Below are 50,208 nucleotides of genomic sequence, written 5' to 3'. Positions count from 1 at the left end.
AAAAAGCGGCTTAACTGGGTTGTGTGATTTTGGTTGACCACGTCACAGTTCCCCTTCTTCCATATCAATTAGGATGTTTGCGTCACTAATTAGTAATTGCATCAGCCATTCCTAGCTTACGTTCTTTGTGGAATGCTGAAAGTGGCATTTTTAAAAATTCAGCAGCTTTTGATTCTGTGATGTAATCTTCCGCTAACGCTCGATAGACGAGCTGTTTGTAAAGAAATGTTGTTTCTTGAGGGTAGGCGGTGCCTGGTTCCCGTGTACGCCACTTGAGCTTATTGAATTTCATGTAATATTGCTTTTGCAAAGATGATGAAATTACGTTTGCCTGACCCGCACGAACCAAAATGCCCATCATACTAATGCCAAACTCTTGCTTAAGCATAAATAGCTCACGCGGCTCAAGAGCCTGCCGATATGTGCCAAGGTGTTGTTTGATTGCTATCAAAGGTAGTAAAAAGGCACCTGCAAAGTGGTTGCATGCTTTCTCTTCGTCAATAGTATCAGGTAACCGACCGTGCAATACTAAATGACCTAGCTCATGAGCTAGTGTAAACCGCTGTCGATCTCCAGGCTGTGTTGTTGATACAACAATAACTGGTGACTCGTTGATCTGTCCGGCTAATCCATCAAACTTATTACCTATATTGACGTCGGTACAGATAACCATAATGCCTCGAGATTCAAGGCAATCGATCATATCAGGAATAGGGTTAAGACCTAACTGCCACTCTTTCCGCATTTGTTCAGCAATAGATTCAATTGCTTCTTCAGAATCAACTGTCTCGGGTAAATTACCTGGTAGAGTAAATTTACTTATCGGACGGACAGAATCTGGAAAAGGTCTAGCAATTCAGTCCATAATTCAGCTTGATCTAGAACATCGCCATTTATACGGTCGAGAGTTTTCTGTGGGGTATTAGAACGTTTTCGTACTCAACATGTCCCAACTCCACTTTTGTTGGTCGAAAAAAGTATTCTGAGCGGACTCCTAAAGTCTTTGCGAGTTTATAAAGCTTCCCTGATGACGGCATTGCTTCGCCATGTTCGTATTTCTTAATAGCATTAGCAGATACACCAATTGCAATGCCCAGAGCGTTCATAGACATACCTGCAGCTTTACGTGCTCGCATCAAACGTTCTGAAAACATAGTCAATCTCCAAGTGGTTTATAAATTTTATTATTTCCACTAAATTATAAACCATGGGTGAGTTGATGTCGATGTTTTAACTAGGCCGCAATTAGTGGACTTGTGCTAATTCCTCTAATGAGACCTACGAGTCTATGGCTTATCACCATCGGTTTTTATCGCTATTTGAATTAAAGAGAAAAGATATATCTAACTTGGCCAATTAATACCTTATATGACTTTCTGTGGTGCCCCAGTAAAGAAAATTGCTATTCCAGGCAAGGCTGTTCATGCACGGCAGAGCATCAGAGTTAAGATACTTTGGTACATCACTTTGTCCTAAAAGAAGTAAATCAAGCCAATGCTTCGTTATGAGTGATAAACCACAATAATCTTAATATGACTGTGCAGCGTGCTTAATAGAGCACATTTTGATAATGGAATTGATGTTCTAGGTCACTTTTTGTCGATTATCATTAATTCGTAGTTGTGTAATTCAAATTTATAAGGGTGCTTACTAATCCTGAGCTCAGGATTTACTTCTAAATAATGGTGTAAGGGTATGATTAATAACCTTATATTACTTGAGTTGGTTGTTATTCCTAATTGTTCTGCTTTTTTATTTATTTTTTATGCAGATCGCTGTCGTTTTTTCTAATTCCTCCGTGAGCGGCAATTTCGTGTCGCTGATAGTCAGTCAATTTGTTACGGAGATTAAAATGAGTTTATTAAATGAAGATAAAATTTACGATCTAATCGATCTTATAAATGATTCACACTGCGATTTTGCAGAAAGTGTTACAACCCTTTACATCAATCAGGCTTATAGTGTTATTGGCTTCCCAAACTTCAAGAGTTTCTGTACTGAAACCTTTCCGAGTATAAGTTACTCAATGCTGTTTGAACACGCAAAAGCAGGTGAGATAGCTTTAAGCTTATCTCTACCTGTTGGTAAGTATTCCAATTCATCACTACTAGCAATGCGCAAACTTCATGTTGATGTAAGGTATCGAGTATGGCGTAAGGTCTGTGAAAATCTGAAAATAAAATCTAAGCCCTCACCGGAAAGCGTCACAAAGAAATTTGTTGAACAATGTATTAGCGAAACTGTTGATGCCCCCAAAAGTGGGCCAACTAAGGATGTTGACTTCTCTCGGTTGAAAGAAGCGCTAACGGTCAAAGATGAAAAAGCAATTGCAAAAATAATATTTACGCTAATTGACGACGAAGAGCTAGTGCAAGCGCTAATTGAAGACCTCGAGAATTGCCTCATAGAACTGGAAGAATCAGAGGAGGAACTTTAATATGCGCGGAAATACAATCAATGTAGACATAGACGCCCTAAACATCTTAGTGACCGGGCTATCAAATGAAAACTTGGCCCAATTTGAGCAATCTTTGTTCAAATGTGTGGAAAAGCTTTCGTTCAAGAACCATTGTTCACCATACGCCATCATGAAGCGCTCTAGAAGTTACCAGCAGAGTGTAATTCTGCCGCTGTGCAAAGAATTTCAATATGGAAAGATAAACACTGAAACACCTTGTTTAGTTATAAGCACTGGTTACAGATACTCTATCGATGAAAAGCTTCTAATTCAGTTGAAAGGTTTTCCGCTAACCAGATATCACTATGACGTTGCTCGTTTCTGGTTTAAATATCTCACCCGAAAATGTAATAAGAGGCAAGGCTTTACTCCCTTGTTCAGTATATCAATGTTTCATCTAGCGACTGATTTCTTTCGCCCGCTTGGGTCAATTGGCGTTGAGCTACGCGGAAGCAAAAAAAGTGCGTTTTATGTTGAAAATGGATCACTAACAGGAGTAGGTATCGGAAGTTTGCGGTCCACAGTTAGAGTCACAGCGTACAGCCGAAACGAAAAACTCTTGAGGTCTGGCAGACCGAGTGCACCCAGTCTAAACAAGCCTTGCACCCGCATCGAGAAGAAAGTAAAACTGAAGAATGCAACCTGTTGGGAGGAGCTGATTTCACTAGTTGATAAGCATATAGCTCTCGACAATTTGTTTATCTACGACCTCGATAAGTTATTTACATCGACTCAGTTAGACTTCAGATTACTAAACTGTATTAAGAACTTAGGTGCTCATCAAGTTATTGCTGCTCAGCAAAGTGATAATGAGCGGAGAAAGCTGAGAAGGTTGATGGCTCGTCATCGAATAGATATTCATTCCGGGGAATACAGCTGGGATTATGGACCCTCTATCAAGTACCTCAAGCACTTTTGCAGCCCTTTTCGTAAGTGGGTTAGTAAGAGGGGGCGATGTACCCAAAAGGAGTTCGTTGAAACCTTCTTGAAGCAATAACAGTAAACTTTAAAAGCTAAGGTGCCTGCGTACCTTAGCTTCACTACACTGGTACAAAACAGCCGTATAACCTCTCACAAAGCCTCGCTATCATATATTCAGCTTTTCACAGCAATCCCATTCTATTTCAATACTTTTAAACTAAATATCGGAGCATTTTATGAATGCAGCATGCCCCTATGCGCTGTATTTAGGTCGACTTGCGCCTAATAGTCAGCGCTCTATTGCTTCACAGCTAAATAGTATCGCCGATTTGCTACGTTGGCCCGAAAAAAAGCGTGAGATGATGTACCACAAGATAGACTTTCAGCAAGCTAGTCATATCAAAGCATTGCTTATTGCTAATGGCTGGTCAGCACGGTCTATAAACAGAGCAATGACAGCAATACGCAGTATTGTAGGCGTTGCCGTTATGTCAGGTATGGCGCCTGAAATGCAATTAGTTCAGCTCCGTGCTATCAGCAAAGTGAGCCACGGCGCGCATGACGGTAAGCCGCTTTCGGTTAAGCAGGTTCAAACGCTATTCGCACATTTGAAGCAAAATACGTCCGTACTCGGTATCCGCAATTATGCTGTATTGGCAACACTTCTAGGAACGGGGCTACGACGAAGTGAGCTAGTTGCGCTATTACTTCAAGACTATGTAGCAGGCTCGGCGCTTATCGTGAGAAAAGGGAAGGGGAATAAGAGCCGTACCGTTCACTTACCGGAGTGGACGCATGACGCGCTAAACGAATGGATAGTGCTACGTGGTAAACACAAAGGTTATTTGTTCCATAGAGTAGCGAGAGGTGGGAGTATTCAACATGATACTCACTTGTCTTCATGTGCTGTTTATTCACTAATTCGTAAATCTTTGTCCGCCATTGGCATAGAGGGCGTGTCACCACATGACCTTCGGCGTATTTTCATCACACGTTTACTCGAGCAGAATGTCGATTTAAATACCGTTCGACAGATGGCTGGGCATGCAGATATCAGTACTACGATCATGTATGACAAACGCAGTGAAAAGGTCATGCAACAAGCTGCCTCTTTACTTTCCTACAAATTGTGAGGTCTATATGTCTCATAAAGTATTAAGAAAGTCTGGTGAGCTGCATTATCTTGCGTGTGAGTGGGGCAAGCGGTTACTTCGATACTTGCCATCAGTTGATACCGATGTACTCAGTAAAAGCCTAGCATCTAATCTGCGCGGGAGCAGTGTTTCAAGCGTACCGTTTTTCAAAGACAGAAATGAAAGCGTTAACTATAAAGCATGCTTAACTATTAGTGATAGGCAGCCTAAGGTTACCAAAACGTTTCTAGACAACTGTAGCTTCATCAGAAACCTAATGGATTTACCGAAACAAACCGATTTGCTTGTTCAGTTCGCCTTGCTCTCACAAGTAAATCAGTGGTTAAGGGCGTTAGCTTCATCCGTGCATTTACAGGCTAACCATTTGTCTCTGAATGAAATTATTAAAGACATTACAGGTGTTAATGACGAGCAGTTTACTCATGTTACAGCGCGATTGAATCAATATGGTTTCTTACCGGATGTGGATTTTTCATCGTATGATTTTGGTGAAATGCCGAAGGTACTTATTCGTAAGTTACTTACTGAAAAAATAACTTCCAGAGAAATGCTGGTCGAGCCGCTGCTTCACCCGTCTCCTAACGCTGTATTTGGGCTCAAGGATTTTCCGCATGTAAATACAGAGCTTTTAACGCGATACTTAAATGCTGCTACGCAAGCCAGAAGCGTGGGTACAAGTGTATTGCTGTACGGTGACTCTGGAACCGGCAAAACGGAATTATCTCGCGCTTTAGCGAAAAGTTGTGGCAGAACGCTCTATGAAATCCGCTCTACGGCACTAGCTAGCAACTATGCCGATGATGAATTTAACAGTCGTTTTCCTAACAAGGACAGGCTTCGTTATCTTTCTTTGCTCAACTCATTACTCACTAACAAATCTAACGCTATTTTGTTAGTCGACGAGTGTGAGGGCTTATTTGAAAATGTTGATAGCCAATACAGTAAAGAGCACCTACAGCGTTTTATCGAGTACAACGATATCCCTTGCATTTGGATAACCAATTATGTGCAGAGCCTTGAAGCCAGCTTTATCAGAAGGTTCAAGCTCGCCATTGATGTACCGTCATTGAAACCTGAAGAAATAGAAAGCGTTACGCGCTTTTACTATCGCGGGTTAGGTGTGTCTCTTGCTGCTCGAAAGCAAATCAGTCAGGTAGAGAATATCACGCCTGCGATAGTGGCAAATGCTACTCACATTGCGCACACAGTTAAAGCAAAGAGCGGCGATGCAGAAGCAGTGGTAAACGATGTCGTTGAGTACTCTCTCCGCGCGACAGAGCAATGGCAAGACAAGCTTAACTACAAAGGCGAAATCCCATTTAAAGTAAGCTACCTTAATATCAAACAACCACGAGCCTACCTTGATGATATTACTTATGCGCTGAAACACAACCTACCTAGTCGAACGTTAATTTCAGGTCCGCCAGGTACAGGTAAAACCGCCTATGCGCATTATCTTGCTGAGTTAAACAATAGAAAGCTCTTGCGGGTTAAATGCTCGGACGTATTAAGTAAATGGGTGGGTGAAAGCGAACAGAAAATTGCCGAACTCTTCCAACGCGCACACGCAGAGGAGCAGGTTATCCTTCTTGATGAAGTTGACAGCTTACTTAGTGCTCGTGAAGGGCTAAGTGCTCAACATGAGCTTCAGTTCGTTAATGAGTTTCTAACGCAAATAGAGTGTTTCACTCAACCTTTATTTGCCGCTACAAACTTTGTCACCAAACTAGATAAAGCGGTGTTACGTCGTTTCGACTTCAAGCTTGATTGTCAGTACTTAACCTCAGTGCAAGTACTGGAGCTGTATAAACAAATAACAAGAGTTAAAAGGCTAAGCGAGCCAGAGAGTGAAACGCTACTTCAACTGAAATACCTTACTCCAGGTGACTTTGCCATCTTGGCGCGCCGCACCAAGTTTCGCCCTAACGTATCAATTAGAGATTTTGCCATCAACTTGTTGGCAGATGAAAACCAACGTAAGCAAGCAAAACCCCAACCGGGCTTTATTCGCCCTCACTAACCCATAGAGGTAAACACTATGTCTACATCCGTATTGAGTTCGCTCAAGGTCATCGCTCGCCCTAAAATTGAGCCTAAGCCTCCCGTTATCGGTAAGCGTTTAAAGCTTATTGAGAGACTAGAGCAACAAAAAGAGATGGCGCAATGCCTTATCGACAACAAACGTTTTGAGGCGTTTAAGGAAAAGAAAGTTAAGAACCCTGAAACAGGTGAAATCACCATTCAGCGCAGACTCACCACTGTTCGACCGTGGTATTACGATAGCGACGAATACTACTATCTTGAAATTAAAGTAGGTAATAAACCTATTGAGATTCAAAAAGGTAAACCTGCGATATATGTTGGCGATAAAGCCAAGCTACCTGAGATTATCGATACCGTTATACAGGCGATTGAAAAAGGTGAGCTTGATAGCGCTCTACTCAAACCAGCTGTTCCTAAAAAAACAGGGGCTAAAAGCTAATAAAGGCAGAACCGCTGAAAGGGTGATAATCAGTATCGCCCTTTCTCTTTCCGTGGTTCAGCAGTCAAAGGCTAAATGGCAAACCATCACGCTTTGTTTCTACAAGCAACTTAACGCTGCCTATACAACTAAATTAGCTTTTTACGCGACTGGCTCCGACAAAAAGCCAACCTATTTCAAATTAACATCAAGGAACCAAATTATGCGCATTCTCCGCGAAGGGTTAGCTTTGCCTGTTACTCACAAGTTTACTAAGGCAATAACGCTTATGCTCAACGAAAAGGGTATTTCGGGTGATAGTGTGACTATCAACTTTCGTGACCCGACTTACTCGGCTGAGAACGGAGGTTTTCATCCTGTCGAGATTAGACTGGAACGGCTAAATAATGCTTGGCATCTGTGCTACATCACAGACTTCGCTTACGTAGGGAGTGGCGCATATGCAGAGTTAGCAAAAGACCTCGACTTTGATTTTCAGGCTGGCGTATTTCAAAACCTTTTCGGTGTTTTTCCTATCGAACAGGCAACCGATATGTATCAGATATGGGAAGGTAATTTTCTGCATTACTGGCAAGTTTTAAAGGTTTTTTTTATTCAAATCTCCAGCGACTAAACCGGCCAAGTCAAAAACTGTAAAGCGTAATTAATAATTAACGCCATTGTTTACAGGAGATTAAAATGGCCAGAGGCTTAGGTGTTATTAATCGAGTAGGCAATTCCAGACGAGCGGCTTGTGTTGTATTTATAGGTCGTAACCCCGGGGTATATTTATCTTGGAAGGAAACTGAAGAGCAAGTACGTCAGTTTTCGGGGAATGATTATAAAGGTTTTGACAGTTTAGAAGAGGCTCGCGAAATGTTTAATCATTATCAAAACGGCACAGGCGTTCGCCAAACAACTAAAATCGACTTAAAGGATACATCACCGAAACGCACAACGGTAAAAAGGCGACAAGCTTTAAAAATAGATGATCTGCCGCCTTGGTAAATTGATTAGGACGTTGCAATCTTGGGGCGATAGAAGATTCCATTTGTCGCCCCTTTACCTTTCAACTTAGTCATTTCGAATATGGCTGATAGGCCAGCAACCACGCCAGTTACTTTGGCTGAACCATAAGTACGAGGATCGAAATCCGGTTTTGTGCGTTTCAAGAAGCTTCCCGCCGGACCAACGTTAACCCAACCATCATCATTCTGATACAGCTCCCATGCTTTAAATAAAACAGGGATCAGTTCTTCTGCACCAATGGTGGATATCGCGTTATCTGCCTTTGGTGTATCACTATTTGATACCTGCTCAGCACTTAAGTTCTCGGTGAAGATAAAGTCATCACAGGCGTTACGAAACGATACCGGAGTTTTCTTCTCTCCTACGCCAAACACAAACTTTTCCGATTCACGTAACCTAGAGGCTAGCTTGGTAAAGTCGCTATCACTGGAAACCAATGCAAAAGCATCAATGCGGTCGGAATATAGTAAGTCCATGGCATCAATAATCATCGATGCATCGGTGGAGTTCTTACCGGTGGTATAGGCAAACTGTTGAATAGGCTGGATCGCCAGTTCATTAAGTAGCTTCTTCCAGTTCTTCAAGGTGTCGGCCGACCAATCACCGTAGGCCCTTTTTATGAGTACATGCCCGTGCGCTGATATCTCATCCAATATGGGCGATAGCTTGGCTAACTGAGCATTATCGGCATCAATCAGTACGGCCACTTTCTTATGAACATCCAGGTCTTTCATCTCTATCCTTACTTATTCTGTGTAACGGCATTTCGGAAAGCTGGAACACCCCAAAAACGTATTACCGGCATTAGGGCCACGTTTCGCCGTTCTTTCTATTAACTCACCAGAACATTTTGGACACGTCTTGGGTTTTTCAATAGTTACCTGAGGTGAAACCTGCACATCGTTTACCAGTGCCAATAGTTTTGAACCATCAATCAGCTCGATAGGTTTGCCAGCCGAAAAGTCGATAGCCTGTTGGGTGAAGGTGCCAGAACTGATGATGATAAAGTGGTTAGCATGATGCGCAGTTAGCACTCCAAACATTTCCCTCACCACATTCACGCTAACTTTTTGCGTTTTCCATTGTTTGCATTGCACTAAGGTAAGCTGACCATCCTTTCGAAGTTCTAAGTCAATACCGCCATCGGCACCATAACCGCCTTCTGCTACCCGATAACCTAGCCTGCGATAGGCTTCGGCCACCAACTCTTCAAAGTTACGCCAGTGCAAATCACGCACGGTTTGGATATTACGCTGGGTATCCAGTTGTTTGGCTTTACGACGAGCATTCAAAAATGCAAAAGGGGCGGCGAGCAATGTCATGCCAGCTATATAAGGGGCAGGGATCACAAAAGCTTTCAACACCATGGCGGTGATTTGGTTATCGGTTTGAATGGATGGCAACACATAGGCCATCATTATATAGGCCGTAGCAGATACGAGTACAGATACCCACCATGGTAACTCTACCAGCATGTCAATAAAGGTGGTTTTGTTTCTTGGCATTCACAAACATCCTTGTTTTAATTACCTAAAGTGTACTCTATAGTTAAAAATGAAAGGGTATGAATCTTTGTGTGAAAGTATCCATTGCTAGTTAGACTAAGGTTGAACACCATTGTGAAATTACAACTGAACAACTCTTCTTCTGATTCAGCTGGGTTTGTAGCAAAGAGATTTAAAATGAACTGGGGTATTTATCAGTACTTACTTGCTAGATCAAGATTCGTCCGGGCTATCGGAGAACTTTTGTGTCGCCAGTGAGATCTTTTGATACTTAGAAGCTGAGCTGACATTAAAGGAATTGTTCATGTCAGCTCATGACATTCGACTTTTCTTTATTCGTTCAAGTTCTTTAAAGGTCACATCTGGCTTTAGGTTAGATGTTTTAAGGTGGGGGGCATGTATTATTACCTCAGTGCCTTTCCTCTTCTCTTGAGCGGTATAAGTCAAGCCAAATGGTTTTGGTGAGAATTCACTGTAAATATCATTTATTTCTGGAGTATCGTCGTAGGTAACGATCCAGGGGTGTGATATGTTCTTAACGCTTTCGTACAATCTGAAATGATCGTCGTGCTCAAAAAAATTCTGATATAAACCTTTCCCTTTCACATAGTATGGGGGGTCTATATTAACGAGGCATTTATTTTCGATTCTTGGTAATACTTCATCAATAAATTCAGCTGCATCATAATTAGTCAGGAATATAGAATCTCGATATTTAGAAATTTTTTGGATCTGTTCTAAAAGTTTACTTTTGTTAAATCTACAGTCAATTTTATAATTTCCGGTTTGTGATAGACCGCCAATTACTCCTGCTTTAATTATTCCCGAACGGTTTGTACGATTTAAAAAGAATGTAGAAAAACCTCTTTCTAGAAGAGTCGCGCTGGTGTCAGTTTGTATTGCTTTTTGTTTATGCCATTCGTCTATTGTTACTGATACCATCTCAATCAATTCACATAGCTCATCGCACCTGTTAAGAACACTATACCAAAAAGCGTAAATAGAAGGATTCAGATCATTTATATACACTTGCTCTACGTGCTCTTCTAAAAGCAAATACCAAGCTATTGCAGCACCTCCCGCAAAAGGCTCAACATAAGTACCACCAACCAAGTCATTCTGCTTCATTGTTTCCAATATATATGCTGAAAGCTTAGATTTTCCTCCAGGGTACCTTAAAGGAGAATAAGATAGGGCCATTAAGATTCCTTTAAATCTACTAATTTAGACAAAAGAGGAAACAGAAAATCCCAGAACCTATTTAAAAAGCGCCTATCAACATGTACAACACTGCTGCCATGAACGTAAGAATTTAAGGTATCCAAACTAAAGTCATTAGCTGGGTTTAGTAATTTTTCAACAACCTTATGTGCCTGAGACTTGGCTGTAAGCCTATTTTGCTTTATATACTCTAGCCTATGGCGTAGCATAATTTCCTGTAAATCTCTTTTGTACCGCTGTGCCATAGCCGTTCCAATATTTTCACTCACAATATATTCTGCTACTGACAAATCAAGGAAAACTCTTAGTGAAGCTGCCAAGCAATTTTTATATCGTTCCATTGGCACCCTTTTTAACTCCCCAAAAAGTGCATTCAACTTATAATTTCCTGTACTGAGATTACACTCTGGGATAACTAGGTTCAGGCGATCAGGATTCTTACTTTGAGATGGTTTCTGCTCACTATTTTCTGTTTCAAGGCTTTCTATATTCTGGTTAGAACTTGAATTACCATCTTCATTCGCGCTTTCCCTATTGTTAGTTGCATTATCATAGTTCTGACTTGACGAAATTTCTTCCTGATTTCCGCTATTTTTACCAACAACCGCTGGGAGAGCAGACAATATGCCGTCAAAGTTACTATCAATTGTTCTTGTATTAATTTTTACTTCGACGTCAGGATCATCCCTTCTAATTACATATTTCAACCAATGTAAATAGGCATTAAAAAATGACGCTTTGTCCGAAGCTATCACTACCTTTTCTGATTCAATCTGAATACCCCATGCTTCACGTAACTTACTATTAAAAAACCAACGCTCTAAAATAGTCATAGGTATACGATGAGATTTCACATTCTCTTTCTCTGATTCATCAAGGTTATCAAATATCGCCGGTTGAAGAGCTAGATCTCTGATTTGCAATATCCTGAGAGTATGATCTAGTTCACCTTTGGAAAATTTTGTAATTGCAATAACTTTTTCAAGGTCACCTTTATACTTATCATACAGTCCAGCAATCCAACGTTGCTGCTGCAATCGTGACCAAGACTTTTGCAAAGAGCTACCAGCATGCCTTTGGTTTATGTACCACTCGCAATCTTCATAGGATGGAGCCACACAAACTCTGATTTTTTCGATATCATCTCTATTAACGCTAAATGCTTTCTTTCTAATGTAAGAGCGAATGGACTTCGGTGCTTTATCTGGGTGGCGCAATAACTTAAGTGCAAGAACTCTTCGATTACCTTCTGCAACATAATACTTTTCGTTAGAAGGCTCTTGCCATACAACAACTGGATCAGCAGGTATAAAGCCGTCAGTCGAAATTGAATCGATTAAATTGAAAAAGTTAGTTTTTTCTGAAGGGTCAGAAAGTAAGTCGGAGACAAAATCTGCAATGTGGATATGGTTTTCCTCTGGAACCAACCGAGGATTTCCATCCCACAATCTTAAGTTATCGACACTTCTTGGGGTTCTTTTTTCAAGCCATTCATATTTATTCATCGCAACTTCCATATTTGCACTTATCCTATAAGCGAAAAACACTACATCTATATCGTTCAATATAACATTAGAACAACCTTAGTCCATAAAAGACAAATAAAATGGTATATGTGTCTATGAAGGCAAATGAAATATTGAATACAAAAAAACCGACTCAAAGGTCGGTTTAATCAAGCAGATAGCTTTGCAAAAAATTCTAAGAATGGTACCAGAGGCCGGACTTGAACCGGCACGCTATTTCTAGCAACGGATTTTGAATCCGTCATGTCTACCAATTTCATCACTCTGGCGTAGATAGATATGCTATCAATGCTTGGCATTATAGCGATGCGGCGCGCCTATACAACTACTTTTTATGGTTTTTATCGTTAAGTGCCGAAAGATTGTTCAATACCGCATATTGTCTTGGCTATTTACTGAATGTTCGGTGTTATATTCACTTTTACCATCTTTGCAATGTCCAATTAAGTGCAATCACGGCAATGATAGATGATGCAATTGGCATTATCGCTTTGGCGTAAACCTTCACACTTCGAAGTGCTAACAGTAGTGGTAAAAGTATAGCAACAATGGCAAGTTGACCAATTTCAACCCCTAAGTTAAAGGCCAGCACGTTCATCACTAAACTCCCCGCTTGGGCATTTAAATCACCAAATACGCTGGCAAAGCCCATACCATGTAGCAGGCCAAACCCAAAGGTTATAAAGCCTACCCGCATGATCATAGGGTATACATTGTTTAGTGCGGTAATTGCGACGGAAATAGCTATCCCTAGTTCAACAATACGGCTATCAAGGGTTATAACGTCAAGAGCCGTAGCGGTTAAGGTGATTGAATGCGCCAGCGTAAATGTGCTTACTAAAATTACGGTATTCTTAAAAATGAGCTTTTTGCTCTGTTCTTTCACCCAGCGCTTATTTTTTCTGTAAAGGTTTACGGTCAGCAGTGTAGCGACTAAAAAGAGAATGTGATCGAGCCCTATGAAAATATGCCAGATACCTTGATACACCATTTCACCAAACTGAGAGACCCAGACGCTGTCTTGGGCTGAAACAGTAATGGCTGCGCGCTCACTGTCAAGCACATACACGAAGGATTGATCGTTTATGGTTATGGAGGTGAGCAACTTGTGGGTCGGGAAGTCTGTAACGATACCCGTGTACTGTACGCTCACCTCTTCTAAATACGCACAACTCACTTCTAATGGATATACCAGAAGCGACTCGGCAGATATATCTCGCATGCTTGGCGATGAAACGTTTATGGCGCAGTAAGTGCCACTATTGCTTACCTTGACGTTATTCTGAATATAGCGACTTGCCAGATTATGGTTTCTGTTGACCTCGCCCCATGTCAAACTCCCGTCATTATTAACGTCTAAGCCTGCAACACGGCCGATGTCTTCAGGCTTTAACAAAAGCTCCCCTGAAAATGTATTTTCAGACACGCTTTTAAGCGTTAAGTAACCGTTACTTAACTCATGAGAAACCGTTTGAAAACTGAGAGCGGTAAGAATGAAAAATGCGATAAGTCTAATCATGGTTCGGTCACTGAAATAGTTGGTTGGATTAGGCATCCACTGCCTTTTGGGCGCGTTCAAGCAATTGTTTGTCGTTGTTTGTTTGTGCGTATTCCCAGTTAAGCTTGGCAAATTTTAAGGCGAGTGCGTAGTTAGGTTGCACCTCTAAGAAGTAGGTGGCGACCTGTGCAGCATGGGAACTATCTTCGCGCCATACGCGTATTTCCATATTTTTCGCTAAGCGAGATTGCACGTTTGAAGACGTAATGCCTTGAGCACGTTCTGCCTTAGCCCACTTTAAAAGTAAACCATCATCCACCGTTGATATATCAGAAACTGCTGCCGCTAAAGTGTTCGTAATGGTGTCAAACTCGCCTAGCTTAAAATGAGCTTCAGCCCAAACCAGTAATGCGCTGATTGGGAGGGCGTTAAACGCCGTTTGATTTAGGTAGCGAATGGCCTCTTCGGCGTTACCGAGTTGAAGTGACATGTCTGCCAGTACTTCATAAAACCACTGTTTTTCATCAGGTCTAGCTGCGCTTGTGTATGTCTCGAAAGCGTTGAGTTTTTCGAGCAACTTCGCGTCTTTATTTTCCGAGAAATCGGCATTTACCATGCAGGTAAAGGCAATTAAAAAACTGGTTTGACCCACTAGCTGTTCGCAATAGTGCTTTGCTTGTTCGGTATTGCCCTGTTGAATATTAATGTCTGCCAGCAGCAACTGCGCGGCAGGAGAGCGATAATGTGTTATTTGAGATAAGTGTTGTTTGGCTTGCTCAAACTTGTGTACACCTTGAAGAAGCCGGGCTTATAGAATAATAAGGCGCTCTTTTTGGCCTGCGTTCAATGTATCGAAATTGTTGCGTAGCCTATTTGTAAAACGCGTCACGCGTTCTCTTTCATCTCCACCCGCCGTTAAGTATCGGCTTGAGGTAAGTATTTTTTCAGCTTCATTTAAGTGCGCAATCGATTCATGTCGCGGCTGCCAAGTGGCAATAACGGTGTCGTAGCTCATGGCTTCATCTTGCGAGCTAGCGTAACTTCCTGCAGACGGTAAAACGAGCCCTAAGCCAGCAATAAGAAAGCGTAAAGTAAACGTGTTAATAAACTTCATTAATGTTTCCCTTAAAAAAGCCGTCCCTGGCTTCACGGTTGACACGGGTTCTTCGCTATTGGTAACCCGCTAGCGAATGCCACGCATTCGGTACTTGTTATTGATCAATCAACAAGTCATCGAATGTAGAATCGTCAGCATCTTGGGTGAACTCTCTGCCGTTTATCGGTAAAGGTTCATCGGTCGGCGCTTGGTTAAAGGCGTCTCGGGTATAGCTTGAGAACGACACTTGCTGTGCTTCTATAGTTACAGAAACTGTAGCTGTAACCTCAGGGTTTACACCATCAGAAACGGTAAAGGTAAAGCTGTCGCTACCTGTTACCTGAGCATTAGGCGTGTACGTAAAGCTACCGTCAGCATTCACTTCGGCGTTGCCTAAGCTGCCATTTTCTCCTAAGCCAAACGTTAGCGGGTCGCCGTCTTCATCCGTCGCCGTTAAGGTTCCGTCAAAAGCAATATCAGCCTGAGTCGTCAACATTTCATCAACGGCTACTGGTGCTACATTCTCTTCAGGTGCTTGATAGTCGTCATCATCGTCGCTATCAAAGCAGCCTGATAGTGCAAGAACCAAAGATGAAACTATCCACAATCGATGTGTGTGTCTTTGGTTAACTGAATGGCGTTGACCAGCACTATTTTTCAAAAAACTCGTTGTAATGGGCATAATGGTACTCCCTATTCAGAACCCGCAAGCGGTGTTTTAAGGTACGGGAATGAATTGTCAATCATACTTGCATCCACAGGTGCGCCATCAGTGAAAGGTACGTTACCTACACTTGCATCTTCGGGGGCACAAAGCCCTAGGTCTGTATCTTCACCTGCAACCGGAATGGGGTAGCATAAGCGGCCCATCACTACGCGAAGTGCGATATCTACCACGTCATCACCTGGACGACGACCGTTAGGGAAGCCAGCCAAGTCATCACCGGCTACACCAAATGTAGACTGTGATTCAGCGGGCGTTGCTGGAATACCTGTATTTAGACGAAGCATTTCAGACGCGGTTACGGTAGCTTGCTGGTTCACACCCGGGAAGCCCGTTAAAAACGCAGTAACTAAGTCCATACGCGGGAAGTTAGTGGGAGCAAGGGTTTCGATATCAGTACCTAACGTAGTATTCACCGCATCTTTAAATAGAATGTTTAGCAATTCAGGTAGTGAAGGGTGAGTGACATAATCAGCAAACTGACCGTCAGCACTTGGGTGAGATGTAGAGAACTTGTCTTTATCGCCAATGCCAATAACGAGTTCGTTAACCAGTGGGTTACCTAAACGAGACACTTGCGTCATGGCACCGCCATTCGTTTCAGGCTTTTCAAAGGTGGCATCTGGGTTAAGTATGCGCGCTTGTGGTAAGCTTGCTGTTGTCCAGCTGCCGATAACGCCATTGCCTTCACCAGTTACACACGCTGAGGGCACTTCAATAGAAAGCGCGGTCACGTTTTTGTCACCCAAATCATCGTTCATCGGGCTTTGTGTAATACCGCCCGGGAACCCTTCGCCATCACCAGCACCAGGCGAGCTGTCACCTTCAGCAGGTACATAGTTCACAAGGTCGAATGTTTTACCCAAGTTAACTACGAAGGGGTCTTTACGTTGTCCAACAAACACCTTAGCCATGTCGTCACAACCTGGAATGTTGAATGAATAAATAAAGCTCTCGGCATAGCGGGCGTATTCAGCTTCGCTCGTGAAGGTTTTGTTACCGATATAATCTAGCGGCTTTTTAAACATATCGCCCATAGCTGGCGTTAACGTGGTGCGTGTGCCTGTTTGCGTATCGCCACTAACCATCGTCAGGCTATACATTTCAGAGAAATTTGCAGCGCTTGAATCATCAGCGCTAATACTCCCTACGTTTTTAAGCGGTACTTTCACCATTTTTTGCTCGCCTTCTGGGCCAACCGGTAGCGCAATACCTTCATTGTCAGCAGCAAGCGTATTGTTAAAGTTAAAAACAAAGCTGATATCTTCAACCGCATCACCGTCGCTATCTATATGGATGGCGTAATGTGCGTTAGGGTCCATAGCAAAATAGTTAGGGCCGCCGTAGGCATCTTGTAGTGGAATATAATTTGCGATGAAGGTTACGTAACCTTCACGGCCTTCTTCGTAGCTATTAAAAGCATAGAAGTCAGTGCTGTCCAGTGCTGGGTGGCGCGTAATATTAGGCGCTTCTCTGTGACTAGAAGCCATAGCACCAGCGGTAATGGCAGCACAAGTCACAGCGACGGCTACAGACAAAGTTTTGCGTTTGAATTGAATCATGTTGGGTCTCTCTGTTTTTTATGAGTTCAAAAGACCAAACGACCGAGGTTTTAGATTGGATGCAAAAATGTTTAAAAAAATAGAGAAAAGTTTTTATAAAAGGTTAAAAGCAAGAAAGGCCACATTGCGTGGCCTTTATAAGTGTAAGATTTTTCTTGAAAATTATACTGAAACAATAGGCGCGATATAAAGCACTTCTGTAGGAGCTCCCGTTACCGAGCCACCTGGCGCCTCTAGGCTAACGGCCAGTGCTGCAATGCTTTGGCTAAGCAATATATCTGGTGTCACTCTTGTATCACCATTAGCTTCAGGCATAAGGCCTAGCGAAATTGGGGCTTCACCGTTTGCTGGCACCATCCACAGTTCATAATCTTTATCTGCAAGTGCAACAAAGGCGTCTGTCACTTTTACGTTCATAGTTTCGTCAGAGACCTCTATCACCCACAAAGGCGTATTGTCCGCATTGTTGACCACGGCAATATGCGATACCTCTGGTGCAGGTATAGGCTGCATAACAAAAAGCAATACTGCCAACACCAATGCGGCAGCGGTAGAAAGAAACGATAGATTTTTCCAGCGTTTTTGTTTTTCTTTCTCAAAGTCGAGCACCTGACCCGAATCACTCGGCGTATTTACACCAGTAGCGATACCAGCGTCGTTAGCCGCTTTATGTCCAAGCTTTATTTGAATGCTCTCCCATACATTGGCAGGTGGTGTAACCGGAGGAAGGGTTTCTGCAAAGCCGGTTAAATATTGCTCCCACTGTGCTGTAGCATCGCTCACCGCTTGGTATTGCATCATCAACTTTTGATAGCGTGTGCGCGCTTTACCTCTCAGGGTACCAACAACGTATTCCGCTGCTAGTGCATTAAGTCGTTCTTCTTTCAAATAATTCATAGTGATAGGCACCTCTGCAAACTTTGCAAGCCTCGTCTTATCCAGCTTTTAATTGTACCAAGTGGTGATGCTAAGTGATTCACCACTTCTTGATGTGACATGCCATTCACGTAAGCCAAGTGAATAGCTTGTCGTTGGGGGCCCTCAAGTTCATCTAAACAGGTCGCTAATTTTGCTTGTTCAGCACCTAGCTTAACAGCTTGAGTGGTTTCAACGCCCGATGGCGCGTCATCGTTAAGCTCAACTTCGTTTCTCACATTGTGATAGCGAATTAAATCCAGTGCGCGATAGCGAGCAATGCTTACCATCCACGTAAGTACTGTGCCTTTTCCACGCTGGTAATTTCCTGCGTTATGCCAGATTTTAATATAGGCATCTTGTGTGGCCTCATCGGCAAGCTCGGGTCGCTTCAACAGCTTTAAAGCAACCGCATAAAGCTGCGGACTGGTTATCTTATAAAGCTCTGCGAACGCTTTTTTGTCGCCTTCTGCCGTTTTACACAGCAAAGGAAACAAAGTTTCATGTTCCATCGTTGCTCCTACCTTTTATTGTTATGGCTGTCTTCACAAAGAGACGTGCTGTTAACACAGATATTTGCCTCTAAGTATTTAAACTAGCACTCTTTTTGAACAATCACATAAAAAATAACGGTACTCGAGAGTGCCAGCACCGCTATGGCTATTGAATACTATTGCCTGGTTAGTATTTCAGGGAAAAAGTAAGTCGAACATTTCTTGGTTCGACAGGGTGGTAATGCAAATCTTCCACGCCTTCGTCTGGCTCGCCTGGCAACCTTGATGCGTAAAAGTAGTCGATGTCATGGTCGTCACTGTCTAAGGCATTCAGCACTTCTAAAGTTAGGTCCCACTCAGGCTGACGATAAGCGATTTGTGCATTCATTAAAAACGTTGATGGCGGGGAAATTTCATCGAAGCTTTCCACCGTGCGAGAACTTAAATAACGACCTCGCAGCGTATAGCTAAACCCAAGCTGGTTGCTGTTTTGAAAATACGTCAGGCCCGCGCTCACAACGCCCGGAACTGTACCGTCAATATGGCGGCCTTCGCCTTCTGCGCTGTCGCTAAACCTTGCTTTTGTCCATGCGGCTTCAATATCAGTTGTAACATGGTGACTAATCCAATAGTAGGCACTTACTTCAATGCCGTGTCTTTCCGATGGGCGGCTCGCCTCGGTAAAACCTGCGTCGCCGACGTAAACCAGCTCACTGTCTAGTTCTAGTCGCCACAATGCAGCTGATACGTTATAAGTTTTGTTATCGGTAAAATTGACTCCGGCTTCATAACCAAGAGACTTTACTAATAGCGGTGAAGGTTCGGTTGCATCCCCACTTACCGGATCTACGGTAATAGTCGCACCCCGAGCGTCGTTTGAGTGGTAGCCCTGACCGATATTGGCAAACGCGGTGAGCTGTTCAGACAACAAGTATTTTAGGCCTGCTTTTAACGTAAAAATACCATCGTCAGCACTACCGCTGTTTGCGTTTACATCGCTATTGACGTTTACATCTAAGTAGTCATAACGACCACCTAATGACAGACTAAGTGCATCACTTAATACAATGTTTGACTGAGCAAATAACGCATAGCTGTTGCTTTCTATGGCATCTTCTCGAATCGTGCCAAAACGCTGAAGGTTTTGCGTGCGGTACAAGCCTACGTTATCAATATCATCAAAACGCCACTGGCCGCCTAATGTCAGGCTACTGCCTTCGGTAATAGCGAGGGGGAGGGTGGTAAATAGTTCGCCACCATAAATTTGTCTGTCGTCAGCTTGCTCAAATTGATCGCCTAGAGCAGGGTTATCTAAAAAGTAAGTGAAGTTTGAAAAAAGGCTGAGGTCGGTATCGATAGCATAAAACGAGGCGTTCCACGTGTCGCTGGTATAGTTTGCAGATAAACTATAGCGAGAGGATTCACCGCCAACTTGACTGTCGATAGAGCCAAGCCGGTCTATTAAGCCGCTTTGAATAGCGCGCTCAGGAACTTGGTCAGCGCCATTCCAGCTGTTGTCGTAAGCCATTCCTGTTACTGTGAGTTGGCCGTCTAGCAAGGGCGTAATATAACGGATATGTGCGTTTTTCTTTTTTACATCTTCATCAATGTCAGTCCAAGGGCCATCATAGCTTTGATACTCTAGAGCAGTAACAACGCGACTCTCACCAGCGTTAAACTGATTCAAAGCAACGGCGCGCTTGAACCCATATTCACCTAAGCCTAAAAAGAGCTGGTTCTGTTCAAGAGAGTCTCGCAAGTTGAAGAACGCTCCGCCAGCGCTGGAAAAGTCACCAATGTTGGCGTAATACGTGCCTTTAAAGTAGCTAAGGTTGTCTATAAATTCTGGAATGATGAAGTTTAGGTCGCTATAACCCTGCCCGTGACCGTGGCTTCGCATATTCACAGGCATACCGTCTACGCTTACGGTAAAGTCGGTTCCGTGATCGAGATTAAACCCGCGAAGGAAATACTGATTGGCCTTTCCCGAACCGCTGTGCTGAGTCACCATCATGCCGGGTATAAACTCAAGTATCTCACCAGCGCGAAGCATTGGCCGTTCGATAAGCGTATCGCCTGAAACCCATCCCTGTGAAGCGGAAATAAACTCTCCGTCCTTAATGGAAGCATCACCACGCACTCTGATGTGCTCAATATCGCCTTCTAGGTCATCTAGTGCCAATGCAGGGGAAATGCTAAATGCAATTGAACTTGCTATAAGTGTTTTTACTAGAGTTATATTCGTCACCGCAATCTACTTCCGTCATCCATTTGTAATTGTAATAACGCTTAACAATGACACTTAGATGCAAAAAGCAGTAAATTTTCTTGGGGCAAACCGGGTAGTTGCAACTTTATTAAAAGCCAGTAAGTGTCATTTATATTGTTTAAGCTATCTGCGGCTTGTGTCAAAATACGCATTGTCATTTATTGAAGTAAAGAGAAACCTGTGGCGCGTCACGATAAAAAAGCTAAGAAGAACTCCTCCTCATCTAACCGCCCAAAGAGTAAGGATGAGTTAAGCACAAACAGCGCGGGATCGGATAGCTCGGCGCTTCAGCGAGCTGGATTCGTTAGACGCTTATTGGCAATGATTTACGATACGCTAGTGGCCACAGCTGTTGGAATGTGTGCGGCTATGGTGATGATAATAACCTTGGTTGTTATGTTGAAAAATGGTGCGCTTGATCTGCAAGGTTATGCTGAACCTGCCGACTTAATTCAAGCTTCTTCAGGCTATAAACTGCTTATTCAGACCTGGGTAGGTTTATGGATAGCGGGTTTCTTCTTGTGGTTTTGGCGAAGAGGCGGGCAAACGCTGGGCATGCGTGCATGGCGTTTACGTATTTACAGCACCGTAGAAGAGCCAATGTCCTGGCCACGTTTGTTCATACGCCTTGTTGCGTCGTTGGGCGGCTTAGGGACTTTGCTTGTTTTGTTTGATTACAAGAACAAGCAATCGCTGCAAGACCGCTTGGCACAAACAGAAGTGTTGAAGCTGACTAAAGAAGCGAACGACCATAAGAGCTGGTGATAACGCATTGTAAGCATTAAAGGATGCTAAAAAGTCATAAAAAAAGAGGCGTCAACATGCCTCTTTTTATAGGACTTGACCGTTTAACTAGCCGAGCGCCGATAGCTTTATCAACGTCTAAGCATCACACCGGCGACAGCAGCAAACAGCAGGCTTGGTAGCAATGCGCCAAGGAAGGGCGGCAATTGGTAAACCAAACTTACTGGGCCGAAAACCTCGTTTAGAATAAAGAAACCAAAGCCTGTGAGTACGCCCATGATCACGCGCGCTCCCATAGTTACACTGCGTAACGGCCCGAAGATAAACGAAAGCGCCATCAACAACATCACGCCCACTGAAATAGGCTGAAATATTTTTCGCCATAGTGCCAATTCATAGCGAGACGGGTCTTGGTCGTTATTGTCTAAGTAATTAACATAATCAAGCAGGCCAGTAATGGATAAGGCCTCGGGTTTAACCGCTACAATACCTAGCTTATCTGGGGTTAGCGTAGAGTTCCAGCGCATACGGTCGGTGTAATCAACCGAGACTTGCGTTTCCGTAAACTGCGTGACTTCTACGTTGCTTAACCACCAGCCATCGCCATCATATGTGCTGTTTTTTGCATAGGTAATGCTTTGTAGTGACAGGTCTGAATTAAAGTTAAAAATGCTCACGTCTTTAAGGGAATCTTGGCTGATAACCTGACCGATGCTTACAAACCTATCGCCATCTTTGGCCCAAACAAGCTTGTCAGATGAAAATAAACTGCCCCCAGAAATCGCTTCAGTCCGTAGTTGCTTAGCTTTGGTCTCGCTGAACGGCGTGACCCATTCGCCCACCGCCATGACCGCTAAAATCATGACAAGGGTAGACTTCATGGCCGAGTTAATGATGTTCCAGCGGCTCATGCCCGCAGCCTGCATTACAACCAGTTCGCTATTGCTGGCCAAGACGCCCATGCCAATAAGACCGCCAAGCAACGTCGCCATGGGAAAGAATTGTTCTAGGTCTCGCGGAAGGCTTAATAACACGTAGATAAAGGCGGCGAGCATGTCGTAATCGCCTTCACCAATTTTACGCAGCTGTTCAACGAACTTGATTAACGCGCTTAAGCCAATAAGTACGCTTAGCGTGACAGTGATCGTACCTAATAACGTTCGAGCGATGTATAAATCGAGGATCTTAAACATTTATTTTTTCCCCAATATCCATGCGCGTAACTGCGTGCCAGTTTTTCTATCTCGCACGATAAGCGTAATGCCTATAATCAACATAATGGTATGTACCCACCACAGTCCTAGTTGGGGCGGCATCTTTCCGTCTTCCAATACACGTCTGCTGGCCAATAACAGTAAGAAATAGCCTAGGTACAACAAAATGGCGGGGAACATCTTGCCAAATCGCCCTTGTCGAGGGTCGACGGCGCTAAGTGGTACTGCAATAAGTATCAAAAATGGAATCGAAAGCGGAATAGCAATTCGCCATTGAAGCTCTGCTCTGGCTTCAATACTGTCGTCTTCCCACAGTTCGCTGGTGGGCAGCACGCTTACCTTACGACGGGTTTCATCAGCAGGCTTATCGGCAATTTGAATTTGGTATTCATCAAATTCAACTTTGCGGTAGGCCTTTTCAGACTGTATACCTTCGTACTGCACGCCTTGCTTCAAAACAAGGTTTCGGGTGCCATCGGGGTTGCTCGCCACTTCGCCGGTTTGGGCGTAAACTACGCGCACATCACCTTCGCTATCGCTGGTTTGGTTTTGCGATAGAAACACCCGTTGAAGCTTGTCGTTCTTGTCTACATCGTGGACAAAGATAACCGCTTTTTCGTTACCCGTTTGCTGGAAGCGACCCGGCATAAGAGCGGAGATACCCGCTTCGTTACGGGCTTTTTCGCGCAGTTGATATTCGTTCTCGGCAGCCAGTGGCGCGAAGTACAGGGTAATAGCGCCGGTCACAATCATAATAAGTAGCGACAGAAACAGCATCACTCGCGTGACATACCATTCGCTAATGCCACAGGCGCGCATCACGGTCATTTCACTGTCTACGTACAGCCTACCGTGCGCCAACATAATCCCCAAATAAGCGCTGATGGGCAGTACCAATGATGAGAGAATAGGGGCGTATAAGCCTAGGAATCCAAGTACTAGGCCAGCAGGGATATCACCGTCTGATGCGTCGCCTAAAACGCGCACAAACCTTAGGGTGACAAAAATGGCCATTAGGATAAAGAAAATCGCTAACTGAGATTTCAGCGTTTCCTTAAGTAAATAGCGGAATATCAGCATCTCAGCCCTTCCGGAAAATTAGGAATTTTAGTGAAAGAAAGCACAATTTTGTTTAAACTTACCGTTTTTACAAGTTTTGCCTGCAATCATAAACCGTTTGCATGGTGTTTTGACGCAAATTTAACCTATATTCTATAGGTGTTAGCGTAAATTGCAGCGAACTAAAAAGTTATGCTGCGTATTAAAACATAAAGCAGCGCGAAACGTTACGTGATTTTTTAGTCATCGTGCAAACTATAAACGACGAAAAGCGAGGTGATATCGTGGAGTTTAGTGTAAAAAGTGGCAGTCCAGAAAAGCAACGCAGTGCATGTATTGTTGTGGGCGTCTTTGAGCCGCGCCGCCTTACGGCAGTGGCAGAACAACTAGACGAAATCAGTGAAGGTTATATCAGCAACTTGTTGCGCCGCGGCGACTTAGAAGGTAAAGCGGGCCAAATGTTGTTGCTACACAATGTACCAAACGTACTCAGCGAACGCGTGCTTTTAGTCGGTTGTGGTAAAGAGCGCGAATTAGACGAGCGCCAGTACAAAAACATTATCGCGAAAACTATCCAAACTTTGAACGAAACAGGGTCAATGGAAGCGGTGTGCTTCTTAACCGAGCTTCACGTTAAAGGTCGCGATACCTATTGGAAAGTGCGCCAAGCGGTAGAAGCAACTGAAGACACGCTTTACACCTTTATGCAGCTTAAAACGAAAAAAGGTGAACCACGTCGCCCGCTGCGTAAAATTGTATTTAACGTGCCTACTCGCCGCGAACTTACCGTGGGTGAACGTGCCGTTGAGCATGGCCTGGCCGTTGCTCGTGGTGCCAAAGTAACCAAAGACGTGGCGAACATGCCGCCAAATATCTGTAACCCTGCGTACCTGTGGCAGCAAGCGCAAGAGCTGGCTAGCCAATACGACAGCGTAACCGCTGAAGTGGTGGACGAAACCCAAATGGCTGAGCTTGGTATGCAAGCGTATTTAGCTGTTGGCCGTGGTTCAGACAACGAAAGCATGATGAGTATTATGCATCATCGCGGTGGTCCCGCTGATCAAGCGCCAATTGTACTTGTAGGTAAAGGCCTTACGTTTGATTCGGGCGGTATTTCAATAAAGCCTGGCGAAGCCATGGATGAAATGAAGTACGACATGGGGGGGGCGGCAGGCGTGCTAGGTACTATGCACACTATCGCGGCGCTTAACCTGCCAATTAACGTTATTGGTGTATTAGCAGGCTGTGAAAACATGCCAGATGGCAAAGCGTACCGTCCGGGTGACATTCTAACTACCATGTCGGGTCAAACCGTTGAAGTGCTAAACACTGATGCGGAAGGTCGTTTGGTATTGTGCGATGCGCTAACCTACGTAGAGCGCTTCGACCCAGAGCTAGTGATTGACGTAGCCACACTAACTGGCGCGGCCATTATTGCTCTTGGTCACCATGCAACAGCCGTGATGAGCACGCACAATCCGCTTGCTCACGAGCTACTTAATGCATCAGAGCAAAGCTCAGATCGCGCATGGCGTTTACCGCTATGGGACGACTATCAAGAGCAGCTTGAAAGCCCGTTTGCCGACATGACCAACTTAGGTGGCCGCCCAGCGGGCTCAATCACTGCCGGTTGCTACTTGTCGCGCTTCACTAAGAAGTATAACTGGGCGCACCTTGATATTGCCGGTACGGCATGGCGCAGTGGTAAGAACAAAGGCGCTACAGGCCGTCCAGTGCCTATGCTGTCTCAGTTCTTAATGAACCGCGCTGATATCAAGTTAGAGGATTAATCATCCATGCCACAAGTGATATTTTATCAACTCACTGATAGCGACAATGGCGTGGCTGGCCGCGCCAGTGAAGTCATTGCGTCAGCGTTTGCCAACAAGCAAAAAATTAGCGTGCTGTGTGATACACAGGCGCAAGCTGAAGAAGTTGATGAATTGTTGTGGCAGCTGCCGGCTGACCGCTTTGTGCCTCACAACCTTTATGGTGAAGGGCCGCATTCGGGCACGCCGGTAGAGATTTGTTGGCAACCGCAGCAGGTAGCCAGACGACAAATGGTGGTGAATGTGGGCTCCGGTATGGTGCCTTCACCTAATCAACATCGTCAAATCATCGATTTTGTACCCGTGGATGAGAACGCCAAACAGGCCGCGCGGGTAAGATACAAAAACTATCAGCAAGCTGGATGCAACATGCAGTTTAAATCTGCATAACTCATTCGCGTTTAGCTTCAATTTGAGAGTGTGTAATGGATAAAACCTTCGAACCGCAGTCCATCGAGCAGCAATGCTACAAGTCATGGGAAGAGGCGGGTTTATTTAAAGCTTCAGGTAGCGGCGACCCTTATTGTATTTTGCTTCCGCCACCAAACGTTACTGGTAGCCTTCACATGGGCCATGGTTTCCAGCAGACCATTATGGACGCCTTAACCCGTTATCACCGCATGAAGGGCGACAATACGCTATGGCAAGTGGGTACTGACCACGCCGGTATTGCTACTCAAATGGTGGTAGAACGCCAACTTAACGCACAAGGCAAGACGCGCCACGACTTAGGTCGCGAAGACTTCATCAAGAAAGTGTGGGAATGGAAAGAGCACAGCGGCGGAACGATCACCGGCCAAATGCGCCGTTTAGGTACCTCTCCTGACTGGTCTCGCGAAGTATTCACCATGGACGAAGACCTGTCTAAAGCCGTAACTGAAGTATTCGTGAAGCTGCACGAAGAAGGGCTTATTTATCGCGGTAAGCGTTTGGTGAACTGGGACCCAGTGCTTCACACGGCGGTATCAGATCTAGAAGTACTGAACGAAGAAGAAGACGGCCACATGTGGCACATGCGCTACCCGTTAGCTGACGGTAGCGGTGAGCTAGTGGTAGCCACTACCCGCCCTGAAACCATGCTAGGTGATACAGCGGTTGCGGTTCACCCAGATGACGAGCGTTATCAACGCTTTATCGGCAAAGAAATTAAGCTGCCTATTACTGGCCGTTTAATTCCTGTGATTGCCGATGACTATGTCGACCAAGAATTCGGTACAGGCTGCGTTAAAATTACGCCAGCTCACGACTTTAACGACTACGACATGGGTAAGCGTCACAACTTACCTATGATCAATATTCTTACCGACGATGCGAAAATTAACGATGATGCGCCAGAAGCGTACCGTGGTTTAGATCGCTTCGATGCGCGTAAGCAAATTGTGGCTGATTTAGAAGCCCAAGGCTCGTTGGTTAAGATTGAGCCGCACAAGCTTAAAGTGCCACGTGGCGACAGAACGGGTGCGGTTATCGAACCATACCTAACTGATCAATGGTATGTGGCGGTTGAGTCTCTTGCTAAGCCGGCTATTGAAGCGGTAGAAAGTGGCGAAATTCGTTTTGTGCCGGAGAACTGGAACAAAACCTACTATCAGTGGATGCATAACATTCAAGACTGGTGTATTTCACGTCAGCTGTGGTGGGGACACCGCATTCCGGCGTGGTATGACGAAAACGGCAAGGTTTTTGTTGGTCGCACTGAAGAAGAAGTGCGTGAAAAGCACGGTCTTGGCAGTGACGTAGCACTTTCTCAAGACGATGATGTATTAGATACCTGGTTCTCAAGCGCGCTATGGCCGTTCGCGACCATGGGCTGGCCAGAAGAAACGCCAGATCTTGAAACCTTTGTGCCATCTTCAGTGCTAGTAACTGGCTTTGACATCATCTTCTTCTGGGTTGCCAGAATGATCATGATGACCAAGAAGTTCACCGGCAAAATTCCGTTTAAAGACATCTACATTACTGGTCTTATTCGCGATGAGAACGGCGATAAAATGTCAAAGTCAAAGGGCAACGTGCTTGACCCCATCGATTTGATTGATGGTATTGATATTGAGTCGCTAGTGACTAAGCGTACCGCAGGCATGATGCAGCCGCAGCTGGCTGAAAAGATTGCCAAGCGCACGCGTAAGCAGTTCCCTGACGGTATTCAGGCTTACGGTACAGACGCACTTCGCTTTACCTTTGCTGCTATGGCGTCAACCAGCCGCGACATCAACTTTGATATGGCCCGTGTTGAAGGCTACCGCAACTTCTGTAACAAAATTTGGAATGCATCGCGTTTCGTATTGATGAACACAGAAGAGCACGACACAGGTCGTGACGGTGGCGAAATGGAACTTAGCATGGCCGATCGCTGGATTTGGGCGAAGTTCCAACAAACCCTGGTTGAGTTTGAAAAGGCCCTTGAAGACTACCGCTTCGACATTGCTGCGCAAACGGTTTACGAGTTCACCTGGAACCAGTTCTGCGACTGGTACTTAGAGCTGACTAAGCCTGTGCTTAGCAACGATGCCAGCACCGACGCTGAAAAGCGCGGTACACGTCATACGCTTATCAACGTGCTTGAAAGCCTGCTTCGCTTGTTGCACCCGCTAATGCCATTTATCACCGACACTATTTGGCAGCGCGTTGTGCCACAAAGTGCGCTTAAGGTGGAAGAGGGCGCAAGCATTATGGTTCAGGCATTCCCTGAGGTTGATGCTGCAAAACAAGACGATAAAGTGCTTGCTGATATCGAGTGGGTGAAGAAGTTTATCGTAGGTATTCGTAATATCCGCGGTGAAATGGACATCTCGCCAAACAAACCGCTTAACGCGCTGCTTAAAAATGTAAGCGACGAAGACGCTCGACGTCTGGATGCAGCTAAAGCGTTCCTAGATAAGCTTTCTAAACTTGAAACCGTAACTATTTTGAAAGACGGTGAAGAAGCACCAGCCAGCGCGACAGCGCTTGTGGGCGAGATGGAAATTCTTATCCCAATGGCAGGGCTTATCGACAAAGACGCAGAGCTTGCTCGTATTACTAAAGCCATGGAGAAAATCGAGAAAGATGTCTCTCGCACTCGTGGCAAATTAGGTAACGAGAAGTTCGTAAGTAATGCGCCAGAAGCGGTTATTGAAAAAGAACGCGGTAAGTTAGAAGAGGGCGAAAAAGCCCTAGCCAAACTTAAAGAGCAGTTCGACACCATAAAAGCGCTGTAAGCCATTACAGTGAAGTAAACGCGAAAAAGGTTGCCAACCAAGGCAACCTTTTTTTGCTTTGTTATTTTCCTAGCTGCTGAAAAAAAAAGCAGCACAACGTTTAGTTCGCTATTTAACGATGTTGCATAAAATAGCGGTGAATACCTACCTTTCCGTCTTCACAAGGTATCGCCTGAGCATGCCAATTAACGATTTCTGCTTAATCGGCTTTGTTAAGTAGTCGTTCATACCGGCATCCATAGCACTTTGCCGGTCTTCTTTCATGGCATTTGCTGATAGGCCAATAATCGGAACATCAGTAAAGCCTCTCTCTCGAAGTTGACGGGTCGCTTCATATCCGTCCATTACCGGCATTTGTACGTCCATTAGCACGAGGTCGTATTGAGGTGCGTTTTCTAGTTTTTGTACCGCTTGCTTCCCGTCTTCGGCAATGTCAAAAGTAAGCCCTAGGTTAGTAAGCATTTCACCCGTAACGAGTTGGTTAATATTATTGTCCTCTACTAGCAATATGTGGCCTTCAAGTGGGGTTTCTTCAGCTTCCTCATTAAAGTGTTGGCCCTCGTAATTCGAATCTTTAGAGATAACCTGGTTCACAAAGCGCTCAAACTGCGCAGGCGTAAAAGGATGCATGATTAACGGGCCTTTCCAAAGCGTATCGTATTTAGCTTGTAATGCGCTACCTGCACTTTCCATGACAAGCCCCACAGATTTACCTGTGTCGAGTAGACTGTTTAGCCAGCTAATGTTCTGTCTAAAGGCACTAAACTCATGGATATCCACAATAATATAGTCGGGTAAAGAAGGAGTGTTTTGCGCCTCTTCAAGCGTCAGTACATTCTCGCTCGAAAGCTGAATTTGCGTACAATAAGAGGTGGGCAGTAAGGGCGCATCAGTCACATACACGCTACCAACAGGAAGTTGAGGCGTTTGTTCTAATACGCCAGGCTGGTTTTTAAATGCTCTAAGCGGAAGGTTTACCTCGAAGGTGCTGCCTTTGCCCATTGTCGATGACGCATCAATTCGGCCGTTCATCAGTTCAGTTAATTGACTTACAATCGCAAGCCCTAAACCGGTTCCGCCGTATTTTCTGTTGGTAGAGCCATCAGCCTGAGTGAAAGGTTTGAAAATCTTGTCTAACTGAGACTTACTCATGCCGATACCCGAGTCGGTAATACGCATAGTAAGGTTAAGGCGGTTGCCTTTTTCATTCAGCGTCCCGTCGAAGGCTATTTCAATGCGTCCTTGCTCGGTAAATTTCACTGCATTGTTGCCAATATTCATAATGATTTGTGCAATGCGCAGAGGATCACCAATGACCTGAGGCGGGAGCATAGGGTTAACGTTAAAATGAACCGATAAGTTCTTTTCTTTTGCGCGCAGCGCAATCACGGCTATCAAATTATCGAACAGTGAATGTAAAGAGAAGCTCACCTCTTCTATTTTCAGCTTACCAGCCTCTATCTTGGAAAAATCCAGTATGTCGTTAATTACACTAATAAGAATTTGCCCTGAGTATGCCGCTTTATCAAGGTAGCCCCTTACAGTGGGCGATAGCTCTTGTTGCTGAGCAAGTTCAATTAGCCCAATAATGCCATTCATGGGCGTTCGAATTTCGTGGCTCATGTTCGCAAGGAATATGCTTTTTGAGGCAGTCGCTTTCTCTGCTTTTATTTTTGATTCAGTTAACGCTTTATTTAAGCCCTCTAACTGCGAGTTCATGCTACGCGATTCATCTAAGAGCTTTTCGGTCTGGCGGTTTTTGTCGCTGAAAACAAGCGCTGCTTTGGCAAGCTTACCTATTTCGTCCTTGCGCCTGCTTCCCGGTATATTAGATATCTGAACGCCTTTAGAAAGCTTATTGAACACTTCTGTAATAGAGCGTATGGGTTCAAGAATTCGAAATGTGGAAAAGAGTGCGGCAGCGAGTGCGAGCAAAATAGCGATAAATGAAAAAAGCTCGCCATTGCGCTGAGTTTGTTCGGCAGTTTGATAGGTTCGCTTGGTTATTACCTCAGAGTCGGTACTGACTTTTTTCGCGAGTTCTCCACTAAGATAAAGAAACTCGTTAGCAGAGCCGGCCATAACAACATTGACGAGAAATAAATTCCCCTGGGTTATTTGCGTTAACTTAAAAAAGTCGTTCTTTATTCTATCGGTAAGGCGTTCAATTCTTTGCGTTAGTTTTTGTTCCGAGGAAAGGTTTAACTCTTTGAGTGAGTCCGCAGCTTCGTTGAAGGATTTTATGTACTGCATGTCAGGCTTCATCATATATTTCAACATGGCATTTTCGGCTCGAACCAGTGTTATTTTTGCCTCTTCTACCATTGCAGGTGACACTTTTCCTTGGGTTTGGGCGTCGTTCAGGGTTGCCTCGAGCGCCGTTATATCTGAAAGGGTCCCCCTTGCAACTAAGTTGTCTCGTTCTGAGCGCGCGTCGACAACCTGTGTGAAGTTCTGTTGATAGGCATTAAGGTGCTCTTTCATCCTCGTAAGGATATAGTTTCCATCTTGCAGTTCGCCCGTTTCATCAACCTGTGCCAGCTTATCGAGTTTCGCGTTAATGGTTACCATGAGTCGACTAAACCGCGTTATTGCAGATTTGCTGGCATTTTCTTTAAAGATAAGTACGTTGCGCTGAAGGTCTACCACATCACGCTCTAACTCTTTTACTATACCTACGTCGTTGACGGCTTTTGAGGCAAAAGAAATCCCCTCGTTCAGCACCTCTTGGTTTTTTCTCGCAATGAAACCTTGCACTAATATTAAGGTGATCAAAGCAAGAAATACCGTGATAAGCTGTATTCGAATTGACGATAACATGTGAGCTGTCGAGACCTTATTTTATTTAGCGAATGGCCAATTTTGTAGATTTAAGCGGTAATAAACTCGTACCACTTCTGCAAGCTATATTCATAGGTTGGCATAACCGTATTCCAAACCGCAACGTTACTGAGTCGCGATTCATAGCTGCCCCCCGTTCGCTGTGCTCCCTTTTTAACGCTTATCTTGCCATCGGTTCCTTTTAACGCTTCCGAGGCAACCTTTCCTTCGTACCAATAGTTCCACTCTGCCTGTGATAAATATTTCGCTGAGCGCTGTGGATTTGAGATGTAGTAACCCTGTCTGGCGATAAACGCGCCTGGCCAGCCAGAAAGCCACCAGTTCATGTATTCATACGCAACATCTTTCATTCTGCCATTCGTTGCCGAGGATAAACACATTACGCCGTGCCAGCCGCGGTACCCTTCTTTCGGTGCCGCGAATGTAACGGGGATATCTTGACCGTTTAGTGCAGATACTGCGGGCGAGAACATACTTTCTATGGCAACACGACCACTTTTCATAAATTCTACAGATTCGGGCACCGATGTCCAAAAGCCATTAAAGTGGTTTAACTGGGTTAGCTCGATAAGGAGATTAAATAAGTCATCGAGCTCGTATTCAGTCATAGCTCCTATATCTTGAAACTGCATGAAGCCTTTAGCTTGGGCTGCTAACGCCAAGTCGAACAAGCCAATGGTTGGGTCGTTTACAATGCCTACTTTGCCAGAGTAGCGGCTGTCTAGTAACCACCCCCAGCTTTCTTTTTGACCTTGAAGTTCGGTAGGGAGATTCGACGTATCGTAGCCGAAAGAGTCTACATTGTGAACGTAGGGTAGAAAGCTTATGCCATCAGTGTGGTTTTCGCCTAACGTGCCATCATCTTGAACGTTTAATATTTTATGTGGCGCATCGCCTGCTCCCATGCGCGCATTTCGGGTTAGTTTTCCGGTTTTACTTAAATCGTTAATTTCTTCCCAATATTGAAGACGCTTTTTTTCAATTGGCTGAATGGCACGGGCTCGCCATAATACGTTTATGCTATTAGACCACTGCTCATATAAATCAAATGACGTTGGGATCATGGAGGCTTTTTGTAGGACGGCAGCACTGCCTCCGGGTTCGAACACTATGTTGATACCTAAGTCTTCCATAGCGCGCTGGCGAATAGCCTCTTGAAGAGTTACGTGAGTACCCATTACCCGCAAGGTGGGTTTCGCTTTGCCGATGGCAAATGGCGTAACGCCTGCCGTTAAACCTAAGGCAAGACCGCCTTTCAATAAGGTTCGGCGACCAAGAGAGGCGCTGTTTTCGCTATTGGATTTTTCAGGCATATGCGTACGTCCATAATAAACGATGACCTGTGTTTATTCTGGCATCTATTTCATAGAGTTACCAAAAAATGTTCATGGAAAGTTAAAAATAGAAATTATTTTGACACATCTGGAAACACTTCATTGTTCGCCAAATTCGACCTTTTCCATTATAAAGATATCAAAATGATATCAAAGGTAAGTGCTATGCAAGAAAAGAGTGGGTTTTCAATAAATGGATATTTGATGATTGGCGTACTGCTACTGGCGCAAAGCGCTGCGTTCTTCTATGCGGTGGGAGGGAATGCAGAAGCCGGTGGAGTGCTAAGCCTATTAGTAGCTAGCTTGTGGAGTGGTTTCTTTATGGTTCAGCCAAATCAGGCCAAAGTGATGACCTTTTTCGGCAGCTATGTAGGTACGGTGTCGGATGTGGGTTTACGTTGGACTATTCCATTTTTTCGCAAAGTAAATATCTCACTTCGCATTCGTAACTTTGAAAGCGCAAAAATTAAAGTGAATGACAATCAGGGTAATCCTATCGAGATTGCATCCATAGTGGTGTGGAAAGTAACAGATACCGCTGAAGCGGTATTTGATGTTGATGATTACGAAAGCTTTGTAAGAATACAAAGTGAATCGGCTATTAGAAATATGGCGAGCAGTTTTCCGTACGATCCGCGAGACGACGAACAAGCAGAAGTGGCGCTTCGCAGCCATCCACTAGAAATATCAGAACGCCTACAGCAAGAAATACAGGCTCGTTTAGCCAAGGCGGGCATAACTATTCTAGAGTCTCGTATTAGTCACCTTGCTTACGCACAGGAAATAGCCAGTGCAATGTTACAACGACAACAGGCATCGGCTATTGTTGCTGCACGAAAACAAATTGTTGATGGGGCGGTAGGAACCGTAGAAATGGCCCTTCAACGTTTGAATGAAAAGGGTGTAGTTGAGCTTGATGAAGAGCGCAAAGCAACGATGATAAGCAACCTTTTAGTCGTCCTGTGCGGCGATAAATCAACGCAACCTGTGATTAACACAGGCACAATTTACTAATTCACATTTGTATCTAGCGCGTCACAATGGCGTACTGCGGTGTACTGCGGTGTACTGCGGCGTATAAGGTTTTTGTTTTGGCAAAGAAAAAAGCGTATCCACTTAGGATAAATGAAAATGTGCTTGCCGCCATGGAACGGTGGGCTGCCGACGATTTACGCAGTGTAAATGCACAAATAGAGTATGTGTTAAGGCAGGCATTAGTCAGTCACGGGCGAGTCAAACTTGTTGAAAAAGTTGTCGTAGAAGTTGAAGACGTGGCCACTTCAATTCACTCAGATGACAGCACACAAAATTAGTTACAGTCTCTAAACCTCTTGCATGCCCCCATTTTGCTTGTTCACCGTAGCGTTTGCGGGGCATTGCTTTCTATAGAGTAGGTAGCGACATGCAGAATGCAAATTCCTCTCCGCCAATTCGTCCTATGCAATCTTCAAGACGAAATAGCTTTTACATGGTTTGTGCAACAGCCACAAGAACATCATCACCGAATGCATGGCCAAATTGATCATTGATCGATTTAAAATGATCGACATCTGCGATACCAACTAACATCGCCTGTTTATTTCGGCGGGCAAGTGGAAATATATTCATTTGAACCCAAAAAGGCTTACCTGTTTTTGTGTAGTTAAGCAGTGTTTCAGTACATGGTCGGTGCTCAAGTAGCGCTTGCCTTATGCGCTGAGTCGCCTCTTTGTCGGTAAGTGTGCCTTGAAATATTCGCGGCGTTTCACCAATTAATTCCTCAAGCGTATATTCTGTATGCCCGCACAGTGCTTCAGTGACTAAAATCATATCCTGTGCGTTTGGCACGATATCTTTATAAGAAAAGTTGTTTACTTTTTTCGTAATATCGACGAAGTAAACCACTACAAATGACGGCGTCTTGCCATTGACTTCATACTTCTCTGGGTAGGCATTGACGCTAAGCCATGTAATCTGGCCCGTTTCATGGTGGGTTTTACCTAATATCTGTTCATTAATAGCACTACCAGCGTTTAATACCTTGGAAATGGGAAGTTCGCTGTACGGTACGATTTTGCATATCTGTGAACTCCCAAGCGTCCACATCCAAACTTTTTTCTTTGAGTTGCTCTATGTTTAGGTTAATAAGTGCCAACGCCGCAGGGTTAGCGTACTCCACGGCACCTGATTCATTGTGAATAACCACGCCAATGTGCGTATTTTCCAGAAGATTAAACAAGTTAACATTGTCGATGCTCATAGCATTACACCAATTGAAAGCGTCAGTATGTACTGTTTTTTATGGGTACATTGGCGAATCAACGTTAATTGATAAAGAAGGTTTAACTTATATAACAGACTTTAGTGTAAGAAATAGCCAAAAGCTGTGTCTTGGCACAGCTTTTTTTAAAAAAACATTCGCGTTTGTAGCGGTTTATTAAAGACGCGCTGTTGGGGCTCTGCGGATAAGTGCAATGCCGCTTAGCAAGCACAACGTAAGAAAGGTCCAAGTACCGCCATGTTCCTCGACGATGACAATCGTGTCCTCTTGAACAAATTCGTGGTTTTCACTTTCAAGGGGAAGGTAAGCCAGTGCGCTGTCATCATAAGGGTCGGTAAAGGCGACAAGCATTTCAGTGTCCGCATCATAAAGCTCTAATAAAATATCGTACTCGTCCGACGGGTAGCCAGAGACTAACGCACTTTCTATGGTAAAAGTGTCGGTAGAGTCTTCTGAGTAGATGTAGAAATCTGAAGTGACGTGAATGGCTTCATAGACATCATTCTTGCCTAAATACAGTACGGCGTACACTGGCGCTCGAGTGAAAATCGTATCGGCATCAAATTCGATGGAAAATGTTGAATGATAGCCATCATAGTCGATGTCCTGACTTAGCGTTACCCAGCTTTCATAAATCCAAAACTCGTTAATACTGCTTACCACGATATCGCTAGAAGATTTATTTACGCCGAGATGCTGCGTATGTGTTTGGGTTTTGACTAAGTGAGTGCTTTGTTGTGTGGCTTCATCAACACGTTGTGATACTGCCTCGTCGCTCTCTACAATGCCTGTGGTTTTAGGCTCAAGAGAAGCTGAAGGAGTAAAGGGCTTATCGTAACGATACTCTTTCGATTCAACGGTCTTAGTTTGTGGTTCAAGTTCGGTACTTGCATGCACAGGTGTAACGAGTGCTAGATGCAATGCCGCCACAGCAGGGTATGTGGTTAGTGCACAAAGTAAATTCTTCATCTGTCCATCCTTTTCCAATCGATAATGACCCTGTCATTGTTGACGGAAAAAGATGAACAAAAGCTGAAGGCTAACTTAACGCTTAATCAGCAATCGGGTGTAACCCAAGATGGTTAATCGTTCAGGTGATGTTCCTCTTCCTCATACTCATCCTCTTCGCGAGGTTCAAAATAGGTTCCCCAGCCGTCGTAGGTAACGTCGTGCTTATCGGCAATTTTGAGCAGCGCGTCAGCGTCGGCATTGAGCTTTTCAATATCAAGCTTTCTTTCTACCACGGCATCGAAACAAAAAATGGTTTCGCCATCATCTAACATTAACTCTTCTGCATCAGTGACTTCAAAGCCCGCTTTGAAGGCGTCGACGGCGGCTTTTTCAAGCACGTCAAAGTCGGTACTCGCGAAGTGATGCTCAATGGTATAGTCGGCATCGGCTTGACTGCCATCTTCTAGAAGGGCATCGATGGTTTCTTGGTTAAACGCGTACCACTCTTCTCTTTCATCGAACTGATTCATAATAAATACTCATTAGCAATTTTGACGCAAGTTTACCTGCTTTTTTCCAGTTCATCGACCTGAGTATTGAGCGCGTCGAACTTTTGTTTCATTTCATCGTTGAAATGGGTCATCCATTCTTTAATGGTATGCGCGTCGGTAAGCGGCTGAGGAGCTGCAATATCAATGAGCACAATGCCATTATCCCAGCGATTCCATTTTACTTTTTTATGTAGGTTGCTTGCAGTAACCATAACTACGGGTTCGTTAGTGGTTTTTGCTAACCGGAAGGCCCCTTGTTTGAAAGGCAGTATTCCACGGCCATAACTGCGCGTACCTTCTGGAAATAACCACACTGACGTCTTCTTTTTCGCAATACGTTTAGCTGCAATATCCAGCGTATTTCGGGCTTTACCTGAATTTTTTCTGTCTATCATTATATTGCCCGATAGCCAGTAAATTTGACCAAAAATAGGTATCCACTTAAGGCTTTTTTTGCCTATTGTTACCACACCCGGTAGGGCCGCTTTGCATATGGTGATGACGTCAAAACTATTTTGGTGATTAGCAATAAATACATAAGGTTCGTTAATTTTTACGGCAGGATCTTTTCTAATAATAATCTTAAGCCCAACGATTTTCGCCATTAGCGAATATAGGCTACCTGCAGCATGCACATTATCTTTATGAAATGGCCTTACAATACAAACAAGCAGCAACACGATGTTTATTAGTAAGAATCCGATAAATAGTGCGGGGATGCGGAATAAAGCGATCAAAACAACTCCTAGATACAATTGACGCGCGCAGTATAGATGAAGTTTCAGCGTACACTTGTCCGATGAGTTTTTATAGGTCTATTGATGCATTCGGTCATAAGTTGAAAAAGTCGTTGTGTTTATCACCTTTAGTATGAGGAAATTTTGCCGATACCCGATTACAATAATAGAAAGCTTAAGCGAACCTAACTCGGTAATTAACAATATGCAGACATTTACTCCAGATGACCTAGAAGAGGATATTCTTACTGACCTAATGGAGGAAATTAACGAACTCTATGAATCAAGTGAGCAAACGTTGATTGAGTTAGAGCTTCGCCCTGAAGATAACGAGTTGCAGCGCGCGCTTTTCCGTTCAATTCATACCATTAAAGGCGATCTGGGGTTAGTTAACTTCTCGCCTATGATCCCGCTTCTACAGCATGTTGAAGACCTACTAGACTACCTTCGCAAAGGGCAGGTTGCCTATACCAGCACCATGAGTGACTTAGTGCTGCTAACGATGGATAGGGTAAAAGCCTTCGTTGAAAATGTCATGGCCAATGGCAAAGCCGACTATGATGATAGCCTTCATAATCAGCTCGTCTTAGCAATTAGCCGAGTCACGCCTGATAATGCCGCTGATCATGAAAAGCGCCTTACCGAAGCAGTGCTTTTACTTAACCCCGCACTTGATGTTGTAAGCAGCGACGACGACCCGCAACGTGTTCAAATAAAGCCACCAACCTTAGCGGCTACAGGTATTCCAAAAGATATCAGTAGCGAGAAAAAACAAGATATATTGTTCTTTCGCGATCTAATGCAATCGATAGAGCGTCGATCAGACTATTGGGCTGGTAGAGGTGATCGTATTGCGAAATTGGCGATGTATATAAATGATGTGGCTGAAAATCCCATTGATGAAGATCAGCTTGCTGTTGCCAGCTATGTCCATGATTTTGGCATGGCCTTTATGCCGTTGAAACTACTGCACAAAGGCGACACGTTAAGTGAGATTGAGTTTAATCTTATGCGCTCTCACGTTTACAAAAGTGCTCGGCTATTGGAACACCTGGACCAGTGGGACATGGCACGCAAGATTGTGATGCAACACCACGAGCGCACAGACGGCACTGGCTATCCCCTTGGCCTTAAGGAAGACGATATCTGCGATGGCGCCAAACTACTTGCCATTGTTGATACCTACGATGCAATGACACATCCAAGGGCGCACAATGAAGATAACGTACTATCTAAGAAAGACGCAGTGATTGAAATTAACCGCAGCGCAAAAGGGCAGTTCAGTATGAAGTGGGTAAGGCTGTTTAATCAGGCTATGACGGCGCTTTTAACTAAAGGGCAGTAAACGCTGCCCTTTGGTTACAATTTGAATTAGGTGCCAATTGACTTGTTGGCTATCTTTAATTGCTGCCAAATCAAATTCTCGAATCAAGCTGTATTTCGTTGCAGAGTTGCTGTTCTTTTAATTCCCAACAAAGTGGCACTGTTTGTCTTTTGGGGTTACTCAGCGCCATTTTCAGTTTATCGAAGCTTGCATAGGTAACTGGTTCTCCCTCAAACTCTGTGATGATACTGTTGACTGAAATTTTGGCGGCATAAGCGCCGGTATCTTTAGCAACATCTAAGACAATGGCACCTTTGGAGTGGGGGAGCAAGCGAAGGCCAGAACGATCTGCGCCAATAAAGGAACTAAATTGCTTGCTGGGTTGATACCACATACGTCTTTGAGAGAAATCAAACACAGTGTTAAAACGTTTTAAAACTTGATTGCCCAGTACTCCGTCGCTTCCTTCCTGAGGATTGCTACCGTCAAATCTGAAGTAGGTAGGTAGGTGTTCAAACGTCACGTCGCCAAAAGAGAAGTGAGAAAGTAAACCCACAAGGTTGGCCGAATCCCCTTTAATTCCAGTACTAGTTGCTGCAAAGGTTTTATCTGGCAATGCAAAATGGCCATTTTGGGCGAATAAGCTTAATGTTCCTGTCGAACCTGTATCCAGCATGAGTTTTACCGATCTTAGGCTCTTTTCATCGTGTATTGTCGTGGTGAAGTAGGGTGTATTGCTTTCTACATGCATTGCCATTTCCTGCCACTGCTCAGTGCCATAATGCGCTCTGCTGCTATCACCTGGTTTGGTAATTACTAGTACCTTAGCGTCGTGGTTTATCTCTACAAGACAACAATTAAAAAAATCAGCGCCAAGTACACCGTCGAAATAGGTTTCATCTACACTGCGAAACGGCATTGCAGATGTTGGTGCGTAAATGACCGATAAGTCAGCGATAGAAAAACCACCTAATTGAATATGAGTGTCATGCACGATGTAAGCCGTTGGTGCTTTTCCGCCTCCAGATCCCCCTATTGTAATTGGCTTGTTCGTAGATAACTTAAGTGCATTGGTTTTATTAGTTTCGGTTATGACGGTGGCTGCTGCGCCCGAGTCTAGTACGAAAGTGAATGGTATGGTTTTATTAACTGCCACATTCACCAAAATGTGGTCATTGAGCATAGTAAAAGGTACCACGGTTCGAGTAATGGCTTCATCTATAAATTCTTTGTCAACGTTTTTGCCTTCGCTCTGCCAAGCGATTTTCGCATTCTCATTTTTCCACTGAAAGGCCGCCATGTCCCAAATACGACATCCTGACAGACCAATGAGCACAGTCGTAACCAGTACCCAACGCAGACAACCGCGTTTAAAGCAAAAATGTGGAGTTTCATTAGTGTGATATATCATGTTAAGTGCCTCGTCGTTTTTATTAAGTGTAAAAGAAAATAATTATTGTTTTGCAGTAATTATTGTATGTTTTGTAATAAAATATTTCTGTCTTACGGAGTTTTTTTTTGTGTTGTGGTACGCGGTGGCGTACACTGCTCTAAAAAGGACAAGAAGAGCGCGCCATGCAATCTATAGAAAATCTAAAACGGGTTAGTCACGTTACTCGAATGACGCTGTATGCTGTTGTAGGCATTTTTTTAACGATTGCCATTTACGGCTTTATATCACAAGGGCAGTGGTGGGTGACCTTTGGAGACAACCAATTTGACGCCTTGTGGCATCAGTACAAAGAATCACATTTCTTATTAGCAGTAGTCTTCTCTCCTTTGATGAGTTGCTGGTTGCTTGGATTCTATTTTCTTCAGCGCCTTTTACTTGCACTAAGCAGAGGGCTTTTTTATGCAAAAGCCACGTTACGTTTCTTGAAATACGTATCTTGGATTACGGTTTTTTATGTCTGTTATAAAATGATAGTTGCGCCTGTGGCCACTTACCTAGTGGTATCCAATAGTTCAATCGATATAAGTCTTAACCCCATAACAATAATTATCGTGTTGTGCTTACCAGTGCTAGTTCACTTATTTAGCGCTGCCGCCGAGCTAGATAAAGAAAACAAAGAGATTGTGTGATGCCTGTTCTTGTAAACCTTGACGTTATGATGGCGAAGCGCAAAATTCGCTCTAAAGATCTGGCAAAAAAAATTGGAATAACTGAGGCAAACTTGTCGCTATTGAAAAGCGGCAAAGTTAAAGGCGTTCGGTTCACAACATTAGAAGCAATTTGTCTCCATCTACAGTGCCAACCTGGCGATATACTGGTGTATGAAGATAAGTAAAGGAAATTAAAAAGGGCACGCAAGTGCCCTTTTTGGGAATTTATGCGTTAATTCACGCCGAGTTCCTTGAGTTTACGGGTAAGAGTATTTCTTCCCCAACCTAAACGCTTCGCGGCATCTTGTTTGTGGCCGTGGGTGTGTTGAAGTGCCCGCTCAAGCATGACACGTTCGAAAGTCAGCATAGCGTCGTTAAGGATATTGTGATGACCATCGCGAAGTTGTTTGTCGGTCCAACTTGCTAATAAGTCTGGCCAATCACCTGATTCTGCACTTGGTTTTTCAATCGAGCTATCGCTGTGGATTTCAGGAGGTAGATCGCTGGGAAGGACCTCTTGCCCACTCGCCATAACCGTTAGCCAGCGGCATACGTTTTCTAGCTGCCGTACGTTACCGGGCCAAGGTAGTTGAGACATTACGCGCTCAGCGTCTTTCGATATGCTCTTGGCTTCCACATCAAGTTCTTTGGCTGCGCGGCGCAGGAAGTGGCGTGTTAACAGCGGAATATCTTCGCGGCGTTCGTTGAGTGATGGAAGATGCACGCGAATAACATTTAGGCGGTGAAATAAATCTTCCCTGAATTTACCTTCAGCAACCCTTTGTTCTAAGTTTTGGTGTGTGGCGGCGATTATGCGCACGTCCACACTTACTGACTGATGACCACCCACGCGATAAAACTGCCCATCGGCCAACACGCGCAAAAGGCGAGTTTGCACATCAAGGGGCATATCACCAATTTCGTCTAAAAATAATGTACCGCCGTCGGCTTGTTCAAAGCGGCCTTGGCGGGCGGCTTGTGCGCCGGTAAACGCGCCTTTTTCGTGGCCAAATAACTCAGACTCTACAAGGTCTGCTGGAATGGCGGCCATGTTAAGGGCGATGAAGGGTTTGCTGGCTCTGGGGCTGTGCCTGTGAAGAGCGTGCGCGACGAGTTCTTTACCCGTACCCGATTGACCGTTGATAAGCACGCTGATTGAAGAGCGAGACAGGCGACCTATGGCACGAAACACTTCCTGCATGGCAGGGGCTTCGCCAATAATTTCCGTTACCACGTCTTCGACTTGCGCTTTGGAAACCGTGGATTGCTCTCTGGAATGAGCAAGCGCGCGCTGGGTTAACGTTACCGCCTCGTCTATATCAAATGGCTTTGGCAAATATTCAAATGCGCCTTTTTGATAGGCGTTAACCGCGCTATCTAAATCCGAATGCGCCGTCATAATGATAACAGGCAGCATGGGGTGCGAAGTATGCACTTCGTTCAGTAATGTCATGCCGTCCATTTGTGGCATTCTAATATCTGAAATGATGACTTCAGGTGCTTGACCGCTTTGAAGTTGAAGCAATAAATCTTCAGGGTTTTCAAAACTTAAGCAGCTTATATCTGCTGCTTGTAAGGCCTTTTGCAGCACCCAACGAATAGAACTGTCGTCATCGACAATCCACACAGACTCATTCGTCATCGTCTGTCTCCTTACGATCTATTGGTAGATAAATTACGAACTCAGTGTGACCAGGGTAGCTGTCTACATCTATTTTGCCGCCGTGGTGGTTAATAAGGGTTTGTGAAATAGACAAACCCAGCCCAGAGCCATTTTGTTTACTTGTGACCATGGGGTAGAAAAGCGTGTCTTTGATTTCGGGAGGTATACCTGGGCCGTTATCAATAATTTTTATTTTCGCGACAAGTGCATACCGTTTGGTTTGAATTGTCATTTGGCGCTCAATACGTGTAACCAACCTAATTTCTGGATGTGGTGTTTGACTTTCGTTTAGCGCCTGTACACTGTTGCGAACAATGTTGAGAACCGCTTGTTGAATCATGTCTGGATCAAGCAATAACGGGGGGATACTCGGGTCGTAATCGCGCACAATAGTAATCGGGTTGTCTGAGTCAAAGCGCATCAAGCTACGTATTTTCTCTAACGCTTGATGTACATTGCTTTCTTCAAATCTAGGAAGTGAATTTGGCCCTAATAAACGGTCCACCAAATTGCGCAAACGATCAGACTGCTCAATGATCATGCGGGTAAATTCTTTATGCTCTTCTGATAGCTCTTTTTCTAACAGCTGGGCTGCACCACGAATTCCGCCTAACGGATTTTTAATTTCATGAGCCAGTCCTCGCACTAGCTCTCGAGCAGCATAATGCTGTGCATTTTGTAGGTTTTCCCGTGAGATACGCTTTTGTTGGTCAATTTTTTTAACTTCAAAAAGCAGTCTAGGCCCGTCTTCGAAATGTAAGTTCGTCACCGTGAGGTCGGCAGATACATAGCGATTATCTCTGAACGCTAATTTAATTTCATTTTCTGTAAAGTCTTCGCCTTTTCTTATTGCGGCTTTTAGGCGCGTTGTTTCTATTGTGCCTGGCAGAAAAAAATCTTGAAGAGGGTGCCCGATAAGTTGCTTTAAGCCCGTTTCAAACAAGGCTTCGCCAGCATGGTTGGCGTAAACAATAGTCAGCTTATTATCCACCATCACTAACGCGGTATTAAGGCTATTAATTAGCTGTTGTGTCTCTAACTCGGTTGAATGCATCCGAGCTCGTCTCCTTTGCACCATTATTGTGCATTGTAGCTTGCATTGATGCGTTGCGCGAATGAAAGAGGTCAATGAATTATTGTCACTGAACCTCTGTGGTGCGCTTACAAAGCAGTGATTGCACGCTATTAGTTATTAATTAACGCTGATGCCTGATGAAGGTACAGGGTTTGTACTGGAGACGATGCAAGAGTCTTGCCCGTATTGTTAGTTAGTTCAACTTTATAAGTATGTGCCCCACGATGGATACCGGATAGCTTAAAAATGCCAGAACTGTTGCTAGCTATTGGGGCGTCGTCAAAAATTAATCGGTAAATTGGGGCTTTAGGTGCACCAGTTTGAGCCGCTGAAATGGTGAGATCACCTAGGTTGTTGCGGATGGTCGCTTCGGGGGCCGGACTTTTTATTACCACCTTATACTTAGGCTTTGGGGCTTTCTGGGGCGCCGGCGGGGGAGGTGGAACCTTCGCTGCCTTTACAACATTCTGTGTTTGACCATCAAATGATAGGGGCTCTGCGTTTGGCTGAGGTTTATCGGTAAAGGTAATAACGCCGTTCTCATCCACCACTTTGTAGATTTTTGGTGGCATGTTTGACGGTGTCGCGGAATCGCTGGAATTTATTTCGTCATCGGGTCGTTCTGACGCTTGCTGGTCATTGGCTTGGTTTTGCGCTGCAGAATAAACGTTAAACGGTAAATTGCCCGAGGTTAATAGCAATAATATGAATAATATCTTTCCCGTTTTATTTCGCACGTGTGGTTTACCTGTTCGCGATAGTCATAAGTTTTAGCCTTATTTCCACTGAAGGCCTTAAGTATGACGACAGTGGGCTAGTAACTAACATAGTGTGAACAAGCTTAGAGTGCAATAGCTACTACACGCAGAAGTAAATTACGTAGGCGCTGATACAGTCAATTGATCTTATAGTGCAGCAAAACGTTGAGTAAATATTAGGCTCGAAAACGTAGTTGATAACTAGCAGCCATAAAAAAAGCCCGCAAAGCGGGCTTTAGTATAAGTTGCTATACAGGGTGTAATTACACGCTGTAGTACATGTCGAACTCAACAGGGTGAGTTGTCATGTTAAGTTTAGTGACTTCTTCAGACTTAAGGTCGATGTATGCATCAATCATGTCGTCAGTCATAACGCCACCCGCTTTAAGGAAGTCACGGTCGTTATCAAGTGCTTCAAGTGCCATTTCTAGCGAGCTTGCAACAGTTGGGATTTCAGCCGCTTCTTCTGGTGGAAGGTCGTATAAGTCTTTATCCATCGAGTCGCCAGGGTGGATCTTGTTTTTGATACCGTCAAGGCCAGCCATTAGCATAGCAGAGAACGCTAGGTAAGGGTTAGCTGTTGGGTCAGGGAAACGTACTTCAATACGACGCGCTTTATCGCTAGTTACGTGAGGAATACGAATTGATGCAGAACGGTTACGTGCAGAGTATGCAAGCATTACCGGCGCTTCGAACCCAGGAACTAGACGCTTGTATGAGTTAGTTGAAGCGTTAGCAAAGGCGTTGATTGCACGTGCGTGCTTAATAATACCGCCAATGTAGTAAAGTGCTTCTTCAGAAAGACCAGCGTACTTGTCACCCGCGAAGATGTTTACGCCATCTTTAGAGATAGACTGGTGGCAGTGCATACCAGAACCGTTATCACCAACAAGTGGCTTAGGCATGAAGGTCGCAGTTTGGCCATATGCGTGTGCTACGTTGTGCACAACATACTTATAAACTTGAATTTCATCCGCTTTTTTAACTAGCGTGTTGAATTCGCAAGCAATTTCGTTTTGACCCGCTGTGGCTACTTCGTGGTGGTGAGCTTCAATCACAAGGCCCATTTCTTCCATTACCATACACATAGCAGCACGAATGTCGTGTGCAGAGTCTACTGGTGGTACTGGGAAGTAACCGCCTTTAACGCCTGGACGGTGCGCCATGTTACCGCCTTCAAACTCTTCACCTGAGTTCCACTTGGCTTCTGATGAATCGATCTTGTAGAACGAGCCTGCCATGTCAGTGTGGAAGCGAACATCGTCGAAAAGGAAAAATTCTGGCTCTGGGCCGAAGAAACATGTGTCGCCGATACCTGTTGATTTCAAGTATTCTTCTGCGCGACGTGCAACAGAACGTGGGTCACGCTCGTAACCTTCCATTGTTGAAGGCTCAACGATGTCACAGCGAATGTTTACCTGAGTCTCTTCTGCGAAAGGGTCTACAACGCAGCTGTCTGCGTCTGGAAGAAGAACCATGTCTGATTCGTTGATGCCTTTCCAGCCAGCGATTGAAGAACCGTCGAACATTTTACCTTCTTCGAAAAACTCTTCATCAACAACGCTCGCAGGGATAGATACGTGTTGTTCTTTACCTTTAGTATCGGTAAAACGTAAATCTACAAACTTCGCTTCACTTTCTTTAATCAGCTCTAATGCCTTATCTACTGACATCGTGTCCTCCAGGTTTAATGTAAAAATGCGGAATGATCAGCTTCACTCCAACAGTGGAAAAAGTGAAAGCGATTATCATGCCATCTATATGCATGCCGATTTCAGCGGCATAGACAGGCATATATCACTTCCTTTTGAAATATTCTGCACCATAAATGTGCAATCACGCTCTTTTTTAGGTGCCTTGTAAAACTAGGTGGGTTAAAGTGATAAAACTTGCTTCTAATTAAAAAAAAGATGCGCAAACGTCGTGGTTTTTCTGTACAATCCGCGCAAATTTTTCTATCTGCATTTTTTTGCAACAAATCTAATGCAGACTTATTCGATTCCCGAATTAAGTTGGCATCGATTTACACAGGCTCTATATAAGCATGAATACCACTGATATTAGTAAATTGCGTAATATCGCAATCATCGCCCACGTTGACCACGGTAAAACCACCTTGGTAGACAAACTGTTACAGCAGTCTGGCACCCTTGAATCGCGAGGCGAGCAAGAAGAGCGCGTAATGGACTCGAATGACATCGAGAAAGAACGTGGCATTACCATCCTAGCTAAGAACACAGCGATTAACTGGAACGACTACCGTATCAACATTGTAGATACTCCAGGACACGCTGACTTCGGTGGTGAAGTAGAGCGCGTTATGTCAATGGCCGACTCTGTACTTCTACTTGTAGATGCACAAGAAGGTCCAATGCCTCAAACCCGTTTTGTAACTCAAAAAGCGTTTGCTCAAGGCCTTAAGCCTATTGTTGTTATCAACAAAATTGATAAGCCAGGCGCACGTCCTGACTGGGTTATGGACCAAGTGTTCGACCTGTTCGACAACTTAGGTGCAACAGACGAGCAGCTTGATTTCCAAGTTGTATACGCTTCAGCGCTTAACGGTTGGGCGTCACATGACGCTGATGAGCCAAAAGAAGATATGACGGCGTTATTTGAAACCATCGTTGAACAAGTTTCTGCTCCAGATGCAGACATCGACGGTCCTTTCCAAATGCAGATTTCTCAACTTGATTACAACTCATACGTTGGCGTAATCGGTGTTGGTCGTGTTAAGCGTGGGTCTGTTAAGCCTAACCAGCAAGTAACCGTGGTGACTGCTGAAGGTGAAAAACGCAATGGTAAAGTTGGTCTAGTTTACGGTTATCTTGGTCTAGCTCGCCACGAAGTTGAATCTGCTCACGCGGGTGACATTATTGCCATTACAGGTCTAGGCGAACTTAAGATCTCCGACACGATTTGTGATGTGAACACTGTAGAAGCGCTTCCGCCACTAACGGTTGATGAGCCTACCGTAACCATGACGTTCCAAGTAAACACCTCACCATTTGCTGGTAAAGAAGGTAAATACGTAACTTCACGTAACATTCTTGAGCGTCTTAAAGACGAGCTAGTACACAACGTTGCGCTTCGCGTAGAAGAAATGCCAGATCCTGATAAATTCCGCGTGTCTGGTCGTGGTGAGCTTCACTTAGGTATTCTTATCGAGAATATGCGTCGTGAAGGTTATGAACTTGCTGTATCTCGTCCAGAAGTAATCCTTAAAGAAGTTGATGGCGAAACGCAGGAGCCGTACGAAACACTGACTATCGACTGTGAAGAGCAGCACCAAGGCTCTATCATGGAACAGCTTGGCCTTCGCAAAGCTGAAATGACAGACATGTCTCCAGATGGCAAAGGTCGTGTACGTATCGACTTCGTTATTCCAAGCCGCGGCCTAATTGGTTTCCAAACTGAATTCATGACAATGACGTCGGGTTCTGGTCTGCTTTACCACACGTTCGATCACTACGGACCGTACAAAGGCGGTATCATTGGTAAGCGTAAGAACGGTGTTCTAATTGCTAACGCAAACGGTAAAGCACTAACCAACGCCTTGTTTAACCTTCAAGAGCGTGGTCGCCTATTTATCGGTCACGGTGTAGAAGTTTACGAAGGTATGGTTATCGGTATTCACAGCCGTGATAACGACCTTACCGTAAATGCACTTAAAGGTAAGCAGCTAACGAACGTTCGTGCATCGGGTACTGATGAAGCGCAAACTCTAGTTCCACCAATCAAGATGTCACTTGAACAAGCGCTTGAGTTCATCGACGATGACGAACTAGTAGAAGTTACGCCTGAGTCTATCCGTATTCGTAAGAAGCTTCTTACTGAAAACGAGCGTAAGCGCGCGTCACGAGCGCCTAAGTCTTAATATAAAACAAGACAAAAAATATCATTTTAAAATGCCAGCTTATGCTGGCATTTTTTGTTGAGCTACTATTTTGCATTTAGGGCTATATAGGGCCACAACGGCCCAAATATCGACCAAAGGTTAGTGGTCAAACTCTCGTATGACTTCTATGCTTACATCTGCAAGTTCAATTGATTTAATTCATTATCTAAGTCGTTGTATGATAGTGAATAACTACTAACTTTTAAGGGGAAAAACGTGTTTTCAGTAGCTGTAGTTGAAGATGACCCTATTACACTCGACCTTATCACCGATGCGTTGGAAACGCAGTTAGATGCTACCGTGTACCCGTTTACCCGCAGCAAGTTCGCTAGAGACTTTTTACTCCAACAAACGACAGATTCCATAAGCCTTATCATTAGCGACCAGGTAATGCCTGACTATGACGGGTTAAGCTTATTAAAAACTTGTCAAGCGTATGGCTTAGACGTGCCCTTCTTACTCATTACCGCAGACCCTAATAAGGAATTAGTGATGGAAGCCCGTAAATTGCAAGTGACCGGATTTTTAGCTAAACCTTTAAATATGGATGAGTTAATTCAAAAGTCCAAAGATGCAGTATCACAAGCGAGTTAGTTATACGAGGTACATGGATTCGCCTCTATTTAAGTTCAATTCGATATAGCAAAATTGTGTTAATTCACCGTACTCCCCCTAGTTTATAGCGCAGGAAACTTCTACACTGGTGCCACAAGTTTTTATGCAACAGGATGTAAAGTGAGCACGTTATTCGATAATACTCCCCCTCGAAAAGACACCTTCTCGTTTAAATGGCAAAAGTACAAAGGAAAAGACATTATTCCTGCGTGGGTTGCTGATACCGAATTTCGTTGTGCTCAGCCAATTCTAGACGCCATCTCAAGCTATGTAGACCACGGAAATATGGGATACATACTGCCCGCGCATCACGAAGGCGCTATTCAGGCGGTAGTTAAGTGGCTTAAAGATAAACACAATTGGGAAATCGAGCCTGAGTGGCTTGTGTGGACACCAGGTGTAGTTCCTGCCTTTAATGTCGCCTGCAAGGCTTACTGCGAGCCAGGGGATAAGGTGCTTATCCAGACCCCCAATTATCCGCCATTGTTAGCTGCACCTAAACTAAACGGCTTAGAGCGCGTTGATATTGGTACGGTGGTTCAACATGATAACGGCGATAGCTCAGAGACGATTAACGAAGTGGAAGGCGCGCGCTATACACTAGATTTTGATGCACTAGAGCGAGAAGCGGCAGACCCTAAATGTAAGCTGTTTATTCTGTGTAACCCAATGAATCCTGTGGGTTCGGTACTTTCTAAAGAAGAGTTAGATCGCATTGCCGACATTTGTAATGCAAATAACGTTACGCTTTGTTCAGATGAAATTCACTGTGACCTAATTCTTGAAGAGGGCAAACAGCACATACCCGCTGGGCGTGAAGCCAATCTTGCCGATAATAGCGTTACGCTGATGGCTGCAAGTAAGACCTTTAATATTGCAGGCTTGGGCACGTCATTCGCCATTATTCCTAACAGGCAACTGCGCCAGTCATTTACTAATGCGGCGGCGGGCATTGTGCCCTGGGTTACTGTGCTAGGACTGGCAGCGACTGAAGCGGCATTTACCCAGTGTGACGACTGGCACCAGGCGCAAATTGCATACCTTCGCGAAAATAGAGACATGGTATTTAACACTATTAACAGCATAGACGGGCTGCGTATGCTTAAAGCCGATGCGACATTTTTAGCTTGGGTAGATGCCAGTGGGTTAGGCGTAGAAAATGTTCAGCAATGGGCACAAGAGAAGGGCGTTGGTCCATCTCCAGGTATTGATTTCCATA

Annotated in this window: 47 protein-coding genes and 1 tRNA gene (1 of these 48 only partly in view); 19 read left to right on the top strand and 29 right to left on the bottom strand. The window is 44.3% G+C overall.

The window, feature by feature from the left end; translation table 11 throughout:
- Window positions 1-85 precede the first annotated feature (85 nt).
- Both ACX5J7_RS13890 and ACX5J7_RS13885 read right to left on the bottom strand, forming a co-directional pair.
- Window positions 86-745 (bottom strand): ImmA/IrrE family metallo-endopeptidase, encoded by a 660-nt coding sequence (locus tag ACX5J7_RS13890; protein ID WP_498707339.1) that lies wholly within the window; start codon window positions 743-745, stop codon window positions 86-88.
- Window positions 746-893: 148 nt separating this feature from the next.
- Window positions 894-1,154, bottom strand: coding sequence for a helix-turn-helix domain-containing protein (locus ACX5J7_RS13885; protein ID WP_498707338.1), 261 nt, complete (start codon window positions 1,152-1,154; stop codon window positions 894-896).
- 698 nt (window positions 1,155-1,852) lie between these two features.
- Between ACX5J7_RS13885 and ACX5J7_RS13880 the strand changes: the two genes are divergently transcribed.
- The 7 genes from ACX5J7_RS13880 (at window position 1,853) to ACX5J7_RS13850 (ending at window position 8,002) form a co-directional block, all read left to right on the top strand.
- Complete coding sequence (locus tag ACX5J7_RS13880) at window positions 1,853-2,437, top strand: hypothetical protein (protein ID WP_015067949.1); 585 nt, start codon at window positions 1,853-1,855, stop codon at window positions 2,435-2,437.
- Between the two features lies 1 nt (window position 2,438).
- On the top strand, window positions 2,439-3,455 hold the full coding sequence (locus ACX5J7_RS13875; RefSeq protein WP_015067948.1) for a hypothetical protein: 1,017 nt from the start codon (window positions 2,439-2,441) through the stop codon (window positions 3,453-3,455).
- Between the two features lie 160 nt (window positions 3,456-3,615).
- Window positions 3,616-4,512, top strand: a complete 897-nt coding sequence (locus ACX5J7_RS13870) for a tyrosine-type recombinase/integrase (protein WP_015067947.1) — start codon at window positions 3,616-3,618, stop codon at window positions 4,510-4,512.
- 7 nt (window positions 4,513-4,519) lie between these two features.
- The gene (locus ACX5J7_RS13865; RefSeq protein WP_015067946.1) at window positions 4,520-6,553 is read left to right on the top strand and encodes an AAA family ATPase; all 2,034 of its coding nucleotides are present in this window, start codon (window positions 4,520-4,522) and stop codon (window positions 6,551-6,553) included.
- A gap of 18 nt (window positions 6,554-6,571) precedes the next feature.
- Entirely contained in the window at window positions 6,572-7,015 is a 444-nt protein-coding gene (locus ACX5J7_RS13860; RefSeq protein WP_015067945.1) for a DUF6641 family protein, read from the top strand.
- 202 nt (window positions 7,016-7,217) lie between these two features.
- Entirely contained in the window at window positions 7,218-7,628 is a 411-nt protein-coding gene (locus ACX5J7_RS13855; protein ID WP_041703528.1) for a DUF2787 family protein, read from the top strand.
- A gap of 65 nt (window positions 7,629-7,693) precedes the next feature.
- The gene (locus tag ACX5J7_RS13850; protein WP_015067943.1) at window positions 7,694-8,002 is read left to right on the top strand and encodes an RNase H1/viroplasmin domain-containing protein; all 309 of its coding nucleotides are present in this window, start codon (window positions 7,694-7,696) and stop codon (window positions 8,000-8,002) included.
- 5 nt (window positions 8,003-8,007) lie between these two features.
- Here ACX5J7_RS13850 and ACX5J7_RS13845 read toward each other — a convergent pair whose 3' ends face one another.
- The 13 genes from ACX5J7_RS13845 to ACX5J7_RS13785 all read right to left on the bottom strand — a co-directional run bounded on the left by ACX5J7_RS13845 (window position 8,008) and on the right by ACX5J7_RS13785 (window position 20,812).
- Window positions 8,008-8,757: an NYN domain-containing protein gene (locus ACX5J7_RS13845; RefSeq protein WP_015067942.1), complete on the bottom strand. Its 750-nt coding sequence runs from the start codon at window positions 8,755-8,757 to the stop codon at window positions 8,008-8,010.
- A 12-nt stretch (window positions 8,758-8,769) separates the two neighbouring features.
- The gene (locus ACX5J7_RS13840) at window positions 8,770-9,528 is read right to left on the bottom strand and encodes a DUF2034 domain-containing protein (protein ID WP_015067941.1); all 759 of its coding nucleotides are present in this window, start codon (window positions 9,526-9,528) and stop codon (window positions 8,770-8,772) included.
- Window positions 9,529-9,840: 312 nt separating this feature from the next.
- Window positions 9,841-10,728 (bottom strand): DNA adenine methylase, encoded by an 888-nt coding sequence (locus ACX5J7_RS13835; protein ID WP_015067940.1) that lies wholly within the window; start codon window positions 10,726-10,728, stop codon window positions 9,841-9,843.
- Complete coding sequence (locus ACX5J7_RS13830; protein ID WP_197538205.1) at window positions 10,728-12,254, bottom strand: ParB/RepB/Spo0J family partition protein; 1,527 nt, start codon at window positions 12,252-12,254, stop codon at window positions 10,728-10,730. Before ACX5J7_RS13830 ends, ACX5J7_RS13835 begins: the two co-directional genes overlap by 1 nt.
- 203 nt (window positions 12,255-12,457) lie before the next feature.
- Window positions 12,458-12,544: transfer RNA gene (locus ACX5J7_RS13825), tRNA-Leu, on the bottom strand.
- A gap of 152 nt (window positions 12,545-12,696) precedes the next feature.
- On the bottom strand, window positions 12,697-13,830 hold the full coding sequence (locus ACX5J7_RS13820; RefSeq protein ID WP_015067938.1) for a HupE/UreJ family protein: 1,134 nt from the start codon (window positions 13,828-13,830) through the stop codon (window positions 12,697-12,699).
- Complete coding sequence (locus tag ACX5J7_RS13815; protein WP_498707337.1) at window positions 13,823-14,494, bottom strand: hypothetical protein; 672 nt, start codon at window positions 14,492-14,494, stop codon at window positions 13,823-13,825. The genes ACX5J7_RS13820 and ACX5J7_RS13815 overlap by 8 nt, the downstream gene beginning before the upstream one ends.
- Window positions 14,495-14,581: 87 nt before the next feature.
- Window positions 14,582-14,887 (bottom strand): hypothetical protein, encoded by a 306-nt coding sequence (locus ACX5J7_RS13810; protein WP_498707336.1) that lies wholly within the window; start codon window positions 14,885-14,887, stop codon window positions 14,582-14,584.
- A 97-nt stretch (window positions 14,888-14,984) separates the two neighbouring features.
- Complete coding sequence (locus ACX5J7_RS13805; protein ID WP_015067936.1) at window positions 14,985-15,551, bottom strand: Ig-like domain-containing protein; 567 nt, start codon at window positions 15,549-15,551, stop codon at window positions 14,985-14,987.
- 11 nt (window positions 15,552-15,562) lie between these two features.
- The gene (locus ACX5J7_RS13800; protein ID WP_015067935.1) at window positions 15,563-17,155 is read right to left on the bottom strand and encodes a DUF4331 domain-containing protein; all 1,593 of its coding nucleotides are present in this window, start codon (window positions 17,153-17,155) and stop codon (window positions 15,563-15,565) included.
- A gap of 162 nt (window positions 17,156-17,317) precedes the next feature.
- Complete coding sequence (locus ACX5J7_RS13795; protein ID WP_015067934.1) at window positions 17,318-18,052, bottom strand: anti-sigma factor; 735 nt, start codon at window positions 18,050-18,052, stop codon at window positions 17,318-17,320.
- Entirely contained in the window at window positions 18,049-18,582 is a 534-nt protein-coding gene (locus ACX5J7_RS13790) for a sigma-70 family RNA polymerase sigma factor (protein ID WP_015067933.1), read from the bottom strand. The genes ACX5J7_RS13795 and ACX5J7_RS13790 overlap by 4 nt, the downstream gene beginning before the upstream one ends.
- A 169-nt stretch (window positions 18,583-18,751) precedes the next feature.
- Window positions 18,752-20,812, bottom strand: a complete 2,061-nt coding sequence (locus tag ACX5J7_RS13785) for a TonB-dependent receptor (RefSeq protein ID WP_015067932.1) — start codon at window positions 20,810-20,812, stop codon at window positions 18,752-18,754.
- Between the two features lie 201 nt (window positions 20,813-21,013).
- Here ACX5J7_RS13785 and ACX5J7_RS13780 point away from each other — a divergent pair, with 201 nt between their 5' ends.
- Window positions 21,014-21,598, top strand: a complete 585-nt coding sequence (locus tag ACX5J7_RS13780; protein WP_012519637.1) for an RDD family protein — start codon at window positions 21,014-21,016, stop codon at window positions 21,596-21,598.
- Between the two features lie 110 nt (window positions 21,599-21,708).
- On the opposite strand, the gene lptG is transcribed toward ACX5J7_RS13780, so the two are convergent.
- Together lptG and lptF are read right to left on the bottom strand one after the other, a co-directional pair.
- The gene (lptG, locus tag ACX5J7_RS13775) at window positions 21,709-22,770 is read right to left on the bottom strand and encodes an LPS export ABC transporter permease LptG (RefSeq protein WP_015067931.1); all 1,062 of its coding nucleotides are present in this window, start codon (window positions 22,768-22,770) and stop codon (window positions 21,709-21,711) included.
- Window positions 22,771-23,871 carry an LPS export ABC transporter permease LptF gene (lptF, locus tag ACX5J7_RS13770; protein WP_498707335.1) on the bottom strand — a complete coding sequence of 367 codons (1,101 nt, stop codon included), beginning with the start codon at window positions 23,869-23,871 and terminating at the stop codon, window positions 22,771-22,773.
- A gap of 263 nt (window positions 23,872-24,134) precedes the next feature.
- Between lptF and pepA the strand changes: the two genes are divergently transcribed.
- From pepA to ACX5J7_RS13755, 3 genes are read left to right on the top strand one after another with little or no spacing between them, the layout of a single operon-like run.
- On the top strand, window positions 24,135-25,640 hold the full coding sequence (pepA, locus tag ACX5J7_RS13765; protein WP_020744189.1) for a leucyl aminopeptidase: 1,506 nt from the start codon (window positions 24,135-24,137) through the stop codon (window positions 25,638-25,640).
- Window positions 25,641-25,646: 6 nt separating this feature from the next.
- Complete coding sequence (locus ACX5J7_RS13760; protein WP_020744188.1) at window positions 25,647-26,069, top strand: DNA polymerase III subunit chi; 423 nt, start codon at window positions 25,647-25,649, stop codon at window positions 26,067-26,069.
- Window positions 26,070-26,104: 35 nt separating this feature from the next.
- The gene (locus tag ACX5J7_RS13755; protein WP_498707334.1) at window positions 26,105-28,879 is read left to right on the top strand and encodes a valine--tRNA ligase; all 2,775 of its coding nucleotides are present in this window, start codon (window positions 26,105-26,107) and stop codon (window positions 28,877-28,879) included.
- A gap of 144 nt (window positions 28,880-29,023) precedes the next feature.
- Here ACX5J7_RS13755 and ACX5J7_RS13750 read toward each other — a convergent pair whose 3' ends face one another.
- Window positions 29,024-31,699, bottom strand: a complete 2,676-nt coding sequence (locus tag ACX5J7_RS13750) for a response regulator (RefSeq protein WP_278383201.1) — start codon at window positions 31,697-31,699, stop codon at window positions 29,024-29,026.
- 50 nt (window positions 31,700-31,749) lie between these two features.
- On the bottom strand, window positions 31,750-33,033 hold the full coding sequence (locus ACX5J7_RS13745) for an ABC transporter substrate-binding protein (protein ID WP_015067927.1): 1,284 nt from the start codon (window positions 33,031-33,033) through the stop codon (window positions 31,750-31,752).
- A 186-nt stretch (window positions 33,034-33,219) separates the two neighbouring features.
- On the opposite strand from ACX5J7_RS13745, the gene ACX5J7_RS13740 reads away from it, so the two are divergent.
- Together ACX5J7_RS13740 and ACX5J7_RS13735 are read left to right on the top strand one after the other, a co-directional pair.
- The gene (locus ACX5J7_RS13740; RefSeq protein WP_015067926.1) at window positions 33,220-34,068 is read left to right on the top strand and encodes an SPFH domain-containing protein; all 849 of its coding nucleotides are present in this window, start codon (window positions 33,220-33,222) and stop codon (window positions 34,066-34,068) included.
- Window positions 34,069-34,145: 77 nt separating this feature from the next.
- The gene (locus ACX5J7_RS13735) at window positions 34,146-34,367 is read left to right on the top strand and encodes a type II toxin-antitoxin system antitoxin (RefSeq protein WP_015067925.1); all 222 of its coding nucleotides are present in this window, start codon (window positions 34,146-34,148) and stop codon (window positions 34,365-34,367) included.
- A 151-nt stretch (window positions 34,368-34,518) separates the two neighbouring features.
- Here ACX5J7_RS13735 and ACX5J7_RS13730 read toward each other — a convergent pair whose 3' ends face one another.
- The 5 genes from ACX5J7_RS13730 to ACX5J7_RS13710 all read right to left on the bottom strand — a co-directional run bounded on the left by ACX5J7_RS13730 (window position 34,519) and on the right by ACX5J7_RS13710 (window position 37,553).
- On the bottom strand, window positions 34,519-35,139 hold the full coding sequence (locus tag ACX5J7_RS13730; protein WP_287151919.1) for a PAS domain-containing protein: 621 nt from the start codon (window positions 35,137-35,139) through the stop codon (window positions 34,519-34,521).
- Complete coding sequence (locus ACX5J7_RS13725; protein WP_052326910.1) at window positions 35,057-35,293, bottom strand: PAS domain-containing protein; 237 nt, start codon at window positions 35,291-35,293, stop codon at window positions 35,057-35,059. Before ACX5J7_RS13725 ends, ACX5J7_RS13730 begins: the two co-directional genes overlap by 83 nt.
- Before the next feature lie 177 nt (window positions 35,294-35,470).
- Window positions 35,471-36,283 (bottom strand): choice-of-anchor H family protein, encoded by an 813-nt coding sequence (locus ACX5J7_RS13720; protein ID WP_287151916.1) that lies wholly within the window; start codon window positions 36,281-36,283, stop codon window positions 35,471-35,473.
- Between the two features lie 113 nt (window positions 36,284-36,396).
- Complete coding sequence (gene rraB, locus ACX5J7_RS13715) at window positions 36,397-36,795, bottom strand: ribonuclease E inhibitor RraB (protein ID WP_287151914.1); 399 nt, start codon at window positions 36,793-36,795, stop codon at window positions 36,397-36,399.
- Between the two features lie 32 nt (window positions 36,796-36,827).
- On the bottom strand, window positions 36,828-37,553 hold the full coding sequence (locus tag ACX5J7_RS13710) for a 1-acylglycerol-3-phosphate O-acyltransferase (RefSeq protein WP_015067923.1): 726 nt from the start codon (window positions 37,551-37,553) through the stop codon (window positions 36,828-36,830).
- 205 nt (window positions 37,554-37,758) lie between these two features.
- On the opposite strand from ACX5J7_RS13710, the gene ACX5J7_RS13705 reads away from it, so the two are divergent.
- Window positions 37,759-38,898, top strand: coding sequence for an HD-GYP domain-containing protein (locus ACX5J7_RS13705; protein WP_474375904.1), 1,140 nt, complete (start codon window positions 37,759-37,761; stop codon window positions 38,896-38,898).
- A gap of 70 nt (window positions 38,899-38,968) precedes the next feature.
- Here the strand turns inward: ACX5J7_RS13705 and ACX5J7_RS13700 are convergent, their stop codons facing one another.
- A complete protein-coding gene (locus ACX5J7_RS13700) occupies window positions 38,969-40,288 on the bottom strand; it encodes an aspartyl protease family protein (RefSeq protein ID WP_287148909.1) in 1,320 nt (439 codons plus the stop codon).
- A gap of 164 nt (window positions 40,289-40,452) precedes the next feature.
- Here ACX5J7_RS13700 and ACX5J7_RS13695 point away from each other — a divergent pair, with 164 nt between their 5' ends.
- Together ACX5J7_RS13695 and ACX5J7_RS13690 are read left to right on the top strand one after the other, a co-directional pair.
- A complete protein-coding gene (locus ACX5J7_RS13695; protein ID WP_278385093.1) occupies window positions 40,453-40,959 on the top strand; it encodes a DUF2975 domain-containing protein in 507 nt (168 codons plus the stop codon).
- Window positions 40,959-41,165, top strand: coding sequence for a helix-turn-helix domain-containing protein (locus tag ACX5J7_RS13690; protein WP_157317188.1), 207 nt, complete (start codon window positions 40,959-40,961; stop codon window positions 41,163-41,165). Before ACX5J7_RS13695 ends, ACX5J7_RS13690 begins: the two co-directional genes overlap by 1 nt.
- Before the next feature lie 47 nt (window positions 41,166-41,212).
- Here ACX5J7_RS13690 and glnG read toward each other — a convergent pair whose 3' ends face one another.
- From glnG to glnA, 4 genes are all read right to left on the bottom strand, one after another.
- The gene (glnG, locus tag ACX5J7_RS13685) at window positions 41,213-42,622 is read right to left on the bottom strand and encodes a nitrogen regulation protein NR(I) (RefSeq protein ID WP_015067921.1); all 1,410 of its coding nucleotides are present in this window, start codon (window positions 42,620-42,622) and stop codon (window positions 41,213-41,215) included.
- Window positions 42,612-43,697 carry a nitrogen regulation protein NR(II) gene (gene glnL, locus ACX5J7_RS13680; protein ID WP_012519621.1) on the bottom strand — a complete coding sequence of 362 codons (1,086 nt, stop codon included), beginning with the start codon at window positions 43,695-43,697 and terminating at the stop codon, window positions 42,612-42,614. The genes glnG and glnL overlap by 11 nt, the downstream gene beginning before the upstream one ends.
- A gap of 131 nt (window positions 43,698-43,828) precedes the next feature.
- A complete protein-coding gene (locus ACX5J7_RS13675) occupies window positions 43,829-44,455 on the bottom strand; it encodes a DUF4124 domain-containing protein (protein WP_015067920.1) in 627 nt (208 codons plus the stop codon).
- Between the two features lie 284 nt (window positions 44,456-44,739).
- Window positions 44,740-46,149, bottom strand: a complete 1,410-nt coding sequence (gene glnA / locus ACX5J7_RS13670) for a glutamate--ammonia ligase (RefSeq protein WP_015067919.1) — start codon at window positions 46,147-46,149, stop codon at window positions 44,740-44,742.
- 371 nt (window positions 46,150-46,520) lie between these two features.
- On the opposite strand from glnA, the gene typA reads away from it, so the two are divergent.
- The 3 genes from typA to ACX5J7_RS13655 form a co-directional block, all read left to right on the top strand.
- Complete coding sequence (gene typA, locus ACX5J7_RS13665) at window positions 46,521-48,353, top strand: translational GTPase TypA (protein WP_012519617.1); 1,833 nt, start codon at window positions 46,521-46,523, stop codon at window positions 48,351-48,353.
- A 237-nt stretch (window positions 48,354-48,590) separates the two neighbouring features.
- Window positions 48,591-48,968 carry a response regulator gene (locus ACX5J7_RS13660; protein WP_012519616.1) on the top strand — a complete coding sequence of 126 codons (378 nt, stop codon included), beginning with the start codon at window positions 48,591-48,593 and terminating at the stop codon, window positions 48,966-48,968.
- A gap of 141 nt (window positions 48,969-49,109) precedes the next feature.
- Window positions 49,110-50,208 carry the 5' portion of a MalY/PatB family protein gene (locus ACX5J7_RS13655; RefSeq protein WP_071959839.1) on the top strand. Its footprint extends 77 nt past the window's final position, so the window shows 1,099 of its 1,176 coding nt (coding positions 1-1,099); it begins with the start codon at window positions 49,110-49,112; its stop codon lies beyond the right edge, outside the window.

This window comes from Alteromonas infernus, from assembly GCF_902705815.1.
Note: the sequence above shows the minus strand (reverse complement) of the source record. Positions and strands in the feature narration are given on the sequence as shown.

Excerpts from the sequence above, each read along its gene's own strand:
- ACX5J7_RS13720 (WP_287151916.1), bottom strand. The coding sequence starts at position 36,283 with ATGAAGAATTTACTTTGTGCACTAACCACATACCCTGCTGTGGCGGCA.
- ACX5J7_RS13885 (WP_498707338.1), bottom strand. The coding sequence starts at position 1,154 with ATGTTTTCAGAACGTTTGATGCGAGCACGTAAAGCTGCAGGTATGTCT.
- glnG (WP_015067921.1), bottom strand. The coding sequence starts at position 42,622 with ATGACGAATGAGTCTGTGTGGATTGTCGATGACGACAGTTCTATTCGT.
- ACX5J7_RS13810 (WP_498707336.1), bottom strand. The coding sequence starts at position 14,887 with ATGAAGTTTATTAACACGTTTACTTTACGCTTTCTTATTGCTGGCTTA.
- ACX5J7_RS13890 (WP_498707339.1), bottom strand. The coding sequence starts at position 745 with ATGCGGAAAGAGTGGCAGTTAGGTCTTAACCCTATTCCTGATATGATC.
- ACX5J7_RS13795 (WP_015067934.1), bottom strand. The coding sequence starts at position 18,052 with ATGAATTATTTGAAAGAAGAACGACTTAATGCACTAGCAGCGGAATAC.
- ACX5J7_RS13880 (WP_015067949.1), top strand. The coding sequence starts at position 1,853 with ATGAGTTTATTAAATGAAGATAAAATTTACGATCTAATCGATCTTATA.
- ACX5J7_RS13860 (WP_015067945.1), top strand. The coding sequence starts at position 6,572 with ATGTCTACATCCGTATTGAGTTCGCTCAAGGTCATCGCTCGCCCTAAA.
- ACX5J7_RS13745 (WP_015067927.1), bottom strand. The coding sequence starts at position 33,033 with ATGCCTGAAAAATCCAATAGCGAAAACAGCGCCTCTCTTGGTCGCCGA.
- ACX5J7_RS13755 (WP_498707334.1), top strand. The coding sequence starts at position 26,105 with ATGGATAAAACCTTCGAACCGCAGTCCATCGAGCAGCAATGCTACAAG.
- ACX5J7_RS13875 (WP_015067948.1), top strand. The coding sequence starts at position 2,439 with ATGCGCGGAAATACAATCAATGTAGACATAGACGCCCTAAACATCTTA.
- lptF (WP_498707335.1), bottom strand. The coding sequence starts at position 23,871 with ATGCTGATATTCCGCTATTTACTTAAGGAAACGCTGAAATCTCAGTTA.
- ACX5J7_RS13840 (WP_015067941.1), bottom strand. The coding sequence starts at position 9,528 with ATGCCAAGAAACAAAACCACCTTTATTGACATGCTGGTAGAGTTACCA.
- ACX5J7_RS13865 (WP_015067946.1), top strand. The coding sequence starts at position 4,520 with ATGTCTCATAAAGTATTAAGAAAGTCTGGTGAGCTGCATTATCTTGCG.
- ACX5J7_RS13705 (WP_474375904.1), top strand. The coding sequence starts at position 37,759 with ATGCAGACATTTACTCCAGATGACCTAGAAGAGGATATTCTTACTGAC.
- ACX5J7_RS13820 (WP_015067938.1), bottom strand. The coding sequence starts at position 13,830 with ATGCCTAATCCAACCAACTATTTCAGTGACCGAACCATGATTAGACTT.
- lptG (WP_015067931.1), bottom strand. The coding sequence starts at position 22,770 with ATGTTTAAGATCCTCGATTTATACATCGCTCGAACGTTATTAGGTACG.
- ACX5J7_RS13690 (WP_157317188.1), top strand. The coding sequence starts at position 40,959 with ATGCCTGTTCTTGTAAACCTTGACGTTATGATGGCGAAGCGCAAAATT.
- ACX5J7_RS13830 (WP_197538205.1), bottom strand. The coding sequence starts at position 12,254 with ATGAATAAATATGAATGGCTTGAAAAAAGAACCCCAAGAAGTGTCGAT.
- ACX5J7_RS13870 (WP_015067947.1), top strand. The coding sequence starts at position 3,616 with ATGAATGCAGCATGCCCCTATGCGCTGTATTTAGGTCGACTTGCGCCT.
- ACX5J7_RS13725 (WP_052326910.1), bottom strand. The coding sequence starts at position 35,293 with ATGAGCATCGACAATGTTAACTTGTTTAATCTTCTGGAAAATACGCAC.
- ACX5J7_RS13850 (WP_015067943.1), top strand. The coding sequence starts at position 7,694 with ATGGCCAGAGGCTTAGGTGTTATTAATCGAGTAGGCAATTCCAGACGA.
- ACX5J7_RS13750 (WP_278383201.1), bottom strand. The coding sequence starts at position 31,699 with ATGTTATCGTCAATTCGAATACAGCTTATCACGGTATTTCTTGCTTTG.
- ACX5J7_RS13800 (WP_015067935.1), bottom strand. The coding sequence starts at position 17,155 with ATGATTCAATTCAAACGCAAAACTTTGTCTGTAGCCGTCGCTGTGACT.
- glnL (WP_012519621.1), bottom strand. The coding sequence starts at position 43,697 with ATGCATTCAACCGAGTTAGAGACACAACAGCTAATTAATAGCCTTAAT.
- ACX5J7_RS13760 (WP_020744188.1), top strand. The coding sequence starts at position 25,647 with ATGCCACAAGTGATATTTTATCAACTCACTGATAGCGACAATGGCGTG.
- typA (WP_012519617.1), top strand. The coding sequence starts at position 46,521 with ATGAATACCACTGATATTAGTAAATTGCGTAATATCGCAATCATCGCC.
- rraB (WP_287151914.1), bottom strand. The coding sequence starts at position 36,795 with ATGAATCAGTTCGATGAAAGAGAAGAGTGGTACGCGTTTAACCAAGAA.
- ACX5J7_RS13700 (WP_287148909.1), bottom strand. The coding sequence starts at position 40,288 with ATGATATATCACACTAATGAAACTCCACATTTTTGCTTTAAACGCGGT.
- ACX5J7_RS13855 (WP_041703528.1), top strand. The coding sequence starts at position 7,218 with ATGCGCATTCTCCGCGAAGGGTTAGCTTTGCCTGTTACTCACAAGTTT.
- ACX5J7_RS13695 (WP_278385093.1), top strand. The coding sequence starts at position 40,453 with ATGCAATCTATAGAAAATCTAAAACGGGTTAGTCACGTTACTCGAATG.
- glnA (WP_015067919.1), bottom strand. The coding sequence starts at position 46,149 with ATGTCAGTAGATAAGGCATTAGAGCTGATTAAAGAAAGTGAAGCGAAG.
- ACX5J7_RS13740 (WP_015067926.1), top strand. The coding sequence starts at position 33,220 with ATGCAAGAAAAGAGTGGGTTTTCAATAAATGGATATTTGATGATTGGC.
- ACX5J7_RS13835 (WP_015067940.1), bottom strand. The coding sequence starts at position 10,728 with ATGGCCCTATCTTATTCTCCTTTAAGGTACCCTGGAGGAAAATCTAAG.
- ACX5J7_RS13805 (WP_015067936.1), bottom strand. The coding sequence starts at position 15,551 with ATGCCCATTACAACGAGTTTTTTGAAAAATAGTGCTGGTCAACGCCAT.
- ACX5J7_RS13845 (WP_015067942.1), bottom strand. The coding sequence starts at position 8,757 with ATGAAAGACCTGGATGTTCATAAGAAAGTGGCCGTACTGATTGATGCC.
- ACX5J7_RS13730 (WP_287151919.1), bottom strand. The coding sequence starts at position 35,139 with ATGTGGACGCTTGGGAGTTCACAGATATGCAAAATCGTACCGTACAGC.
- ACX5J7_RS13790 (WP_015067933.1), bottom strand. The coding sequence starts at position 18,582 with ATGGAACATGAAACTTTGTTTCCTTTGCTGTGTAAAACGGCAGAAGGC.